This window comes from Tsukamurella sp. M9C, assembly GCF_020169415.1.
Taxonomy (GTDB): domain Bacteria; phylum Actinomycetota; class Actinomycetes; order Mycobacteriales; family Mycobacteriaceae; genus Tsukamurella.
In genome coordinates, this window is sequence record NZ_JAIULG010000002.1 from 1 (window position 1) to 57671 (window position 57671).

A 57671-nucleotide genomic window follows, 5' to 3' on the forward strand; every position below is an offset into this window, starting at 1 on the left:
CAAGGGCACACCAGTCCGACCCATCCCCGCACCCTCCACCAACCCCAATACCGTCCCCAACCCTGACCAACCCGGCGAGAGCATCCGAATCCCCGGACACAACAACCCCCTCGAAACCGGATCCACACCACCCAGCGAAACCACCAACCCCACCGAACCCCAGCCCAGCGAAACCTACAAACCCTTCACCACCACACCCGGCAAACCCGGCCTCGACATCACCGCCAGCACCGGAGACGGCGGGGACGGCACCCCAGGAGACAGTGGCGGCGGCAACGCAGACGTTGACGTCGCGGGAGACGGTGACGGAGAGGATGATCGGTCTGGCGCACCCGGACCTTTGAACGGCTACCCCCTGCCGAAAACTCTCGTCGGAGATCCGAAATACCCGAACGTTGTGAGTGACATCGTTGACGCACACGGAAACCGAACAGTCACCTGGGCCGACGGCGGGTACGTCACGTACAAGGCCCTCAACGGACGAGCTGCGACCGGCATCGAGGCGCTCGTAACCAAGGATATGGTGAAACAAGGGACCGCGGCGAAGCGTACGGTACTTCCCCCTGGTTGGGACCCAGCCAAAGCATGGACCAAGGGCGAACTGCAGCGAGGCCACGCACACGCGGCGCAACTTGGAGGTATGGGTGACGACGGACGTAACATATTCACGATCACCGAAACAGCGAACAAGAGGATGCGGCAGCACGAGGACGATGTCCGTGAGATAGTTGATTTTGAGATTCCAGTAAAGTATTCAGTTACCCCGATCTATGGCAATGGCGAGGACTCGGCGCCAACCAGCATCGAAGTTACAGCCCGCGGCGGTGGTCTTGACATCGATGACCCGATCGAGAACATCCCCTAGGAGAATCAATGGATATCACTCAACTGACACGGCTAGTCCCTCCCCCGATTGAGCCGGCTGAGATTGTCCGCTGGGACGAGGTCGAAGCTCGAATCGGAAAGCTCCCAGACGACTACAAGGAATTGATTAGCACCTACGGGCCCGGAACATTCTGGGGTGACCTGACAGTCAACGGACCTGAGTGGATTGAAGAGTCTGGGGCGCAGCATGATCTGGTGGAAATCCTCCATCGGATTGCAAATCGCGGACCTGAATCGGTAAATCTCTCAGGCGCTCCCGATGGACGTGCTGCCGTCGGCACGGAATCCGACCAGTATCTGGCCTGGGGTGGCGCGAGCGGTACTCAAACAGGGTTTTGGCGGGTGACCGACGCCGACCCGAACAAGTGGCCGGTGGTGTTCACGGAATTGTCTGCGATCGACTATGAACCCGCGGGGTTGGTGGCATACCTCGTGTCACTCTTCGGCGGCGCCTTCGATTCGGTTGCTCTACCCGAAGACTGGCTTGAAGACTCAAGAGATCTGGGTGCGCCGCCGTTCGAGCGGGGGTGAATGCAGCGAGATCGTGTCTGTCGACGACGGCTGAATACTGGGTAGCGGACTCATAAGTGCACTACGCACCCTCCCGAATGAGTTCGCAACCACTCAGATTATCCCTTGATGATGCAGGCCAAGTATCGACGCGAGCTCTTGCGAACTCTGGACGGTTTGCAAGAATAGTCTCAGGTGTGTCTCGTCGCGAGTACACACGGCTGAGCGCTAGTCCTACGACGGGCTTCACGCCCTGTATTCCGAGGGGCTTCCGGGCCGCTGAACGACTCTCCGGCCCCTCGGCGGCCCGCGCTGATGGCGATGAGGATCAGAGGGTCATTCCGTTCGTAGCTAACCTCAAAGCGAGCGTTAACGAGATGCACGTCGGACAGCCAATGCCACCTAGAGCGAACAAGAGCCAGCGCCCACAGTGCTGGCGTTACGAGGATAATGAGGTCGGTTCGGCATGAAGCGGTGTGGGTCGGTTCTTCGTGACGCGGTAGTAGCTGTTGCGGCTGTGTCGGTGCCTGTCTGGTGCCGGGGTGTGCCGAGGTAGGTCACGCTGCGGGGACGGAGGTGGTGTCGTCGTCTGCAGTTGCGGATCCGGGGTATCCGGATCCGCCGGTGTCCGCGTGCAGCGACACAAGTACCTGTCTGGACTTGGGGGCTGTGGACGTGGACGGTGATCGCCGTCCTGATCCGGTAGGTTGGGTCCGCGGAACTTCTATGCAGGAGTTGGTGATACGACTGGCGACCGGCCGGCAGATCCGCGTCGCCGCGGATTACAACCGCTCCTCCCCGCTCATCGCGGCGATGACGGCGTGGTTCATCGAACTCAACGGTAGGCCCGGCGCTGAGATCGTCGTCCCAGTCGACGCAAACGCGGGCCTGAAATGGTTCGATGTCTTCACCTGGAGTGGCGGCAACCTGTCAATACCTGACCATCGGGTTGCCGGGGAGAACGCCGCAAATATGCAGTTAGACCGCCTACTCGCCCTGGTCGGGTCGATGTGCCCGCGACCTGTACTGTACGTTTCGATCCCAGCTAGGACCACCGAGAAACCGCCTGGTGACAGGCGGTTTTTTCGTTTTCGGGCGGAGCGTGACCCGCTTGTGACCCCACCGACGAGAGTTGTGTGCCTAATCCCGTCGTGAAGTCGTGGTCGAATTCCTTGCCCGCACGGGGCGGTAGTGCCGGGTCGTCGCGCCGGTGATCACTCCGGACTGCACGTGTCCATCCGCGAACCCGGGCCGTGCGAGCTCCTTCTTCAACGTCGAGCTGCAGGGCGCCCGGATGGATGTGGACGGCTACGACGGCGACGAGCCCGGGCAGCCGTGGGGCCGGATCACTCGGGAGCTACTTCCGCCCAGAGCCCGGCCTTCTCGAGCATCGCGATCACGTGGTCGGCGCTGTCCACGAGGTGCGCCTCCATGACCTTGCGCGCGCTCTTGGCATCCCGTGCCTCTAAAGCGTCGAGTAGTTCAAGGTGTTGCGCACGAGCAGCCTCGACGTGCGCCTCGATGGAGGCGTAGAACTGGTTGGGCAGGTGATTGACCACCCCGGCGAGGACTCGTGCGAGCCGGTCGGAGTCCGCTGCCACGTTGATCTCCCGGTGGAAGGAGTGGCCCAGATCGGCCACCCGCTCAGTGTCACCGGCGGCCGCGGCTTCCATTGTCGCGGCGTTGATCTCCCTGAGTCTGTCCACGAGCTCGGGGGTCGCCTTCTTCGCGGTGCGGGCGGCGAGTTCTCCCGCCAGGCGGCTCTGTGCCCAGAACAGGTCCCGAACGTCCTGCCGGGTGAACTTCGCCACCTGGAAGCCTCGGCGCGGAACCAGGGTGACGAATCCCTCGCTGCGCAGTGTCAGCAACCCCTCGCGCACCGGCGTGATGGAGACCCCGACGGCCTCCGCGATCGGTTCCATCCGGAGGAAGTCGCCAGGGCGCATGATGCCGGACATTATCTGCTCGCGTACGTAGCTGGCCACCTCGTCGGGCAGCTGGCGCCGCTTAGGACGCCCACGCGTGGGGATGTTGTTCATCGGGGCCACACCCGCCTCCTACTGTCGCCATTGGCCGTGAAACTTTAAAGAGAATATATCGTGACCCCGGGCCATGGTGGCTGGAGCGGACGGGCTTCGGGGCGATATTGCTGCCGCACCGCCCCGGGATTGATCATTGCCGGGAGCAATGATGTCGTACCGTCGTGAGACGGTGACCGCATGACATTCGACCGACAGGGCATTCTCTGGGACGCGATCAACGGAAAGACCCCGCCGTCACCGGCGGCGGCGCTCATGGGGTGGACGTTCCGGGCGGTCGATCCGGACGAGGGGACATTGGAGATCGGGTTCGCGCTCGACGAGCGCTTCACCAACCCGGTGGGGTCGATCCAGGGAGGCTTCGTCGCCGCGATGCTCGACGACACCCTGGGGCCGGCCCTGGTCGCGACGCTGGAGCCGGATCAGTTCGCGCCGACGGTGTCCCTGACGGTGCAGTACCTGGCGCCGGCACTGCCCGGCACGTTCGTCGGCCACGGGCGGGTCGTGAAGAGGGGACGGGAGATCGCTTTCCTCGAAGGACATCTCGTCGACGCCAAGGGAACGACGGTGGCGACGGCCACCGCGACGAGCGTCATCCGCACCCTGCGGTGAACCGCACTACGAGGTGAAGCGGATCCGCTCGGCGGGGACGACGACGATCGAGCGGCCGGGGTAGTCGAGACGGGCGAAGGTCGCGTTGTAGTGCGCGATCACATCCGGTGCCTCTACCGGATCCATTCCACGGTCGATCGTCGTCGTGTGGCAGTCCGATACGAGGACAACGTCGAGGCCCCTGGACAGCGCGCTCCTCGTAGTCGAGTCGACGCACGCCTCTGTCGCGAACCCGGCGATCACGACGCACGTGATGTCCGCAGCCGCAAGAATCTCGGGCAGGCCCGTCCCGCCGAAGGCGTCCGGCGAATCCTTGGTGATGACCACCTCGCCGTCGGTGGGGGCGACTGCCGGGACGATGTCCGGGATGCGGTCGCCGAACCGCTGGCGCGTGAAGACGACGTGTGCACCGCCCGCGCGGGCCCTCGCGAGTACGGAAGCAAGGCGAGTGAGGACGCCGTCCGCGGCGTAGGCGATCCGAGGGAAAGCGCCCTGGACGTCGACGATGACGAGCGCAGTCCGCGACCCGCTGAGTCGGTGCTCGACATCCATCCTGGTGAGCTTGCCATGTCACCTGCGGTGGGCGCCGACGATCGATAGCCTCGGAACCATGGCCATCAAACTCGAGAACGTCGCGATCGCGGTGCGCGACTTGGAAGCGACGATCGCGTTCTTCACCGATCTGGGACTCACGGTGATCGGCAGGCAGACGGTCAGCGGAGAGTGGACGGACACCGCCGTAGGCCTCGACGGGAACCACGCCAAGATCGCGATGCTGCAGACCCCGGACGGCCAGGGGCGGATCGAGCTGTTCGAGTACATCCACCCCGACGCGATCGAGACGGAGCCGACGCTGCCCAACGAGATCGGCATGCACCGTGTCGCGTTCTCCGTCGACGATCTGGAAGAGGCCCTGGCGATCGCGGCCAAGCACGGCTGTCACCCGCTGCGCGGCGTCGGCGTCTACGAAGACATCTACAAGCTCACGTACGTCCGCGGACCGAGCGGCATCATTGTCATGCTCGCCGAGGAGATCCAGAAGTCGTAGCGGCGCACCGGCCCGCGGGTCAGGGTCGGTTCAGCGCCGCCGCGCGGGTGACGAGGTCGCGGAAGGCTGTCTCGTCGAGCACGTCGGACTCCGTGATGTCGATGGCTCGGCGGGTGCCGGCCGTGAGGCTCGCGTTGAACAGCCGGTCGGGATCGTCGATCGAGGCGCCCTTGGCGAAGGTCACCTTGACCTTGTCCTTGTAGGTCTCCGCCGTGCAGAGCAGGCCGCCGAGCGAGAACGTCGGCACGCCATCGGGATTGGACGGCTTGCGCCACTTCACTTCCTCGACGGCGTCCGGCTCGGCCTCCAGGATCAGGCCGCGGATCTGCTCGACGGTGCGCTCTCGCCAGTCGGTGCTCATGGTCGAAAGGTACGCCGACGGCGGCCGGGGCGTGAACGCCCCGGCCGCCGCGCGGTCGTCATGCCGGTATCAGTGCACGTCCACCGAGGGGGTGTCGGTGACGCTGACGCCGCTGGAGCTGGCGGTAGCCGAGCCGGTGTCGGCCTCGACGCCGTGGGTGCCCGCGGCCGTGGTCGTCTCGACACCGCCCGACGGGCCGGTCACCGAAGCCGACCCGGTGCTCGGGCTCACCGACGCGCTGCCGGTCTCGACGTGGCCGCTCGCGCTGCCGACCGGCGTGGTGACCTCGGCCTCGGCCTTCGGGCCGGTCACCGTGGTGTTGCCGTTGGGCGCAACGGTTGCCGACCCCGTCGAGACCGAGGCCTCGCCGCTGGCGACGGGGGTCGTGACCGAGCCGCTCGCGGCGGGGCCGGTCACCGAGACGCCGTTCGCGCCTGCGGAGGCGCTGCCCGTACTGGCCGTGACGGTGCCGCCGCCGACCGGCGTCGAGACGGTGCCGGTTCCCGACGGACCGGTCACCGAGACGCCGGCCGGGGTGATGCTGCCGCCGCCACCGTTGACGTTGAGCCCTGCCGTGACGACATTGCCGACGTTCACGCCGGCCGTCACGTCCGGAGCGTCGACGGTGAGGCCGCCGGTTCCGACGGTGATCGTGCCGGGCGTCACGCCGACGGTGCCGCCGCCGAGCGGCGTGGTGATCGCGCCCGAGAGGCTCGGGGTCACGAGAACGAGCTGGCCGTTCTGGAAACCGATGCTGCCGAGGTTCAGGACGAGGTTGCCGCCGCCCAGAGGGGTGGTCAGGCCGAGGTTGATCGCCGGGAGGCCCACGATGAACGTGTTGGCACCGTAGGTCACCTTCACCGGCACGATCGTCGCGCTCGCCGCACCGAGGCCCAGGGGCGCGGTGGCGTTGAGCCCGAGCGACGGGGTCCACGTGGTGAGACCGCCCGCGGTGATCGCGCTGAGCGAGGTGTTCAGGCCCAGCGAGCTGCCCAGCGGGCCGTTGATGTTGGTGATGTTGCCGCCGACGCTGCCGACTCCGAGCCCGGGGCCGAGACCGACGAGGCCGTAGGTGGTGCTGGACAGGCCTCCGAGGCCCAGCGGAGCACCGACGGTGAAGGTGTCCTGCTGGCCGAGGCCGACCCAACCGGCCGGCGCGCCCGGCACCTGAGCGGTCGAGACGATCGGGCCCGACGTGTTGCTCACCGGAATCAGGCCGCTGAGAACGGGGATCTGGTTCCAGGCGGCGACGCCCTGGTTGATCTGCGGCGCGACGATCGGGATCGTCACCAGCGGAATGCCGCCGGGGAGGAGGGGGGCGGCGCCGAGGATCGCGTCGACCTGCGGGATGCCGGTCGGTGCCGCGTTCGCAGTCGCCGGGGTGGCGACGGTCAGTGTTGCGGCGGCCGCGACGGCGGTGGCGGCAACGGCGCTGCGGCGCACCGTCTTCCGGGCGTGCTTGGGTGAGGTAGGGGACATGGGAGGACCTCCGGTTCATGAAGGTTCGGCACGCTCGATCGAGCGCGCCGGTCGGTAGGGATGTGGACCCAGCAGAAAATAGAGGCGTCTGCGCTCGGTGCGAGTGCCTGAAGCGGCGCCTGTGCATCTCCTGGGAGTTCTGAAGTTATCAGTATTTCCACGGTTTCCCAATAGCTTTCGAAGCTATTCGTTCAAAGCGATTCTGGCTACTACGCAGTAGCGAAATCCAATGAGTTCTAACAGAACCCGTTCCACTCCTTTGCGATCAAAGGCCGCTGCTCAATCGATGTATTCGTAACCGATTGGGGTCGCCGTGAATGACGAGCGCAAGCGCGATGAATGGCAATCTAGGCACGCTAAAGATCCGATCCGCACAAGTGGATGTGCGAGCTGTCCTCCACTGTTTCGCGACGTTCCGATCGACCCGTTATCGTGAACGTCATGTTCACTGCGATGCAACGACAGGATGTCGGCAACCGCCTCATCGCCGCCGCCGAGGCGACGGAGGGCGTTCATGCCGGGGCCGTGGTCGGCGCCGCGGCGGCAGGAGCACTCGACGCGTTCACCGGCATCGACCTGATGTTCGCCGCCGCAGCGGATGTCGCGATAGCCGACCTCCGCGAACGATGGACCGAGCTGATGTACCGCGACTTCGGCGCGATCCACCACACCGCGGATCCGGGCGGCACCGTCTATTTGCTTCCCGACCTTCTGACGGCGCGGATCGCGGTCGTGCCGGCTGCGCGGTTCGGCCCCCGGCCGGGCGAGCCCTTCCATCAGGTCTTCGGGCCCGCCGGGCCGCAGGCGACGGCACCGTCGGGCCACCCGGACCTGGTCGGACCCGCCTGGCTCGCCGCGCTGCGCACCCGCGCGGCGCTGCTCCGCGGCGACGGACCGGCAGCTGCGCTCGCCCTCGACGGCCTGCGCGACGCACTGATCGCGCTCGCGGGCGCCCGCACCGGCGCTCCGCCCGGATACCTCGAGCCCGCGGACCGTGATCGGATCCGCGTCACCGAGACCGGGTCTCGCGATACCGGCGCCGTGGCCAAGGCCTTCGGCGTCGCGGTGCAGATCCTCGACGCCGAGCTGCAGGCCGTCGCGCCCGCGATCGCGGACGCCGTCGCGCTCCCGCTGCTCGAGGAGGTCGCCGGCTGACGCCGGTACCGTGGAACCATGCATGACCAGCAGAAGGAGTTGCCGCGGAGCGGTCCGCGCGCGTGGCGCGCACGGATCAAGGCGTCCCGGCACGGCTCGCTCGCCTGGCGGATCTGCGTCGGCGTCGTCGGCGGCGTCGTGCTCATCGCGGGCATCATCGCGATCCCGTATCCGGGGCCGGGCTGGCTGATCGTCTTCGCCGGGCTCGGCATCCTCGCCACGGAATTCGAGTGGGCGCACCGGCTTCTGCGCTTCGCCCGCGAACGCTACGACCGCTTCGCCGCGTGGCTCTCTCGGCAGAACATCGTCGTCAAGGGCGCCTTCGGGGTCGGCACCTGCCTCATCGTGCTGGCCACCGTGTGGCTGCTGGGCGCGGCCGCGATGATCGGCGGCTGGTTCGGCATCCACTGGCCCTGGCTCGCCAGCCCGATCTTCGGGTGATCGCGGACCTCCGGCGTTCGGTCGCCGCCCCCGACGACCGCGTCGCCGGAGTCCTGTACTGGTACGCCCTGTCGGGAGCGCTCGCCCGCGTGGCCGTCGCCGGCCGGGACGCCGGGGCGGCGGTCGTCCGGTCCGGGGCCGGAGGCTGGCCCGAGGTGAGGGAGACGGCACCGTCGGACGACCCCGGCGGCGGTCTCGCGCGCGCCTGCCGCCGCCTGATCCCCGAGATCGCGCGCGAGTCGGGCGCCTCGCAGCGGTCCCTCTGGGCCATCGCGACCGACTCGATCGCCTCCGCATCGCTCGATACGGCGGATCCGAGGACCGTCGCCGACGGGCTGCTGCGCGCGTGCGGTCCCGAGGCCCCACCAGCGCGGTTCGAGGAGGTGCCCGGGCGCGGCACCGTCGTGCGACGGGGCTCGTGCTGCCTGCTCTACCTGTGCCCCGGCATGGCGAAGTGCCTCAGCTGCCCTCGGCAGACGCCGGACGAGCGGCGGACGAGGCTCGCCTGAGCGTCGCCTCCGGCGAGCGGCACGCGCGGTGACCGATAGGATCGGATCCACTGACAACCGCGTGCGGCCAGGTATGCCGCCCGCTACATGACTAGGAGCACTGTGAGCACCACCTTCGTCGTCCCGGCAGGAATCGCCGCCGGGGCAGCCATGCGCGATCTGGACCTGCCGAACAAGGGCCCCGAGGCCGTCGTCGTCGTCAAGACCACGGACGGCACCCTCAAGGACCTGAGCTGGATCCCCGAGACCGACACCGAGGTCGAAGCCGTCGCGGCGAACACGGAGGACGGACGCAGCGTGATCCGCCACTCGGCGGCGCACGTCCTCGCGCAGGCCGTGCAGGACGGTTTCCCCGGCACCAAACTGGGCATCGGCCCGCCGATCAAGGACGGCTTCTACTACGACTTCGACGTCGCCGAGCCCTTCACTCCCGAGGACCTCAAGAGCCTCGAGAAGAAGATGAAGCAGATCATCAAGGCGGGGCAGAAGTTCAGCCGCCGCGTCTACGCGAGCAAGGACGAGGCCCGCGCCGAGCTGGGAGGTGAGCCCTACAAGCTCGAGCTCATCGACGACAAGGGCGCGGCCGACGACAGCGAGGTCATGGAGGTCGGCGGCGCCGAGCTCACCGCCTACGACAACCTCAATCCCCGCACCGGCGAGCTGATCTGGGGCGACCTGTGCCGCGGCCCGCACGTGCCCACCACCAAGTACATTCCCGCGGTCAAGCTGACCCGCAGCTCCGCGGCGTACTGGCGCGGCGACCAGAACAACGCGGACCTGCAGCGCGTCTACGGCACCGCGTGGGAGTCGCCCGAGGCGATGGACGAGTACCTCGAGCTGCTCGCCGAGGCGGAGAAGCGCGACCACCGCAAGCTCGGCGCCGAGCTGGACCTGTTCAGCTTCCCGGACGAGCTGGGCTCCGGCCTGCCGGTCTTCCATCCCAAGGGCGGCATCATCCGCAAGGAGCTGGAGGAGTACTCGCGGCAGCGGCACATCGACGCCGGCTACGACTTCGTCAACACCCCGCACCTGACCAAGAGCACGCTCTACGAGGTCTCTGGCCACCTGGATTGGTACAAGGACGGGATGTTCCCGGCCATGCACCTCGACGCCGAGTACGACGACGAGGGCAACGTCACCAAGCCCGGCCAGGACTACTACGTCAAGCCGATGAACTGCCCGATGCACAACCTGATCTTCGATGCCCGCGGCCGCTCGTACCGCGAGCTTCCGCTGCGGCTCTTCGAGTTCGGCTCCGTGTACCGGTACGAGAAGTCCGGCGTGATCCACGGCCTGACCCGCGTGCGCGGCATGACGCAGGACGATGCCCACATCTACTGCACCAAGGAGCAGATGCACGAGGAGCTGACCACGACCCTCGAGTTCGTGCTCTCGCTGCTCAAGGACTACGGCCTCGACGACTTCTACCTCGAGCTGTCGACGAAGGACCCGCAGAAGTACGTCGGCTCCGACGACGTGTGGGAGGAGGCCACCCAGACGCTCCAGCAGGTCGCCGAGGCCTCGGGGCTCGATCTGGTGCCGGACCCGGGCGGCGCCGCCTTCTACGGCCCGAAGATCTCCGTCCAGGCGAAGGACGCCCTCGGCCGCACCTGGCAGATGTCCACCATCCAGCTGGACTTCAACCTGCCCGAGCGGTTCGAGCTCGAGTACACCGCGCCCGACGGCACCAAGCAGCGCCCCGTGATGATCCACCGCGCGCTGTTCGGTTCGATTGAGCGCTTCTTCGGCGTGCTCACCGAGCACTACGCCGGCGCCTTCCCCGCGTGGCTGGCGCCCCAGCAGGTGGTCGGCATCCCGGTCGCCGAGCAGTTCGGGGACCACCTCGAGACGGTGATCCGCGAACTCAAGAAGCACGGGATCCGCGCCGAGGTCGATCACAGCGACGACCGGATGCAGAAGAAGATCCGCAACCACACCACGCAGAAGGTGCCCTTCATGCTGCTCGCGGGCGAGACCGACCGCGACGCCGGCGCGGTCAGCTTCCGGTTCCGCGACGGCACCCAGGTCAACCAGGTGTCGGTCGACGACGCCGTGCAGCGGATCGTCCACTGGGTCCACTCGCGCCGCAACGAGTCCCCGACCGCCGAGCTGCTGGGCCCGGCGGAGGCCACCGTCGGCATCGCCTGACCGGGACCGCAGGGACGACAGGGGGAGAGGAATCGATGACGGACGCCACGGACGGCGACGCGCGCGGCGCGCACACCGACTTCGGGGTCGGCGACGGTGACGAGAGCATCGAGCGGCTCTGGACGCCGTACCGGATGCGCTACCTCGTCGATTCCCCTCCCGTCCCGGAGGGCAGCACGGCCTTCCTCGAGATCCCCAAGCTGGCCGACGAGGACGGGCTGATCGTGGCCCGGGGCGAGCACTGCTACGTGGTGCTCAACCTGTTCCCCTACAACCCGGGCCACTGCATGGTGGTGCCGTACCGGCAGGTCGCGGAGCTGGAGGACCTCACCGACGACGAGGCCTTCGAGCTGATCAAGCTCACCCAGAAGACCATCCGCGTGATCAAGCGGATCTCGCGGCCGGCGGCGTTCAACGTGGGCTTCAACCTGGGCCGGTCGGGCGGCGGTTCGATCGCCGAGCACCTGCACCAGCACATCGTGCCGCGGTGGCCCGGCGATGCGAACTACATCACGGTGCTCTCGGGCACTAAGGTGATGCCGCAGCTCCTCGGACAGACCCGGGCGCTGATGGCGAAGGCCTGGGAGGAGGTCTAGCAGTGTCGTCGATCTTCAGTCGTGAGGCGGTCTCCAAGGTCACCCACCCGATCGCGAAAGTGCTGATCCGGACCGGGTTGACGCCGGACGCCGTGACGCTCTTCGGCACCGCCTGCTCCGTGACCGCGGCCCTGTGGCTCTTCCCGACGGACCATCTGTTCGTCGGCACGTTGATCATCTGGTTCTTCGTGATGTTCGACATGCTCGACGGTGCCATGGCCAGGGTGCGGGGCGGCGGCACCCGGTTCGGGGCCTGGCTCGACGCCACCTGCGACCGCGTGGCCGACGGTGCCATCTTCGCCGGCCTGGCCTGGTGGGCCGTGTTCACCGAGGACAACCGCTACAACCTGCTGATCGCCACCCTGATCTGCCTGGTCACCTCGCAGGTGATCAGCTACGCCAAGGCGCGGGCCGAGGCCTCGGGCCTCAAGGGTGACGGTGGCTGGATCGAGCGCCCGGAGCGCCTCATCATCGTGCTCGTGGGCGCCGGTTTCACCGGCCTGGGGCTCTGGTGGGCGATCCACGTCGCGATGTGGCTGCTCGCCGTGACCAGCATCGTCACCGTCCTCCAGCGGGCCCTGACCGTGCGCCGCTCGCCCGGCGCCACCGACCTGCTGCCGCTGCCGCAGGCGGCAGCGCAGCACGAGGAGGACCAGGCGTGATCGATCCGCGCGAGGAGGCCGCCGACCTCGCCTACCGCACCGGCTGGGCCGTGGCCAAACGGATGCCGGAGTTCGCCGCCAAGTTCCTCATCGACGACGTGGGCGGGCGGATCGGCGCGCGCGGCGACAACACCCAGCTGCGCAAGAACCTCGCGCGTGTGCTCGGCACCACCCCGGACGCGGTGCCGCAGAGCCTGATCGAGGAGTCCTCGCGGTCCTACGCGCGGTACTGGCGGGAGTCCTTCCGGTTGCCTTCGATGGACCTGGTCGAGCTCGGCGCGCGGCTCGACGAGTACGTCGACACGCCCAGCCTGCACGACGCGATGGCCGCCGGTACCGGCGCGGTGCTGGCCCTGCCGCACAGCGGGAACTGGGACATGGCGGGAGTGTGGCTGGCGCAGAAGTACGGCCGGTTCGCCACCGTCGCCGAGCGGCTCAAGCCGGAATCGCTGTTCCGGCGGTTCGTGGAGTACCGCGAGTCCCTCGGCTTCGAGATCTTCCCCCTGTCCGGCGGCGAGCAGCCGCCCATGCCCGCGCTCGCGCAGCGGCTGCGCGAGGGCCGCCCGATCTGCCTGCTGGCCGAGCGCGACCTCACGCGGCACGGCGTCCCCGTCACGTTCTTCGGCGAGCGCACCCGGATGCCCGCGGGCCCCGCGAAGCTCGCGATCGACACCGGCGCGCCGCTGTTGCCGGTGCACTGCTGGTTCGAGGGCGACGCCTGGGGTTTCCGGTCCGAGGCTCCGATCGACGTCTCCGGCGGCATCGAGGATGCGACGCAGCAGCTCGCGCACGCCTTCGAGCGCAACATCGCCGAGCATCCCGCGGACTGGCACATGCTGCAGCCCCTGTGGGAGTCCGACTGGTCGCAGGCGCGGCGCGACCGGATCCTCGGCGAGGGTCCCGAGGTGCGCTGATGCGGATCGGGATGATCTGCCCGTACTCCTTCGACGTCGCGGGCGGGGTGCAGGCGCACGTCGTGGACCTGGCCCGGGTGCTCATCGAGCGCGGCCACGAGGTCTCGGTGCTCACCCCGTCCTCGAAGGAGACGGTGCTACCCGACTTCGCCGTCTCCTCGGGCAAGGCCGTCGCGATCCCGTACAACGGCTCCGTCTCCCGGCTCTCCTTCGGGCCCAAGGCCTTCGGTCGGCTGCGGAAGTGGATCCGCAAGGGTGGGTTCGAGGTGCTCCACGTGCACGAGCCGAACGCGCCGAGCCTCGGCATGCTCGCGCTGGCGATCGCCGACGGTCCCATCGTCGCCACCTTCCACACGTCGACCGAGAAGTCGCTGGTGCTCTCGGTCTTCCAGAGCGTGCTGCGCCCGTCGCACGAGAAGATCCGCGGCAAGATCGCGGTCTCCGAGCTGGCCCGTCGCTGGCAGATGGAATCGCTCGGATCCGACGCCATCGAGATCCCCAACGGCGTCGACGTGCGCGCCTTCGCCGACGGCGATCCGCTGCCCGGCTACCCGCGACCGGGTAAGACGGTGCTCTTCCTCGGCAGGTACGACGAGTCGCGCAAGGGCATGGCCGTCTTCCTCGAGGCGCTGCCCGCGATCGTCGCGGCCCAGCCCGACGTCGAGGTACTCGTCATCGGCCGGGGCGACTCGGAGAAGCTCCTGCGCGACGCCGGCCCGTACGCGAAGCACCTGCGGCTCATGGGCGCCGTCACCGACGAGGAGAAGGCCGCCGCGCTGCGTTCCGCCGACGTCTACGTCGCGCCCAACCTCGGGGGCGAGAGCTTCGGCATCGTCCTCGTCGAGGCGATGGCCGCCGGCACCGCCGTCGTCGCGAGCGACCTCAACGCCTTCGAGCGCGTCCTCGACGGGGGCGAGGCCGGCCGCCTGTTCCCGGTCGGCGACGGTGCCGCCCTCGGCCGCGCGATCGTCGAGCTGCTCGACGACGACTTCCGCCGCGCCGAGCTGGTCACCCACGCCTCCGAGGTGGTGTGGCGCTACGACTGGTCCGTCGTCGCCGAGCAGGTCATCCGCGTGTACGAGACCGTCGCCGTACCCGGCGTGGTCGTGTCGATCGACGACTGAAGGGGGCCGCAGTGCTGAATCTCACCGCCACCACCGTGCTCGTCATCGGCCTGATCGTGATGGCCGTGCTGATCGTCGCGGCCCTGGCCTACCAGACGGCGCACCGTCTGGACCGGCTGCACGTGCGGGTCGACCTCTCGCTCGCCGCGCTCGACGCCGCCCTCGCCCGACGGTCCGCCGTCGCCCGCGCGGTCGCCGCCACGCTGCCGCCCGAGCAGGGGCAGATGCTCCGCGCCGCCGCCGACCGCGCCGAGAACGCCGCCCCCGAGGACCGGATGCCGATGGAGAACCGGCTCTCCGGAGCCATCGGTGCGATCGACATCGAGACCCTGCCGCGCTCGCTCGTCGCGGAGATCGCCGACGCCGACACCCGCGTGACGATGGCGCGCCGGTTCCACAACGACGCCGTCCGCGACACCCGCGCCCTGCGCGGCCGCCGGTTCGTGCGCTGGCTGTACCTGGGCGGCACCGCGCCGATGCCGCAGTACTTCGACATCGTCGACCGGGGCGGCATCCTCCCGGCGGCGCTGCTCGCCGTGAACGACGAGCGGCGCGTCTCGGCCCGGGTCATCGTCGTGGACCCCGACGGTGCCGTGCTCGTCGTCCGTGGCCACGAGCCCGTCCCGGAGGGAACGCGGCCCGCGGGCCACTGGTGGTTCACCGTCGGCGGGGGAGTCGAGCGCGGTGAGGACCTACGCGCCGCGGCCGCCCGCGAACTGCGGGAGGAGACGGGCCGCGTGCTCGCGCCGTCGGCGTTCGTCGGCCCGCTCTACCGCCGGGAGGCGGTCTTCTCCTTCGACGGCGAGGTGATCGACTCCGTCGAGTACTTCTTCGCCGTCGAGTGCGAGCGGTTCGACCCGGCACCGTCGGGCTGGACGGACCTGGAACGCCGGACGCTCGACGAGATGCGCTGGTGCACCCCCGACGAGATCCGGGTGCTCGCGGACCCCGTCTACCCCGCGGCGCTCGCCGACCTGATCCCCGATGTGCGGAGCGCGTTCGCGTCCGGGAAGGCGCCGGGCGAGCCGGCCGTGATCGAGTAGGGAGGCGCGATGCAACCGAAGGAGATCTCCGGATACCGGGTGGTACGCCGCCTCGGTGCGGGCGGCATGGGCGAGGTCTTCCTCGTCGAGCACCCGCGGCTGCCGCGGCAGGACGCGCTGAAGCTGCTCGGGCCGCAGCTCGGCGACGACCCGAGCTTCGCGACGCGCTTCCTCCGCGAGGCCGACATCCTGGCCGGCCTGCGGCACCCGAACATCGTCACGATCCACGACCGCGGCGAGTACGAGGGCCGGCTGTGGCTCGCCATGGAGTACGTCGAGGGCGAGGACGCGGCCCAGTACCTGCGGACGCGCGGCCCGCTGCCGCCCGCGATGGTCGCCGACGTGATCGAGCAGGTCGGGAGCGCCTTGGACTGGGCGTGGAGCGAACGCCGTCTGACGCACCGCGACGTCAAGCCGGGCAACATCCTGCTCGCGCCCGTGCGGCCGGGCCGGCCCGTCGGGGTGAAGCTGGCGGACTTCGGGATCGCCAAGGCCAGCGACGAGGCCAGCTCGCTCACGGCGACCGGCGTGGCCGTCGGGACCATGGCCTACCTCGCGCCCGAGGTGATCGAGGGCAATCCCCTGGACAACCGGGCCGACGAGTACTCGCTGGCCTGCGCGGCGTTCGAGCTGCTCACCGGCACACCGCCGTACGGCCCCGGCTCGCCCAGCTCGGTTCTGATGGCGCACCTGCAGGCGCCCGTGCCGGACCCGGCTGCGCGGGTGGCCGGCATCCCGCCCGGGCTGGCCCGCGTCTTCGAGCGGGCGCTGGCGAAGCAGCCGCGCGACCGGTTCCCCGACAACGCCGCCTTAGCTCGGGCATTCCGGGCTGCGCTGACCGCCCCGTCTTCGGCGCCGGCGCCGACACCGCACGTGGGGGCCGGGCCCACCGTGATCCGGCCGACCCCGCCGCCCACTCCGCCCTCGGCGTACACGCACGCCGCGCCTCCCGTGCCGGCCCAGGGGCTCGCGGGGACGCCGGTGCCTGCGTCGACGGCCGTCGGGGGCGTGGGCGCCGGGACGGCTCCGGCGCGCAACGGCCGCGTGTGGGCGTTGGCGGCCCTGGTGGCGGTGCTGGTGATCGCGCTCCTGGTGGTCGGCTACCTGGCGTTCGGCCGGGGTGGGGACTCCGCGTCGGCCGATCCGACGGGCACGCCTGTCCCGTCGGGCACTACCGCGCCAGCGGAGACGTCTGCGCAAGCCACGTCGGCGGCGCCGACGGGCGCCTCGGAAACCGCCTCGGCGCCGACGGTCCCGGGCACGGACGCCTACGGCTTCGTCGGGAGCCCGGCGCGGTGCGCGGGCGGTGAGACGCTGCAGCTGGCGCTGCTCACGTCGAAGGCGAACGGCGGCGGCTCCCGGGTCGTGATCTGCGGTTCCGCCGGTGAGTTCACCTACCGCGGCGCGCAGATCTCCGGGGATAACAGCGGTATCACGCTCACCGCGACCGGAAACGGTGCCGGCGTCTTCCGCGCCGTCAATCGCGATGCGAAGGGCAAGGACAAGGACGACACGATCTACACCGTGAGCTCCGGTGGCCTCGTGATCACCCGCGGCGACGGCCGCGCCGTCTCGTCGGAGCCCGCCCGCTCCGTCTGGACCCGCTGACCCCCGGTCAGTGGTGAGGCCGATGGTGTTGGACGCGATGTTCGACTGTTGAGCGGTTGACCGCCTATGAAACCCTGTCCGCGGTGGACACGGATTCATAGTCGGCAGCGGCTTTCGCCAGCCCGCGGACCCGGCGACCGGGGCATCCGCCTAGGCTACGTGCAGCGGCGTGGGGGCCGCAGTTCGATCACATCGGGGGATGCGACGTTGCTGAGAAGGCAATTCACTACCGGTTGGAACTGGGCGTTCGGTCCGATGGCGCCGCGCTACGGGCCGACGCCGAGTCGGTTGAGGACGACGGCGGCGGTGGTTGGGAGCCTCGCGGCCGCCCTCTCGTCGTGGTACTGGAACTCTTCGTCGATCGGAGTCGACAGGCTCTTCCAGGCCGCAGTGATGGGCGTCGTCAAGGTCGCGCTTATCGCTGCTTGCATCGTCCTGCTGTGCAGCTGTGCGTCGTTCTTCCTTCCGCGCGGGCGCGCGTCGGTCGATCCCTTCTGGTTGATGCGCAATCTCGGGGGACCACTGATCGCCTTCGTGGCACTGGTGGCACTCGTAACGGTGCCTGTCGTCGCCTCCGCCCTCGGCCCCGTGTCACTACTTCTGCTGCTGGGGCTGCCACTCTGGTTGGGGGCCGTGATCAACGCAGCCAGATTGGGCGCGGCGTACCAGTTCCGTCTCGGCGAGGCCCATCCGTCGCTGGCATCGGTGTGCATCCTTGCGACGGGCGCGTTCGGACTCGTGGAGGCGCTCACCAAGACGGCGGTGACCGGGCATGAGTTCGACCCGTTAGTCGTCTGGCTGCTAGTGACCTTCGTGGGTCCGGTCGCCACGATCGGGCTCGCGCTGTGGGACTTGCGAATCCACACGCCGCGTGTCGACCGCCTGACGATGGTGGCGCTGGCGGCAGTGATGGCCATGCTTGCGGGAGTCGTCGGCCATCTTGCCGGATGGCACGAAGGCGGGCGCCCCGATGTCGCCGACAAAGCAAGCGGAACGTCATCGAGCACCCCAACGCCCGAATCGATCGCTTCGACGCTGACACGGTCCGGATTCGTCGACGGCCCGAACTGCGAATCGCGTGGCACCGTCGTCTACCGCGCAGTCACGGATCCGGACCCGGAGAAGGGAGGGAACGGCTCTCGATTCGTCATCTGCGACGCGGGAGAGTCCCTGTGGTACCAGGGGCAGCGGCTGAGCAGGAGTGTCGGTGGGTACATGCCGGCCGACCGCACGCCGCGGGGATACCGCGCGACGCTCCGTTCGGAGGGTGCTACCGCGACCTACGAGTGCTTCTTCGATGCGAACCCGCTTTTCGTCGTGACGACGATGAACTCTCGCCTCGAGGAGCGCGTGATCTGGTCGAGTACAGGCCCGGCATAGAAGCCTGATGCGCTCACGCGAAACGGGAGATCCCGACGACGTCCTATTCCGATCGGACGACCGGGCCGCCTGCCCCGGCTTCGACGGTGACGACACGGCCGTCGCGGTGCGCGGCCGTGAGCACACCGTCGGTGTCGCGCACCGCCCAGTTCTCCGCCCAATAGGTGTAGCCGGGCACCACATCACGGACCGGGATTCCCCAGAAGGCGTGGTCCGGCACCGTCTGCACCTCGATCTCGTGGTCGTGGAGCATCACGCGCCATCCGTTCCAACTGACCTCGGGAGACCAGTCAGACACCGGCCGGCGCACGATCACAGGCACCGTCTGCCAGCCGTCCCGGATGTCCCAGATCCCCGGAGGGCAGTCAGGAGCGGCGAAGGCGTCACGTGCGGTTGCCGCGTCTGTGACGACGAACAGCTCGAAGGCGTGCGGGTCCTCGAGTTCCAGCCACCCAGCATCGATCGAGATGAATCGGCCGGAGTGGTCGATGAAGGTGCCCCCGACGGTGAACATCCAGTCGATCGCCATGTCGACTTCGTCAGCGACCGGACCGTGGATCACGAACTCCTCGGTTGATGCGCTGATCCGAGGGAGCGCCCCGTGCGCGATGTCGTCCGCAGTGAGGTACTCGTCCTCGCCGTCCGGCGACGGCGCCAGGGACCAGCGGTTCACGAAGTCCTCGACGGCCTCGGGCGCGAAGCCCGGTCCGACTTGAAGATCCGTGTCGATGAGGAATGGAAGTACGCCGACGGTGATGCTCATGGACGCGGCGTAGCCCTGCGTGGATGCCTACACATGCCGCCACTGTATCGACGATGTCGTGAAGTGCATGTCGTCTGCACTGTCCGGGTGAGCGCGCCCCGGCGACCCGGGCTGGGAAGCGCGCACCGTCATCGGGAATACTGGAGCCCCACATGTCCCAGCTACGAGGAGACCCATCAGTGACCACTGATCCCCAGACCGCACCCGTCACCGGCACCGCACGCGTCAAGCGCGGCATGGCCGAGATGCTCAAGGGCGGCGTGATCATGGACGTGGTGACCCCCGAGCAGGCGAAGATCGCCGAGGACGCCGGTGCGGTCGCGGTCATGGCGCTCGAGCGCGTGCCCGCCGACATCCGCGCGCAGGGCGGTGTCAGCCGCATGTCCGATCCGGACATGATCGACGGCATCATCGAGGCCGTCAGCATCCCGGTCATGGCGAAGGCCCGCATCGGCCACTTCGTCGAGGCGCAGATCCTGCAGGCCCTCGGCGTGGACTACATCGACGAGTCCGAGGTCCTGACCCCGGCCGACTACGCCAACCACATCGACAAGTTCGCCTTCACGGTGCCCTTCGTCTGCGGCGCGACCAACCTGGGTGAGGCGCTGCGCCGCATCACCGAGGGCGCGGCGATGATCCGCAGCAAGGGCGAGGCCGGCACCGGCGACGTCTCGAACGCGACCACGCACATGCGCAAGATCCGCGACGAGATCCGCCGCCTGACCTCGCTGCCCGAGGACGAGCTGTACGTCGCGGCCAAGGAACTGCAGGCCCCGTACGACCTGGTCGTCGAGGTCGCCAAGAACGGCAAGCTGCCCGTCACCCTGTTCACCGCGGGCGGTATCGCCACCCCGGCGGACGCGGCGATGATGATGCAGCTGGGCGCCGAGGGCGTCTTCGTCGGCTCCGGCATCTTCAAGTCGGGCAACCCGGAGCAGCGCGCCAAGGCGATCGTCGCCGCCACGACCTTCTACGACGACCCCGGCAAGCTCGCCGAGGTCTCCCGTGGGCTGGGCGAGGCGATGGTCGGGATCAACGTCGACGACATCCCGCAGCCGCATCGCCTGGCGGAACGCGGCTGGTAACGGCATGTCGCCCGCCGGTGTCCGACGATTCGCGCTAGCGTCGAGATGCGCGTGTCGGGCAGACGCGGGATCGAAGTGGAAGCAGTGAGGCGGAGGATGTCAGACCAAGCAACGGCCAGGGCCACCCGGGGGTACGGGGCCCAGACGTCCCTGGGCGGGTCGCAGGTGGAGGCCGCGCCCAACGTGTTGCGCGTGCTCGCGTACATCGCGGACCTGTGTCTCGCATCGGCGGTGGTCGCCATCGCCCTGATCGTCAACGTCGTGGCCGGGCTCGAGCTCGGCTGGGTGTTCCTCGGCGTCGGGGCCGCGGTCGCGATCATCGCGTCGATCGTGCTGCACGGCGTCTACGGCGCCAGCCCCGGCAAGCTGCTCGCGGGCCTCAGGGTGGTCGACGCGAACTCCCACCGCCCGATCGGCTTCCCGTCGTCCGCGATCCGCTCGGTCGTCTTCAACGTCCTGGCGCCGCTCGTATACCTCCCGGCCTGGTCGATCCTCGCCGACGGTGGCCGCCGCGGTGTCCACGAGAAGGCCTCCACGTCGACCGTGGTCGACGACGCCGACGTCGCGATCCCGGCCCGCGCGCAGGCACCCGCACCGTCGGGCCCGCTCGGCGGCCTCGTGACCGGCGATTCCGACAACACCCTGCAGCGCATCCCGACCCCGCTGCCGGAGGAGACCCGCGTCGACGCGGTCGCCGCCGGCGCGGCCACCGAGGTCGTCGAGACCGGGGAGCCGCGCGAGCGGCTGCAGCCGCCGTCGCTCCCGCCGCTCCCGGACGACGTGCCGGGCCTGCGCCCGATCCCGCCGCGCTTCGGCCCGCCGCCCACCGAGGGCGACGAGCCCACGACGGGCCTGCCGCCCGCCGCGGCCTTCGCGCCCCCGCCGGCGCAGGCCTCGCAGCCGCAGCCGCCCCAGCAGTTCGCCCCGCGCCCCAGCGGGCCCAGCGGGCCCACCGGTCCCAGCGGTCAGCCGCGCGGGCCGGTGCAGGGCCAGCCGCCCGTCGGCCCGCCCGCCGGCCGGCCGGTCGCGCCCCAGGGCGGTCAGCCGCTCCAGGGGCAGCCGCAGCAGGGCCAGCCCCAGCAGCCGCGTCCGGCGGCGCCCGCCCCCGCGGGCGGGGCGCCGATCGTCCTGCGCTTCGACGACGGCCACTCGGTCGACGTCCGCGGTGACGGCATCATCGGCCGCGAGCCGGTCGTCCCGCCCAGCGCGGACCCGGCGAAGGTCACCAAGCACGTGCTGGTCGACGACACCGCCTCGGTGTCGAAGACCCACTTGCTGTTCGGCATCACCCGCGGTGAACTGTGGGTGGAGGACGTGGGCTCGACCAACGGATCCGCGATCGCCCTCGGCGACTCGTGGACCGAGCTCACCAAGGGAGTCAGGTACGCCGTGGAGAAGGGCAGCGTCGTGCACATGGGTCAGCGCAGTTTCAAGGTGTTCGGCGGATGACGGCAGAAGCGGGGGAGGCGCGCTCCGAGATCGTCTACGGGGTGCAGGGCGGCGTCTCCATGAAGTGGGTCGCCATCAGCAATCCCGGTCGGGTGCGCCTGACCAACGAGGACGGTGCGCTCACCGGCCCCGGCATGTTCCTGCTCGCCGACGGCATGGGCGGCCACGACGCCGGCGAGGTGGCCTCTGCGGCCGCGCTCGAGGCGCTGGCCGAGGTCTTCGGCCCCGAGCCGGCCGACGCTCAGGTCGTGATGGAGCAGGTCGTCGACCGGCTGCGTGACGCGCACGCCGCGATCGAGGCCATCGACTCGGAGACCGGCAAGCGTGCGGGCACCACGGTGACCGGCGTCCTGCTCACCACCTACGAGGGCGTGCCGCACTGGCTGGTGGTCAACATCGGCGACTCGCGCACGTACCGGCTCGCGGAGGGCTACTTCGAGCAGCTCACGGTCGACCACTCGCAGGTCCAGGAGCTCATCAACGGCGGCTTCCTCAGCCCCGAGCAGGCCCGCGTCGACCCGCGCCGCAACGTGATCACCCGCGCGCTGGGTGCCGGCATGGAGCCCGACGCGGACTTCTGGATCGTGCCGGCCCAGCCGCACGAGAAGCTGCTCGTGTGCTCCGACGGCCTCAACGGCGAGCTCACGGACGACGAGATCCGGCAGATCCTCGAGAGCGACGTGCCGATCGACGAGTGCGCCGACCAACTCGTCGCCGCGGCGCTCAACGCCGGCGGCCGCGACAACGTCACGGTGATCGTGGTGGACGCCACCACGGAACCGACCGATCCGGACTGGTGACCTGAGTAGAGTCATCCCTCGTGGCTGACATCGAAGCGCTGCTGAGTCTCGAGCAGATCGACCGCGACATCTTCCGCGGCATTCACGCACCGTCGGTGCTGGTCCGGACGTTCGGCGGCCAGGTGGCCGGCCAGGCCCTGCGGTCGGCGATCGAGACCGTCCCGGACGCCATGCAGGTGCACTCGCTGCACGGCTACTTCCTGCGCCCCGGCAACCCGGACGCCGACACGGTGTTCCTCGTGGATCGCATTCGCGACGGCCGGTCCTTCTGCACGCGCCGCGTCAACGGCGTCCAGAACGGCGAGGCGATCTTCTCCATGTCGGCCTCCTTCCAGCTGCCGGGGCAGGAGGGCATCGAGCACGCCGACGAGATGCCGCCGACGCAGGACCCCGAGTCGGTGCTGAGCCCGCGGGAGGACCCCAACGCCACCCGCGAGAGCCTCGGGCTGTTCGAGGAGTGGAGCGACTGGGACATCCGGATCGTGCCGCAGGACGAGACGGTCCCATACGTCGGCCGGGCGGTGCACCAGCAGGTCTGGTTCCGGCATATCAAGCGCCTGCCCGACGACCTGAACATCCACGTCAGCGCCCTGGCGTACATGAGCGACATGACGTTGCTCGGCTCCGCGCGGGTTGCGCACCCGGGCGTCGACACCCAGGTCGCCTCCCTCGACCACGCCATGTGGTTCCTGCGGCCCTTCCGCGCCGACGAGTGGCTGCTCTACGACCAGACATCCCCGTCCGCGGGCGGTGGGCGCGCCCTCACTGCGGGCCGAATCTTCGCCCAGGACGGCACGCTCGTCGCCGTCGTCATTCAGGAGGGCCTGCACCGCTTCCGGGCGTGACCGCGCCGCCGTTTAGGCTGGCTCCCCGTGACCGTACGGATCGGAGTCCTCGCTCTCCAGGGTGACGTGCGCGAGCACCGCCACGCGCTCGAGGCGGCGGGAGCCGCCACGACGACGGTGCGGACGGCGGCGGACCTCGCCGCCGTGGACGGCATCGTCATCCCCGGTGGGGAGTCGACCACCATCAGCCGGCTGCTCGGCGTCTTCGACCTGTTCGACCCGCTCCGCGAGGCGCTCGCCGGCGGGCTCCCGGCCTACGGCTCGTGCGCGGGGATGATCCTGCTGGCCTCGGAGGTGCTCGACACCCGTCCCGACGCCCGGTGCCTCGGCGCCATCGACATGACGGTGCGTCGGAACGCCTTCGGCAGGCAGGTCGACTCCTTCGAGACCGACCTCGCGGTCGAGGGCGTCGACGGCGATCCCGTGCGCGCGGTCTTCATCCGCGCGCCGTGGGTGGAGCGGGTCGGCGAGGGCGTCGAGGTGCTGGCGAGGGTGCCTGCGGAGGCCGGCCCGACGGCGGGTACGGTTGTCGCTGTTCGACAGGGTGTGACGATGGCCACATCCTTCCATCCCGAGGTCACGGGCGATCTGCGGATCCACCGTCGCTTCGTGGACATCGTCCGGCGGGGATGACACCGCCGCCGCAGAGGGGAGTGGCGTCGTGAGCTACATGCCGGTGACCGATTCGATGTTCCTGATGGCGGAGTCTCGCGAGCATCCGATGCACGTCGGCGGCCTGCAGTTGTTCACGCCGCCCGAGGGCGCGGGACCCGATTTCGTGCGCTCCGTGGTCGAGACGATGCGCTCGCACGTCGCCGTGAGCGAGAAGTTCGGTCGCCGGCCCGCCGACCCCGTCGGGATCCTCGGCAACACCTGGTGGTCCGAGGTCGACTCCATCGACCTCGACTACCACGTCCGGCACTCCGCTCTGCCCCAGCCGGGCCGCATCCGCGAGCTCTTCCAGCAGGTCTCGCTGTGGCACGAGACCCTGCTCGACCGGCACCGTCCGATGTGGGAGGTTCACGTCATCGAGGGCCTCGAGGACGGGCGCTTCGCGGTCTACTCCAAGGTCCACCACTCGCTGGTCGACGGGGTCTCCGCGCTGCGGTACATGACCCTGGCGCTCTCGCCCGACCCCGACGACCGCGAGGGCCGCGTCGTATGGCAGCCCGGTCTCGGGCGCCGCCGGAAGCCGGAGACGGCGGCGGCACCGTCGAGGGGGGGCCTGCCGTTCAACCCGCTCAGCGCGGCGAAGCAGATCGGCGGCCTCACCGGCGAGGTGCTGGGCATGCTGCCCGCCTCGATGAAGGTCGCGGGCACGTCGATCCGCGACCACGACTACAAGGCGCCCTTCCAGGCCCCGCACACCATCTTCAACGTGCCGATCGGCGGCGCGCGGCGGTTCGTCGCGCAGTCGTACTCCCTGGACCGGATCGACGCGGTCCGGAAGAAGGCCGGCGCCACGGTCAACGACATCGTCCTCGCCATGTGCGGTGCTGCACTCCGGGCCTACCTGCTGGAGCTGAACGAGCTGCCGGACCGGTCGCTGACGGCGATGGTGCCGGTCTCGCTGCACAAGGAGGGCGCCGAGTCCTCGTCGAACGCCGTCGGCGCGGTGATCTCGACGCTGGCGACCGACCTCACCGACCCGGCGGCCCGCGTCACCGCGATCCAGGACTCGGTGCGCGCCGCGCGCAAGGTGATGGGGGAGTTGTCCCCGCTGCAGGTGTTGGCGTTGAGTGCGGCCAACATCGCGGGCCTCGCGCCGGGCATGCTGCCCGGGTACCGGGGCGTCGCGCGTCCGCCGTTCAACCTGGTCATCTCGAACGTCCCGGGGCCGCGCGAGGCGATGTATTGGAACGGCGCGCACCTCGACGGCGTGTACCCGGCGTCGATCCCGTGGGAGGGCCAGGCGGTGAACATCACCATCTGCACGAACAACCGGAATCTCGAGTTCGGGATCACCGCCTGCCGGACGTCGGTCCCCCACGTGCAGCGCCTCATCCACCACCTCGAGGACGCGTTGACGGAGCTGGAGAAGGCTTTCACGTAAACTCGCAGGGTTGATGCAGCGCACCCGAACGGAATCGAGGGATCGATGAGCGGCCATTCCAAATGGGCCACCACCAAGCACAAGAAGGCGGCGATCGACGCCAAGCGCGGCAAGCTGTTCGCCAAGCTGATCAAGAACATCGAGGTCGCCGCCCGGACCGGTGGTAGCGATCCCGACGGCAACCCCACGCTCTACGACGCCATCCAGAAGGCGAAGAAGACCTCGGTTCCCAACGACAACATCGAGCGGGCCCGCAAGCGCGGCGGTGGCGAAGAGGCCGGCGGCGCCGACTGGCAGACCATCATGTACGAGGGCTACGGCCCCAACGGCGTGGCGGTGCTGATCGAGTGCCTCACCGACAACCGCAACCGCGCCGCCGGTGAGGTCCGCGTGGCGATGACCCGCAACGGCGGCAACATGGCCGACCCGGGCTCGGTCTCGTACCTGTTCACCCGCAAGGGCATCGTCACCCTGGACAAGAACGACCAGGCCGAGGACGACGTGCTCATGGCCGTGCTCGACGCGGGCGCCGAGGAGATCAGCGACCTGGGCGACCAGTTCGAGATCATCTCCGAGCCCACCGACCTCGTCGCGGTCCGCAGCGCCCTGCAGGAGGCCGGCATCGACTACGAGTCGGCGGAGTCCGGCTTCCGCGCGTCGGTCGAGGTCCCCGTCGACGCCGACGGTGCACGCAAGGTGTTCAAGCTGGTCGACGCGCTGGAGGACAGCGACGACGTGCAGAACGTGTACACCAACGTCGACATCTCCGACGAGGTCCTCGCGGAGCTCGACGAGGACTGAGTGCCCTGAGATTGCCGTATCGCATCGCCCCTACTGTGCGGTAATAATGCGTCAGGATATTCTCAGGTTGTGACTTCCACCCGAACAGCGCTGCGGCGCGCCCCGGCCCTGGCTCTGGTGGCGGCCCTGCTGCTCGGGGCCGGCGGTGCCGCCGTCTGGGAGTCGGGGCGTGCCGAGACCGTCCACGGGGCCACCGCAGTGGGCGTGGAGTTCGGCGCGCTGGGACGCGACGATGCGACCCACCGCCTCGACGGCGCCGCCAAGCGGGTGGACGCGGAGCCGATCACGCTCCGCACCGCCAAGGGCGAGGTCCGGCTCCAGCCCGCACAGCTGGGGCTGACCATGGACGTGCCGGGCACCGTGCAGCGCGCGATCGACGAGCGCTCGCCGCTGCGCGACCTGATCGGCCTGGTCAGCGACCGGCACGTGCACCCCGCGTCCACGCTGAACCGGCAGGTCTTCGACGCCGCGATCACGAAGGCCGCCGGCGCCCTGACCTCGGAGGCCGGCGACGGCGCCGTGATCTACCGGGGCGGCAAGCCGGTGGCCGTCGAGCCCAAGGCCGGCGACAGGATCGACCTGGGCAAGGCGGCCGAAGCCGTCGCCGCCGCCTGGCCCGACTCCACCGACATCACCGTCCCCACGCAGGCCGTGACGCCCACCGTCTCCGCGGACGTGGTGCGCTCCGTCGCCACCGGGGCCGCCGCACAGGCGGTCGCCTCCGACGTCGTCCTGCGGCGCGACGCCGCGGGACAGGTGGCCGCTGGCACCGTCGGCCGCGTCTCCGGGGCCGACATCGGCACGTTCCTGTCCTTCCAGCCCGACGGTGCCGGCAACCTCGCGCCCAAGGTCGACCGGGAGGCCGCGAAGAAAGTCCTCGGCACGCGGCTCGAATCCGCCGTCGCCAAGCCCAAGGACGCGAGCTTCGACCTCTCGGGCGGCACCCCGACGGTGACCGAGGCCGTCCCGGGCCGCGAGGTCGTGTGGGACCCGACGATCGACGCCGTCACCAAGGCCGTCACCGAGCAGTCCACCCAGGGCCGCACCGCGACCGCGCAGTTCAAGGCCGTCGAGCCCAAGGTCTCGACCGCGAAGGCCAAGGAACTCGGCGTGCGCGAGGTGGTCAGCGAGTTCTCCACCGGCGGCTTCAGCGACGCCTCGGGAGTGAACATCCGCCGCGTCGCGCAGCAGGTGAACGGCGCCGTGGTGCTGCCCGGCGAGACCTTCTCCCTCAACGGCTACACCGGTCCCCGCGGCACCGCGCAGGGCTACGTCGAGTCCGGCATCATCAACAACGGCCGCCCCGACAAAGCCGTCGGCGGCGGCATCTCGCAGTTCGCCACCACGCTGTACAACGCGGCCTACTTCGCCGGCCTCGAGGACGCGGGCCACACCGAGCACAGCTACTACATCTCGCGGTACCCCGAGGCGCGCGAGGCCACCGTCTTCGAGGGCGCGATCGACCTGCAGTTCCGCAACGACACCCCCTACGGCATCGTGATCGAATCCAGCGCGGGCTCGTCGTCGGTGTCGGTGCGGATGTGGAGCACCAAGACCCGCGAGGTGTCGTCGAGCACCGGATCCCGCAGCCTGCCGACGCAGCCGTCGACCATCCGGCTCGCGAAGGGCCCGCACTGCGTCGCCAGCACCGGGCAGCCCGGCTTCACCACCAGCAACACCCGCACGATCACCGACGCCCGGAGCGGCAACGTCATCTCCCGACACACCCGCACCGTCAAGTACGACCCGGTGCCCACCGTCATCTGCGAGTAGCGGGCGCGTCGCTGCCTCCCGGCATCGGGCGGGCGGGTATGCTCTCGAACAAAGGTTTGACTGTTCGACGGTGCGCGGAGGTACGGCGATGCGGGTGATGGGGGTGGACCCCGGGCTCACGCGCTGCGGCCTGTCGGTGGTCGAGACCGGCGCGGGCCGCAAGGTCACGGCGCTCGACGTCGACGTCGTCCGCACGCCCGCGACGATGCCGCTCGCGGAGCGGCTGCTGGCGGTGTGGACCGCGGCGGAGTTCTGGATGGACACCCACGAACCCGACGTGATCGCGGTCGAGCGGGTCTTCGCGCAGCACAACGTCTCCACGGCGATGGGCACCGCGCAGGCGGGAGGCGTCGTCGCGCTCGCCGCCGCGCGCCGCGGCATCGACGTGCACTTCCACACCCCGTCGGAGGTGAAGGCGGCCGTCACGGGCAACGGCAACGCGGGCAAGGCCCAGGTGACGGCGATGATCACCCGGATCCTCGGGCTGCAGAAGGCGCCGGAGCCCGCGGACGCCGCGGACGCCCTCGCCCTCGCCGTCTGCCACAGTTGGCGGGCGCCGATGATCGCGCGGATGGCCGAGGCGGAACGTCGTGCGGCGGAACAGAAGAAGGTCTTCGAGCAACGGCTCGCGGCGCAGCGCCGCGCGGCGAAGAAGGTGACGGGGGGAGTGCGATGATCGCGTCGCTGCGCGGCGAGGTACGGCACATCGGTCTGGATCACGTGGTGATCGAGTGCGGCGGCGTGGGCTACAAGGTCCTCGTCGCGCCGAACACCGCGGGTGCGCTCACCCGGGGCAACGAGGGCTTCCTGCTCACGTCGATGGTCGTGCGCGAGGACTCGCAGACCCTCTACGGCTTCACCGATGGACCTCAGCAGGAGCTGTTCCACCTGGTGCAGACGGTGCAGGGCGTGGGGCCCCGGCTCGCCATGGCGGCCATCGCGGTCCTCGATCCCGCGCAGATGCAGACCGCGATCGCGGCGGGCGACCTCAAGACGCTGTGCCTGATCCCCGGGATCGGCAAGCGGGTCGCCGAGCGCATCCACGTCGAGCTCAAGGACAAGGTCTCGGCCGCGCCGTCCGACGGCGGCGGCGCCACCGGGGCGACGGTGCCGGCGGGCGGCGTCTCCCAGCAGCTCCTCGACGCCCTGGAGGGCCTGGGGTTCACTGCGAAGCAAGCCGAACCGGCGGTCGCCGCGGCCGTGGAGGCCGGGCCCGACAAGTCCGTCTCCGAACTGCTGCGCGACGCCCTGAAGTCCCTGGGACGCGGGTAGATGCACTACGACGACGAGGTGGGCAGCGAGTTCGACGAGGCCGAGGGCATCATGGGCCCGGCGGCGCTCACGGGCGACGACACCGAGTCGCTGCGCCCGAAGTCGCTCGACGAGTTCATCGGGCAGCCCAAGGTCCGCGAGCAGCTGCAGCTGGTCCTGCACGGCGCGAAGCTCCGCGGCGGCACCCCCGACCACATCCTGCTCTCCGGCCCGCCCGGCCTGGGCAAGACCAGCCTCGCGATGATCATCGCGGGCGAGCTGGGTACGGCGCTGCGGGTCACGTCCGGCCCCGCGCTCGAGCGCGCCGGCGACCTCGCGGCGATGCTGTCGAACCTCGTCGAGGGCGACGTGCTGTTCATCGACGAGATCCACCGCATGGCCCGCCCCGCCGAGGAGATGCTCTACCTCGCGATGGAGGACTTCCGGGTCGACGTGGTGGTCGGCAAGGGGCCCGGCGCTACCTCCATTCCGCTCGACGTGGCGCCGTTCACGCTGGTCGGGGCCACCACCCGGTCCGGCGCGCTCACGGGCCCGCTGCGCGACCGGTTCGGCTTCACCGCCCACATGGACTTCTACGAGACGGCCGATCTGGTCCAGGTCATCGAGCGCAGCGCGAAGATCCTCGGCATCACCATCGACCGGGAGGCCGCCGCGGAGATCGGCAGCCGCAGCCGCGGTACGCCCCGCATCGCCAACCGTCTGCTCCGCCGCGTCCGCGACTTCGCCGACGTCCGTGCCGACGGGACGGTCACCGTCGACGTCGCACGCGGGGCGCTCAAGGTCTACGACGTCGACGAGCTCGGCCTCGACCGCCTCGACCGCGCCGTGCTCGGCGCACTGATCCGCAGCTTCGGGGGTGGGCCCGTGGGTGTCTCGACGCTGGCCGTGGCCGTCGGCGAGGAGCCCGGCACCGTCGAGGAGGTGTGCGAGCCCTTCCTCGTGCGCGCCGGCATGCTGGCCCGCACCCCGCGCGGCCGCGTCGCGACGATGGCCGCCTGGCACCATCTCGGCCTGGAGCCTCCGGCGGGGGCACTCGCCACGGGCATCGAGGTCCGCGCCGACGTCGACCCGGACGAACGCCTCTTCTGACGCCTGTTCCCGGCCTGCTGCGCGGTCGAGCGGGTAGACAGGAGAGGTGGACCCGGTCGGGAAGGACCTGCGAGGCCGCGTGGCGGTCGTCGCCGGGGCGACGCGCGGCGCCGGCCGCGGCATCGCCGCAGGCCTCGCGGAACGGGGCGCGACCGTCGTGTGCACCGGCCGCAGCAGCCGCGACGGCGACCCGTCGATCACCTCCGACTACCCGCGGCGGGAGACGATCGAGGAGACGGCCGAGCTCGTGGACGCGCTCGGCGGCACCGGCGTCGCGGTACAGGTCGACCATCTCGATCACGAGCAGGTCTCCCGCCTCGCGGACCGCCTGCGTGCCGAGTACGGGCGGATCGACGCGCTGGTCAACGACATCTGGGGCGGCGAGCTGCTCAAGGGGCCGCCGCCGACGTGGAACACGCCGCTGTGGCGACAGGACCTCGATGCCGGGCTGCGCCTGCTCCGCCTCGCCGTCGAGACGCACATCGTGACCGCCCACTTCCTGACACCGCTCCTCATCGAGCGCCCCGGCGGATCGCTCGTGGAGATCACCGACGGGACCGCTGATTTCAACGCCGACACGTACCGGATCTCGGTCTTCTACGACCTCGCCAAGGCGTCGGTGAACAGGCTCGCCTTCTCCCAGGGGCACGAGCTCGCCGAGTACGGCGCGGCCGCGGTCGCAGTGACCCCGGGATGGCTGCGCTCCGAGATGATGCTCGACGCCTACGGGGTCACCGAGGAGGACTGGCGGACCGCCCTCGCGGAGCGTCCGGGCCGACCCACCGCGCCGCCGGCCTTCGGATTCTCCGAGTCGCCCCGCTTCGTCGGCCGCGGGATCGCCGCGCTCGCGGCGGATCCCGGCCGGGATCGATGGAACCAGCGGTCCGTCAGCTCCGCGGAGCTCGCCGCCGCCTACGGGATCACCGACGTCGACGGCACCCGGCCCGACAGCTGGGCCGGGCGCCGCGACTGATCACGCCTTCGGCGCGGTGAGGTCGTAGACCGTGACCCCGTCGACGGTCCGCGACGGATAAGTCGCCTCCACCCACGACCGGATCTCGGCCGCCGTCCCGGATCCGCCGAAGCCGCCGAAGCCGCCACCGGACTCGGCCAGGAAGTAGTGGATCCTGCCGTCCCGCACGTAGTCCTGGAACTGCGCGAGCGTGGGGGAGGGATCGGTGCCGTTGAAGCCGCCGATGGGCATCACCGGCTTCTCCGTGGCGAGCTGGTAGCCCGCCGCGGCGTTCGCGCCGATCGTCGCCGCGACCCACGTGTAGCGGTCCGCGTCGGCGAGCAGGAGCGCGGTCACCTCGGGGCCGGCCGTACTGCCCATCAGGAACGACGGTCCGCCGCCCCGCTCGTCCCCGCCCGGCCCACCGGTGCGGGCACCGTCGGGCCGCGTGCCGCCGGCCGTACCGCCGACACCGATGGGCCGCTCCATCCGGCCCTTGGCCCCGCCCGGTCCGAAGCCGTGCCCGCTCGAGGGGCCCGCCGAGACGATGGCGCCCTGCCGCGGCGTCGCGATGGTCTCGACGGTGAAGGCCACCTGACCGGCGAGCGCGGTGAACAGGGCCGTCGCGGCGATCGCCCCGGCGAGGCGCCGGGTGCGCGCGACCGCGGGGAGCAGGGTCGCGAGGATCGCCACCGTCGAGGCGACCGCCGCCACGGCGATCGCCCAGCGCAGCCACGGATTCCATTCCGGTGTCTGGTCCAGGATGTACCAGGCCGTCGCGCCCGTCGCGGCGACGGCGAGGGCCGCGACCGTGCGGACCCAGGCCCGGTCACGCTCCCGCCAGCCCACGGCCACTCCGATCGCGACCAGCGCCGCGATCGCGGGCGCCAGGGCCACGGTGTAGTAGGCGTGGAAGATGCCCGCCATGAAGCTGAACGTGATCCCTGTGACGAGCAGCCATCCGCCCCAGGCGATCACGGCGGCGCGATCACCGTCCGTGCGCGGGGAACGACCGCGCAGGACGAGCACCAGGACGATCGCGATCAACGCCGCGGGGAGCAGCCAGGCGATCTGTCCGGCCTGCTCGGGCTGGAACATGCGCAGGACGCCGGCGTCGCCGAACATCCCGCCTCCGCGGTGCCCGGGCATCTCCATGCCGGCGGGGAGCTCGAAGCCCGCGGGCATCTCCATGCCGCCACGGCCCGGCCCGACGCTGCCCTTCTCGTTCCCGTTGAGCCGGCCGAGGCCGTTGTAGCCGAGCGTGAGCTCGAGGATCGAGTTGTTCTGCGAGCCGCCGATCCACGGCCGGGACGAGGCGGGCCACAGCTCGACGGTCAGCAGCCACCACCCGGCGGCGACGACCATCGCGGCGCCCGCGGCGAACAGCTGCGCGACGCGCTTGCCGAGTTTCGGTGGCCCGGCGACCAGGTAGGTCAGCGCCAGCCCTGGCACGATGAGCATCACGGCGAGCTGCTTGGTGAGGAAGCCCAGGCCCACGAAGGCGCCGCACGCGATGAGCCACCGCCACCGGCCGTCCTCGACGGCGCGCAGCATCGCCCAGGTCGCGGCGATCATGAGCAGCACGAGCAGGGCGTCCGGGTTGTTGAACCGGAACATCATGGCCGCCACCGGCGTGACGGCGAGCAGGAGGCCGGCGAGGAGGCCGGCGCCGGGGCCGGAGCGGCGGCGCACCGTCGCGTAGAGGAGCGCGACGGACGCGACGCCGAGCAGCGCCTGCGGAACCAGCATCGCCCAGGAGTTCACGCCGAACAGGCGGGTGGACAGTTCCATCACCCACAGCGAGGCGGGCGGCTTGTCGACGGTGATGGAGTTCGCGCCGTCCGAGCTGCCGAAGAACATGGCCTTCCAGCTGACGGTGCCCGCCTGCACGGCGGCCGAGTAGAAGGCGTTGGCCCACCCCGCCCGGCCGAGCGACCACAGGTAGGCGATCGCCGTCCCCACCAGGAGGACGGCGACCGCGATGCGCTCGCGGCTCTTGGTCACTGGAGCCCGGCCTTCGCCGAGGTCGCCGACCGGAAGATCAGGCGCAGGCCCAGGAACCGCGTCACGGTCGCGACCAGGTTCGCCACCACGAGCACGGCGAGCTGCACGCCGCGCCCGGCATCGGGGGCGACACGAGCGAGGACCGTGAGGCTGCCGGAGGTGAGCGCCCACGTGAGCAGGAAGACCGCCAGGCCCTGCAGGTGGTGCCGCGCCGCGCCCTCCCGGCCCCGCACACCGAAGGTGAAGGAGCGGTTGGCCGCGATGTTGCCGACCGCCGTGATCAGCAGGGCCGCGAAGTTCGCGCCCTGCGCCCCGATCAGCGGGTGCAGCATCAGGTAGAGGATCGCGTACGCGACGGTGCTCGCCACGCCGACCGCGGCGAACCGGGCCAGCTGACCCACCATGTTGCGCGGCACGCCCGCCAGCTGCGGTTCCTCGCGGCCGAGGGCGCGGCGCACATCGTCGAGGGGGAGAGCGCCCCGGCCCAGTGCCCGCCCGACCCGGATCACGCCCTTGAGGTCCTTCTTCACGGTGTCGACGATGTCGACCCGGCTGTCGGGGTCGTCGGTCCAATCGACCGGGACCTCGTGGATCCGCAGGCCGGCGCGCTCGGCGAGCACCAGCAGCTCGGTGTCGAAGAACCACTCGCCGTCCTCGACCAGGGGCAGCAGCGCGCCGGCGACGTCGGTGCGGATGGCCTTGAAGCCGCACTGCGCGTCGGAGAACCGCACGCGCAGGGTGGTGTGCAGCAGCAGGTTGTAGCCGCGGGAGATGAGCTCGCGCTTCGGCCCGCGCACGACGTTCGCGCCCCGTCCGAGGCGGGTGCCGATCGCGAGATCGCTGTGGCCGGAGAGCAGGGGGGCGACCAAGGGATGCAGCGCCCTGAGGTCGGTCGAGAGGTCCACGTCCATGTACACGAGGACGCGCGCATCGGAATCCGCCCACACCCGGCGCAGGGCGCGGCCGCGCCCCTTGGCGTCGAGGTGCACGACGCGCACGCCGTCGATCGCGGCGGCGAGCGAGTGCGCCACGCGCAGGGTGTCGTCCGTGCTGGCGTTGTCGGCGATGGTGATCCGCGCCGGGATGTCGAGCTCGGCGTCGAGGTACTCGCGGAGCGTCTCCACGCAGTGCGCGATCGTGTGGGCCTCGTTGTAGACGGGGATCACGATGTCGAGGACGGGGGTGGTCCCGGAGCGACCGGGCAGCGCGGCTCCGGTCTCGACCGTGCGGTCGGGTGCGGTCTCGGTTGTCATGGCAGCAACCCTCGGTCGCCGCGCTGGAGCTACCCTGCGGGCGGTCTGTGCACCTGCTGGGAGACGTCGTTCATCGGTCGCCGCCCGCCGCGGCGGCGCGCCATTGCCGGGGCGTGGTGTCGAACCGGCCGCGGAACCAGCGGGAGAAGTTCGACGGGCTGGAGAAGGCCAGGATGCCGGCGATCTCGGCGAACGAGTAGGTGCGTCCGGCGACCAGGTGTCGGGCCAGCGCGGCGCGGGCGTCGTCGACGACCTCGGTGAAGGTCGTGTCCTCGGCCGCGAGCCGCCGGTGGACGGTGCGCCGGTCCACCCCGAGGCTGCGCGCGACCTGCTCGGCGGAACACCGCCCGGTGGGGAGCAGCAGGTCGACGAGCTCGCGGATGCGGGCCGTCGCGTCCCGTCCGCGGGCGTCGCCGCCGTCGAGGAGCCTGCGGGTGTACTCGCGCAGCTGCGGGTCCGAGGTCGCGGTCGCGCGGTCGAGATCGCTCGCGGGAAGCCGGATCCCGTTGTGGTCGGCATCGAAGTGCAGGGCGCCGCCGAACATCCGCCGCGCGGTCTCGACCCGCACCGGCGGGGGATGGCCGAAGGACACCGACAGGGGAGTCCAGTCCCGGCCGAGCAGCTCGCGCAGCACGCCATACACCACGCCGACGGCGAGGTCGACGGCCTGCCGGTCGGGTGCGGGGCGCTCGAGGTCGAGTTCGACGCGCACGGTGGCGATCCCGTCGGCGACGGACAACCGGGTGTGCAGGGCCTCGTTGTACATCCGTTCGTGCCGGATCAGGACCTGCAGCGCGCTGCGGACGTCCGGCTCCTCCCGCAGCACCAGGCTGAGCGGGCCGAGGTGCGACAGCCGCCGAAGCTCCGCGAGGCGCAGCCCCAGGTCGTCCCGCCCGGTGACCGCCGCGGTGCGTTCGAGCAGGTCGTTCACCGCGTCCGCCGGGATCCAGCGGTCCTGGACCGTGACGCCGCTCGGGTCCAGCCCGCTCGCGCGGAGCAGCAGGCGCGGGTCGGCGCCCAGGGTGCGCGTGAGCTCGGAGAAGTTGGCCAGCGACGCGTAGCGCGCCAGGGGTCGCTTGGCTGTGACCACCATCACCTCCGTGTCCCGATGTGAATAGTCATCCGTCCCGTAGGGAACAGTTTACGCCGAACTTCGCTCGTACTGTCATCTGCATCACATCCCGAGAACCGCTCCGGCGAGAGGAATCCACGACATGGCGAACGCGATCCGCTTCCACGAGACCGGCGGACCCGACGTGCTGCGGCTCGACGACGTCGAGGTGGGCGCACCCGGTGTCGGCGAGGTGCGCGTGCGGCACCACGCCATCGGCCTGAACTTCGCGGACATCTACTACCGCACCGGCCTGTACCCGGTGCCCCTGCCGAACGGCATGGGCGTCGAGGCGTCGGGCGTCGTGGAGGAGGTGGGACCGGGCGTCGAGGACTTCGCTCCCGGCGACCGCGTGACCTACACCTACACCGGCACCCCCCTCGGCGCGTACAGCACCGAGTTCGTGCTCCCGGCCCGGCACCTGATCCACCTGCCCGACGGCGTGGACTTCACCACCGCCGCCGCCTGCACGATGCGCGGCCTCACCGCGGCGTACCTGATGCGGCGCATCCACCCGTACCGCGAGGGCGACACGATCCTGCTGCACGCGGCCGCAGGCGGCGTCGGGCTCATCGTCGCGCAGTGGGCGAAGCTGCTGGGCCTGACCGTGATCGGCACCGTCTCCACCGAGGAGAAGGCCGAGGTCGCCCGCGCGAACGGCGTGGACCACATCGTCTACTACCGCCGCGAGGACACCGCGCAGCGCGTCCGCGAGCTGACCGGCGGGGCGGGCGTCCCCGTCGTGCTGGACAGCATCGGCGCGGCCACCGTCGAAGCGTCTCTGAACAGCCTCGCCAAGCGCGGCCTGCTCGTCTGCTTCGGGACGTCGTCCGGGCCGATCCCGCCGATCGACCCGATGCAGCTCGCCATCAAGGGCTCGCTGTTCGTCACCCGGCCCGGACTCGCCGACTACATCGCCGACCCCGCCGAGCGGGCCGACCTCGCGGGCGAGCTGTTCGGCCACATCGCGGCCGGCCGCATCACGATCCAGGTGGGGCAGACCTACCCGCTGGCCGACGCCGCCCGCGCGCACAAGGAGCTCGAGTCCGGAGCTCTCACCGGATCGTCGATCCTCCTCCCCTGAACCCGAACTCCGAGAACGAGAAACCAGGCAGCACCATGACCGTCACCTCCGCCCCCCGGACCACCGGAACCATGCGCGCCCAGCGCCTCACCGCCCACATCGGTGCCGAAGTCACCGACGTGGACCTCGCCGAGGTGGCGCACGACGAAGCCCGGTTCGCCGAGCTGCGCGCCCTGCTCGTCGAGCACAAGGTCCTGTTCTTCCGCGATCAGCCGATCAGCCGCGCCGATCACGTCGCCCTCGCTCGGCGCTTCGGCGACCTCGAGGATCACCCCGTGCTGGGCAGCGACCCCGAGCACCCCGGCCTGGTCCGCATCTACAAGGACCTCGACAGCGACCGCGAGGCGTACGAGAACTCCTTCCACTGCGACGCCACCTGGCGCGAGTGCCCGCCCTTCGGGTCCGTCCTGCGCTGCGTCGAGGGGCCCGAGGTGGGCGGCGACACCATCTGGGTCGACATGGTGGCCGCCTACAGCGCCCTCCCCGCGGAGGTCAAGGAGCGGATCGAGGGCCTGCGCGCACGGCATTCCCTCGAATCCAGCTTCGGGGCGCGCATGCCGATCGAGCAGCGGCACGCCCTGCACGCGAAGTTCCCGGACGCCGAGCACCCCGTCGTGCGCACGCACCCGGAGACCGGCGAGAAGATCCTGTTCGTCAATTCCTTCGCGACGCACTTCACGAACTTCCACAACGACGCGAACGTCCGCTTCGGCTTCGACTACGCGCCCGGCGCGGGCGAGCTCCTGCAGTACCTGCAGCGCCAGGCCGCCGTGCCCGAGTTCCAGGTGCGCTGGCGCTGGACCCGGGACAGCTTCGCGATCTGGGACAACCGCTGCACCCAGCACTACGCCGTCCAGGACTACTGGCCGGCCGTGCGCCGGATGGAGCGCGCCGGCATCGTCGGCGACCGCCCGTACTGACCCCCACACACCGAGACACCCAGCCCCACAACCACGCACGAGGAGAACCATCATGCATTTCCACGACGACGCCCTGTTCCCCGAGGTTCAGGAGAAGCAGGTCATCACCGTCGCGCCGTACGGCCCCGAGTGGGAGCTCGACGACTTCCGCGAGGACCTGCCGCTCACCATGGAGCAGCACGTCCAGCAGGCCGTCGACTGCTACGAGGCCGGCGCCACGGTCCTGCACATCCACGTCCGCGAGGAGGACGGCCACGGCTCCAAGCGGCTGTCCAAGTTCAACGAGCTGCTCTCCGGCCTGCGCGAGGCCGTGCCGGACATGATCCTGCAGGTCGGCGGCTCGATCTCCTTCGCCCCCGAGGGCGAGGGCGCCGACGCCAAGTGGCTCTCCGACGACACCCGGCACATGCTGGCCGAGCTCGACCCCAAGCCCGACCAGGTCACCATCGCCATCAACACCAGCCAGATGAACATCATGGAGCTGATGACCGAGGGCGACATCGAGGGCACGTCCATGCAGCGCCCCGAGCTGTACGACACGTACCGCGAGATGACGGTGCCCGCCGGACCCGAGTGGGTCGAGGAGCACCTGCGCCGCCTGACCGCCAACGGCATTCAGCCGCACTTCCAGCTCAGCTCGATCCCGCAGCTGGAGACCGTGGAGCGCCTGATCCGCCGCGGCAAGTACATGGGCCCGCTCAACCTCACCTGGGTCGGCATCGGCGGCGGTTTCGACGGTCCGAACCCGTACAACATCATGAATTTCATCAACCGCGTCCCCGACGGCGCGATCCTCACCCTCGAGACCCTGATGCGCTCGGTGCTCCCCGTGAACACCATGGCCATCGCGATGGGTCTGCACACCCGGTGCGGCAACGAGGACACCATCTGGGGCCGTCCCGGCGAGAAGATCACGTCCGTCGACCAGGTCAAGCAGCTGGTGCGGATCAGCCACGAGCTCGGTCGCGACGTCGCCACCGGCAAGGAGGCCCGCGACATCTACCACATCGGCGAGCAGTACGGCTCCGTCGACGAGACCCTCGCCAAGCTGGGCTACGCGCCGAACCGGCAGCTCGGTCAGCTCGGATTCACGCAGCACGCCTGAACGGATGAATGACAATGGCCCTCATGACCACCCGCTCGGGTGACATCGAGGACTCCGACGGTACGCCGACGGGACCCGCGCGGTCCCGTCGGCGGATCTACCCGTGGGTGGTCTTCGCGCTCGCATTCGCACTGCTCCTGTCCGACTACATGTCCCGCCAGGTGCTCGCCGCGGTCTTCGTCCCGCTGGGGCAGGAACTGCACCTCGACAAGGCCCAGCAGGGCTCGCTCATCTCCGTGGTGGCGCTCATGGTCGGCGTGCTCACGCTGCCCGTGTCGATCCTGGCCGACCGCTGGGGCCGCGTCCGCAGCCTCGTCCTCATGGCCGTGATCTGGTCCGTCGCCACGCTGGCGTGCGCGTTCGCGCAGAACTACGAACAGCTCCTCGCCGCCCGCTTCATGGTGGGGGTCGGCGAGGCCGCGTACGGCAGCGTCGGTATCGCGTTGGTGCTCAGCCTGTTCGCGCCCCGCGTGCACGCCGCGCTCTCCGCGTCCTTCATGGCCGGCGGCTCCTTCGGCACCATGGTCGGCACCGGACTCGGCGGCCTCATCGCCGTCCACTTCGGCTGGCGCTGGTCCCTCGGCGCGATGGCCGTGCTCGGCCTGCTGCTCGTCGCCGTGTTCAAGGTCGTGGTCACCGAGGCCCGCGTCAAGCGGAACCAGGTCGATGAGGCCGGCGCGGCACCGTCGTGGGAGAACGCGGAACCCATCCGCGTGGCCCGCGCCCCCCTGTCGAGCCTGTTCACGAACTCGCCCGTCGTGTGCGCCTACATCGGCAGCGGCCTGCAGATGTTCATGGCCGCGGTCATGCTGACCTGGCTGCCCACGTACTTCAAGGAGGCCTACCACCTCTCCGTCGACAAGGCGGGTGGCGCGGCGGCGATGTTCGTGCTGCTGGTGGGCTCCGGAATGATCGTGTGCGGCTTCCTCGCCGACCGGTACAGCCTGAGTGACGGTACGCGGAAGTGGACGGCGGGCATCGCCTACTGCACCATCGCCTTCGTTGCGCTCATGATCGCCTTCCGGATGCCCACGGGCACCGCGCAACTCGTGCTCCTCGGCATCGGTGCGTTCTTCGCCGCGGGCAGCTCCGGCACGGCGGCCGCCATGGTCGCCTCGTTGACGCACCGCTCGGTGCAGGCATCCGCCATGGGCACGCTCACGCTGGCGAACAACCTGCTCGGGCTCGCGCTCGCGCCCATCCTCATCGGCGCGCTCGCCGACCGGATGGGCCTTCAGGGCGCGCTGCAGCTGGCCCCGCTCGTCTACGTCCCCGCGGTGCTGTTCATGGTCTTCGGCAAACGGCTGCACCCGCGCGGGCTCGCGAAGCTGCAGGCCCTGAACGCGGAGCCGGCGCGGTGATCGGGCCCGTGCCCGTGATCGTTCCGGGCCTGCGGGGGAGCGCACCGTCGCACTGGCAGGAGCTGTACGCCGCCCGGACCGACGGCGCCGTCACGGTGCCCTTCCCGGCCGAGGCGGACTGGCACTCGATCGACGAGCGGACCCGGCTGCTGGGGGAGACCGTCGCCGCGGTCGACGGCCCGGTCGTCCTGGTGGCGCACAGCGCCGGCGTGCTCGCCGCGGTGCGGTGGATCCGCTCCCTGCCCGACGGTGCGCCCGAGCTCGGCCGGGTGGTGGGCGCGGTGCTCGCGACGCCCCCCGACTTCGGGGTCGACTGGCCGGAACCGCACCCGCGGCCCGCGGAGCTGTCCGCGGCCGGCTGGGAGCCGATCCCGCGGCGGCGCTTGCCCTTCCCGTCGGTCGTCGCCGCCAGCCGGACCGACCCGCTGGCGCGGTACCGAGTGACCGCCGGGCTGGCCGAGGCGTGGGGGAGCAGGCTCGTCGACCTCGGCGACGCCGGGCACCTCAACCCGGCGTCGGGGTACGGCGAGTGGCCGCTGATCGACGAGCTGGTCGCGGAGCTCGTCGCCGCCGGGAGCCGGTCGTGACGGAGTCGGTGGTCGGCGCCATGCGCGACGCCGGTCACTGGAATCCGATGTGGGACGGCGTCGCCGAGCTCGACCCGGAGTGGACGGAGTCCTTCATGCGGACCACGATGAGCACCTACCGGGGCGGGGTCCTCACCCCGCAGGTGGTGGAGCTGTTGTGCATCGCGGTCGACGCCGCCTGCACGCATCTCTACGCGCCCGGCGTCCGCCGGCACATGCGGGCGGCGCTCGACCTGGGCGTCGAGCCGCGCGAGATCCTCGAGGTGCTCAAGCTCGCGACCACGGTGGGCGTGCACTCGATCAACGTCGGCGCGCCGATCCTCATGGAGGAGCTGGAGGCACGGGAGCGCGCCTCCGGCGACCGCGGAGCGGCCCCGGAGGGCGAATAGGCCGATCGCGTCGCTGCGGGACCGCCGCGGCGGCGCGTGTCGGTGGGTCCGTCTAGCCTCGGGGTGCAACCGATCAGGGGAGTCGCGGCGATGACGGAACGAATGCTCACGGGAGAACGGGCGGAGCGCGCCCGGCGGGTGATCGAGGCCCTCGCCGGGCCCGGCGCCGCGCTGCGGGACGACCAGGAGACGGCGGTCGCCGCGCTGCTCGAGCCCGCGGCGCGCGTTCTCGTGGTGCAGGCCACGGGCTGGGGAAAGTCCGCCGTGTACTGGGTGGCCACCGCGTTGCGCCGGGCCGAGGGGGCCGGCCCCGCGCTGATCGTCTCGCCGCTGCTCTCGCTCATGCGCGACCAGGTCGCCGCCGCCGAACGCGCCGGCCTGCGCGCAGCCACCCTGAATTCGTCCAACTTCGAGGAGTGGAACACGATCGAGGCGGCGCTCGCCGCCGGCGAGATCGACGTGCTGCTCGTCTCGCCGGAACGACTCGCGAACCCGTCCTTCGGGCGGCGTGTGCTCGACGCTCTCGAGGGCTCGCTCGGCCTGCTCGTGATCGACGAGGCGCACGCGGTCTCGGACTGGGGCCACGACTTCCGGCCGGACTACCGCCGCGTGTCCGACGTCCTCACCCGGCTGCACCCGCAGACCCCGGTGCTGGCCACCACCGCCACCGCCAACGCCCGCGTCACCGAGGACGTGGCAGCCCAGCTCGGCGACGCCACGCTGGTGCTCCGCGGGCCGCTCGCGCGCCGGTCGCTGCAGCTCAACGTCCTGCCGGCGCTGGCGCCGATCACCCGGTACGCGTGGGTCGCCCGGCACCTGCCGGACCTGCCCGGCTCGGGCATCGTCTACGCGCTGACGGTGGCCGACGCGGAACGGCTCGTCGACGGCATCCGCGCGGTGCACGGCCCCGGGTACCCGGTGGCCGCGTACACCGGCAAGCTCGACCCGGACACCCGCGCCCGCCTCGAGGATGCGCTGCGCGCGAACGAGATCAAGGCGCTCGTCGCCACCTCGGCGCTCGGTATGGGCTTCGACAAGCCGGACCTGGGCTTCGTCGTGCACGTCGGCTCGCCGCCCTCGCCGGTCTCGTACTACCAGCAGGTCGGCCGTGCCGGCCGCGCCATCGACCACGCCGTCGTCGCGCTGCTCCCGTCGGAGTCCGACGCGGGCGTCTGGGACTACTTCGCCACCGCGACCATTCCCGATCCGCAGCAGATGGACCGCGTGCTCGCGGCCTTCGCCGACGACGAGACGGGGGGCGGGCAGTCCGCCATCGCGCTCGAGGCCTCGACCGGCATCCGGCGCACCAGGATCGACCTCATGCTCAAGCAGCTCGCGGTCGACGGCGCTGTGGAGCGGGTGGAGGGCGGCTACCGCGCCACCGGCGCGCCCTGGCACTACGACGGCGCCCACTACGACGGGATCGTCGCCACCCGCCGCCGAGAGGCGGACATCATGCGGGCCTACACGCGCGGCGAGCGCTGCCTGATGCAGCTGCTCACCGAATCGCTCGACGATCCCGAGGCCGCGCCCTGCGGCCGCTGCTCGGTCTGCCTCGGGCACGTCCCCGACGGTCTGGGCGAGCCCGTCCCGCCGGACACCGCGCGGGCGGTCGCGGGGGCGCTGCGCTCCCAGAGTCAGATGCTCGAGCCGCGCAAGATGTGGCCGGGCGGCGTCGCGGGCCGCAAGGGCCGGATCCAGCCCGACCTCGCGGCCGAGCCCGGCCGGGTGCTGGTCTTCGCGGACGCCCCGGAGTGGACGGGCACCGTCGGGGCGGCGCGCTCCGGCGATTCCCAGGCGATCGCCGACCTCGCCGGCGCCGCCGTCGCGGCGCTCTCGCGGTGGCGCGACCAGTGGCGCGCTCGGCCCGAGATCGTCGCCTCCCTGCAGCTGACCGACCGCCCGGCCCCCGTCGAGCCGGTCGCCGACCGGATCGCCGAGGTGGGCCGGCTGGACCGCGTGACCCTGCCCGTGCCGCGGGGCCCGGCGCCCGGGCGCGACGCCTCCGGGGCGCAGGAGGCCGCGCACTGGCTGGACGCGATCGACGCAGCTCCCGCCGCGGAGGCGGTCCGCGGCCGATCGGTGCTCCTCGTGGTCGACGAGTCCGGCACGGGCTGGGCCGTGACCGTCGCGGCGGCCCGGCTCCGGGAGGCCGGAGCGGCCGTGGTGTTGCCGCTGGTGGTGCACCGTCCCGCCTGACCCGCGCGAGATGTGGAACACTGGAACACCGAGTGCCGCTCAACACTGGGTGGCCGCATATGCGGGCCTACCGCGACCCGACCACGGAGGATTAACCAATCATGGGCAATTTGCTGCTGCCCCTTCTGCTCGTCCTGATGCTCGTCTTCATGTTCTTCCAGTTCCGGAAGCAGAAGAAGCAGATGAACGAGACCATGGAGATGCAGGCCGCCCTCACCGTGGGTACCAAGGTCATGACCAGCACGGGCCTGTACGGCACCGTCGTCGGCCTCGGCGAGGACACGATCGACCTGGAGATCGCCCCCGGCATCAGCACCACCTGGGTGCGGCGCGCCGTCGCCAAGGTCCTGACCCCGGAGGAGCTCGACGCCCCGTCGATCGAGACCATCACCGAGGACGAGGGCCAGATCGACCTGGACAAGCGCTCCGAGGACCGCTGACCCGCATCACCGTCACCACCGACGAACTTCTCCGGCGGACCTCCGCCGGGGAAGTTCTCCACGCCGAGGAGTCGTAACCGCCCGTGGCCAGGAAAACATCGAGCAGCGACCGCACCGAGTCGCGGCTCCTCATCGCCTTCGGGCTGATCTTGATCGCGGTCTTCGGGCTGGTGTTCTTCACCGGTGACCGCGAGCCGACGCCCAAACTCGGCATCGACCTGCAGGGCGGCACCTCCGTCGTGCTGCAGGCCGTCACGCCCGACGGGAAGGCGCCCGAGGCGGAGAAGATGGAGCAGGCGCGCGACATCATCAACAAGCGCGTCAACGGTCTCGGCGTCTCCGGCTCGGAGGTCAAGATCAGCGGGCGGAACCTGATCATCACCGTGCCCGGCTCCGACGGCGACCAGGCCCGCACCCTCGGCCAGACGGCCCAGCTCAAGGTGCGCCCCGTGCTGGCGACGCAGGCGGCTCCCGCGGTCAACACGCCCGCGCCCGACCTGACCGATCCGGCGGCCGCGAAGAAGGCGATCGACGAGGCGCGCGCCACGCGCCAGTCGACCGACCCCGCGGTGCAGAAGAAGGCGATCGAGACCCTCAACTGCAACGCCCCGTCGGACCCGCTGGCCGGCAACGACGACCCGTCGAAGCCCCTCATCACCTGCGATCGGCCCGACGAGCGCAAGGAGGGGCAACCCAGCGCCGTCTACACGCTGGGCCCCGCGATCATCGACGGTCAGTCGATCAAGAACGCGTCCTCGGGTATTCCGCAGAACCAGGTCCAGTACGTCGTGACCCTCGAGTTCACCGGCGAGGCCTCGCGGGTGTGGGCGGACTTCACCTCGAAGAACGTCGGCAAGCAGGCCGCCTTCGTCCTCGACTCGCAGGTCATCACCGCGCCGAACATCAACGGCCCGATCACCGGCGGCCAGACCCAGATCACGGGCGACTTCAACCAGCAGACGGCCGGCGACCTGGCGGGCGTGCTCAAGTACGGCTCGCTGCCGCTCTCGTTCAAGCCCGGCACCGCGCAGACCGTGAGCGCGACGCTCGGCTTCGAGTCCCTCAAGGCCGGCCTCATCGCCGGCGCGATCGGCCTGGTCCTCGTGCTCATCTACGCGCTGGCCTACTACCGCGCGCTCGGCGTGCTCGTCGCGCTGTCGCTGGCGCTGTCGATCGCCCTGCTCTACGGCCTCCTCGTGCTGCTGGGCCGGTGGATCGGCTACTCGCTCGACCTCGCGGGCATCGCCGGCATCATCATCGGCATCGGCATGACCGCCGACTCCTTCGTCGTCTACTTCGAACGCATCAAGGACGAGATCAGAGAAGGCCGGAGTTTCCGGTCCGCGGTCCCACGCGGCTGGGCGAGCGCCCGCCGCACCATCTGGACGGGCAACGCGGTCTCGCTGCTCTCCGCCGTCGTGCTCTACGTGCTGGCCGTGGGCGACGTGCAGGGCTTCGCCTTCACGCTCGGCCTGTCGACCATCCTCGACGTCGTCATCGTCTTCCTCGTGACGCACCCGCTCGTGTACTTCGCATCGAAGACCGAGTTCTTCGCCAAGCCGTCGATGAACGGCCTCGGCGCCGTGGCCGCGATCGGCCGTGAGCGCAAGCGCGCCGCAGCTACCACCGGGGAGGCGTCCGCATGACCGACACCAGCATCGAGAGCGAGAAGAAGGCCTCGTTCTTCACCAAGCTCTACACCGGCACCGGCGCCTTCGACATCGTCGGCAAGCGCAACCGGTACTACCTCGCGACCGGCGTCATCATCGTGATCGCCATCCTGGGCATCCTGATCCCCGGCTTCAAGTTCAGCATCGACTTCGAGGGCGGCACGCAGATCTCGTTCCCCGTGGGGAACGCCCAGGTCGACACGGCCAAGGTGCGCGAGACGGTGCGCGAGGCGACGGGCGTCGAGCCCTCGGCCGTGCAGACCGCCGGCACCGGCGCGGCGCAGACCTACCAGGTGGCGCTGTCCGAGCTGAGCAACAACCAGATCACCCAGGCGCGGGACGCCCTGTTCGAGACCTTCCACCCGCCCGCGCAGGACGGCAAGCCGGCCGAGAACACGATCAGTTTCTCGGGCGTGAGCTCGACCTGGGGCGATCAGATCACCCAGCGCGGACTCCTGGCCCTCGCGGTCTTCCTCGTGCTGGTCACGGTGTACATCGCCGTCCGCTTCCGCGAGTGGGACATGGCGCTCGCCGCGCTCGCGTCGCTGTTCTTCGACGTGGTGGTCACGGCCGGCGTGTACGCCTGGTCCGGTTTCGAGGTCAGCCCGGCGACGGTGATCGGCCTGCTCACGATCCTCGGCTTCTCGCTGTACGACACGGTCGTCGTCTTCGACAAGGTCGAGGAGAACGTGCGCGGCGTGCTCAACACCAGTAGGCGCACGTACGCCGAACAGGCGAACCTCGCGATCAACCAGACGCTCATGCGCTCGATCAACACCACGGTGATCTCGGCGCTGCCGATCATCGCGCTGATGGTCGTCGCCGCCGGCATGCTCGGCGTCGGCACGCTCATGGACCTGGGCCTGATCCAGCTGGTCGGCGTCGTGGTCGGCACCTACTCGTCGGTCTTCTTCGCGGCGCCGCTGCTGGTCACGCTCAAGGAGCGCCGCCCGCAGTACAAGGCGCACAACGAGAAGGTGCTGGCCCGCCGGGCGCGCGCCGAGGCAGGGGAGACCGCCGACGCGGTGGCCGCGACGGATGCGGGCGCGGTGCAGCTCGACAAGGCGCCGGCCCGCCCGCAGACCAAGCGCAGCCGTCGTCGTGACTGACGCGGCCCGCGCGGCCGTCGCCGCGCACACGCGGCACGTCGCCGGCTTCCCGGAGCCGGGGGTGGTCTTCGCCGACCTCACGCCGGTCTTCGCCGACGGTGCCGCACTCGCCGCCGTCATCGACGGTCTCGCCGCGGCCGGTCGCGGGCCGGACGGCGACGCCACCGTCGACCTGGTGGCCGGGCTGGACGCGCGGGGCTTCCTCCTGGGTTCCGGCGTGGCCCTGCGCCTGGGCGTGGGCACTCTCGCGGTGCGGAAGGCCGGCAAGCTGCCGCCGCCCGTGCTGCGTGAGGAGTACCAGCTCGAATACGGCTCCGCGGCGCTGGAGATCCCCGCGGAGGGCATCGCGCTGGAGGGCAAGCGGATCCTCATCGTCGACGACGTGCTCGCCACCGGCGGCACCGTCTCGGCGGCGGTCGCGCTGCTGCGGCGCGCGGGCGCGATCGTCGACCGCGTCTCGGTCGTCCTCGAGCTCGAGGCGCTCGGCGGACGCGCCCGACTGCAGGAATTGCCCGGCGGTGCCATCGCGGTGTCGGCTATCTCGGTAGGCTGAATCCCTAGTCCAGTCACGTCGTCCGGGCGGGGAGGCACCATGTCGCTGCAGTCTCAGGGTTCCGACTCCGCGGGTACGCCTGTCGCCTCGTCGCAGCCGGCCCCGCCCAACCTCGAGACGACGGGCTCGACCACCCGCCGGGTCCGGGCGCGCCTCGCCCGCCGGATGACGGGCACGCGCAACCACGTCCGGCCGGTCCTGGAACCGCTGGTGGCCCTGCACCGGGAGGTGTATCCGAAGGCGGACGTCGCGCTGATCGAGCGCGCCTACGACGTCGCGGAGCAGCGGCACGCCAGCCAGATGCGCAAGTCGGGCGACCCGTACATCACCCATCCGCTGGCCGTGGCGACGATCCTCGCCGAGCTGGGCATGGACACCACGACGCTGGTCGCGGCGCTGCTGCACGACACCGTCGAGGACACCGGGTACACGCTCGAGCAGCTCACCGCCGAGTTCGGCTCCGAGGTGGCGCACCTCGTGGACGGCGTCACCAAGCTCGACAAGGTGGCGCTCGGCAACGCCGCCGAGGCCGAGACGATCCGCAAGATGATCATCGCGATGGCCCGCGACCCGCGGGTGCTGGTGATCAAGGTCGCGGACCGGCTGCACAACATGCGCACGATGCGCTTCCTGCCGCCGGAGAAGCAGGCCCGCAAGGCCCGCGAGACCCTCGAGGTGATCGCGCCGCTCGCGCACCGCCTGGGTATGGCGACGGTGAAGTGGGAGCTGGAGGACCTGGCCTTCGCCATCCTCCACCCGAAGAAGTACGACGAGATCGTGCGGCTCGTCGCCGACCGCGCACCGTCGCGCGACACCTACCTGGCGGCCGTGCGCGCCGAGATCAACGGCGCGCTGTCGGCCCAGCGGATCGTCGCCGACGTGCAGGGACGGCCCAAGCACTACTGGTCGATCTACCAGAAGATGATCGTCAAGGGCCGCGACTTCGACGACATCCACGACCTGGTCGGCGTGCGGATCCTGTGCGACGAGGTGCGCGACTGCTACGCCGCGGTCGGCGTGGTCCACTCGCTGTGGCAGCCGATGGCCGGCCGGTTCAAGGACTACATCGCGCAGCCGCGCTACGGCGTCTACCAGTCGCTGCACACCACGGTGATCGGCCCGGAGGGCAAGCCGCTCGAGGTGCAGATCCGCACCCGGGAGATGCACCGCACCGCCGAGTTCGGCATCGCCGCGCACTGGCGGTACAAGGAGACCAAGGGGCGCTCCGGCGGCGGCGCCAAGGGCTCGGACCTGACCGAGGTCGACGACATGGCGTGGATGCGCCAGCTGCTCGACTGGCAGCGGGAGGCCGCGGACCCGGGGGAGTTCCTCGAATCGCTCCGCTACGACCTCGCGGTCAAGGAGATCTTCGTCTTCACCCCCAAGGGCGACGTGATCACGCTGCCCGCGGGTAGCACCCCCGTGGACTTCGCCTACGCCGTGCACACCGAGGTGGGTCATCGGTGCATCGGCGCCCGCGTCAACGGCCGGCTCGTGGCGCTCGAGCGCAAGCTCGAGAACGGCGAGGTCGTCGAGGTCTTCACCAGCAAGGCCGAGAGCGCGGGCCCGTCGCGCGACTGGCAGACGTTCGTCGTCTCCCCGCGGGCCAAGGCCAAGATCCGGCAGTGGTTCGCCAAGGAGCGCCGCGAGGAGGCGCTGGAGAACGGCCGCGACGCCATCGCCAAGGAGGTGCGCCGTTCGGGCCTCCCACTGCAGCGCCTGACGAACGCGGAGTCGATGGCGGGGATCGCCAAGGAACTGCGCTACGCGGACGTCTCCGCGCTGTACACGGCCGTGGGCGAGCACCAGGTGTCCGCGCACACCGTCGTGCAGCGGATGCTCGAGCAGCTGGGCGGCATCGAGGAGGCGACGGAGGAGCTGGCCGAGCGCAGCACCCCGTCGACGATCTCGGGTCCGACCGCGACGACCGACGTGGGCGTGCTCGTCACCGGGCAGCCGGGCGTGCTCGCGAAGCTCGCCAAGTGCTGCACGCCCGTGCCGGGCGACGAGATCGTCGGCTTCGTGACCCGCGGCGGCGGCGTCAGCGTGCACCGCACCGACTGCACCAACGTCGCCGAGCTCCGCAAGGAGCCCGAGCGCTTCCTGGACGTGAAGTGGGCGCCGTCCGCGTCGTCGGTGTTCCTGGTCGCGATCCAGGTCGAGGCGCTCGACCGGCACCGCCTGCTCTCGGACGTGACGAAGGTGCTCGCCGACGAGAAGGTCAACATCCTCTCCGCCTCGGTGACCACGTCGCGCGACCGGGTCGCCGTGTCGCGCTTCACCTTCGAGATGGGGGACCCGAAGCACCTCGGGCACGTGCTCAACGTCGTGCGCAACGTGGAGGGCGTCTACGACGTCTACCGTGTGACCTCGGCGCAGTAGCGTTCCGCCGGCACCGCACGGTCGCGGCGCGCCCCGAACGACGAAGGCCCCCGCCGGAGCGGGGGCCTTCCTCGTACGTCGGACTACTGGCCGGCGAGGGCCATGGTGGTGATGTTCACCGGGTCCTTGGGCTTACCGTCGGTGACGGGGGTGCCCGGCTTCGGGGCCGGGTCGCCCGGCTTCGGGACGATGCCCTTCTTCGCGATCATCTGCAGCACGGTCAGGCCGGCGTCATCCGTCTTGCCGATCACCGAGTAGTTCGCGGGCAGCGTGGTGTCCTTGTAGACGAGGAAGAACTGGCTCGAGCCCGTGTTGTAGGTGCCCTCCTGGCCCGTCTGCGGGTTCGACTGCTGGTTCGCGTTCGCGACGGCGATCGTCCCGGCCGGGTAGATCACGTTCTGCGAGGCCGCCATCGGGTTGGCCTCCGCGGTCGCCGGCTTGAGGAACTTCGGCGCCTCGTCGGGCGAGGTCCAGCTCGGGCCGCCGAGGCCGGTGGCCGACGGGTCGCCGCACTGCAGCACGTAGAGGCCGCTCTTCTTGTCGGCGGCTTCGCTGGCCGTCTCGCGGTGGCAGGTCGTGGCGTCGAAGAACTTGGCCTGCATCAGTGCGACGAAGGTCTCCACGTTGCACGGCGCCTTCGAGCGATCGAGCTCGAAGCCGATGGGGCCCGCGTTGGTGGTGATGGTGCCCGTCATGGTGCCGGTGTTCGGGACGTCCTTGCCCTCGGGCTTGGTGAGCGACTTGTTGCGCTCGGCGAGCCTGTCCAGCTGCGGCAGCTGCTTCTCCGCCTCCGCGATCGTCTTCTCCGAGGCGTCGGTCTGCTCGATCGCCGCGTCGATCTGCTGCTTGAAGGAGGCCTGCTGATCCGCGGGCATCGTCGGCAGGCGCTTCTGCGCGTCGGCGATCTGGGTACGCATCGTCGCGATCTGCTTCTTCTGCGCGTCGAGGTTCTTGCGCGCATCGGCCGCGGGGTCGCGGTCGCCGAAGTCACAGGTCACGTGGAGCGACTTGTACTTGTTCTCCGCGGCCACGCGCAGGGGAGCGCGGGGACCCGCCGGGACCCAGATGTAGGCGGCCACGACGGCGGCCACCGCCACCACGGCGACACCTGCTCCGATGGCCTTCACCTTGCGCTTGCGCGCGTCGGACTCACGCCGCTCGTTCTGCTTGGCCAGCTTCTCGCGGGCTGCCTGGCGGCGCTCTTCATTGCTCGGCACGGTGTGACGACCTCCTCATTACCGACATCCGGCGGGCACAACTGATCGCCAAGTCTGCCAGCTAAACCTGATAGACGCCGTCACCGGGTCTGGTGCCACAATGGTCGGATGCTGATCACCGGATTCCCCGCGGGGGTGTTCCAGACCAATTGCTACGTCGTCGCGGCCGGTCCGGACTCCGACGCCGTCGTCATCGACCCCGGTCAGGACGCCGTCGCGCCGCTCAAGCAGTTGCTGGCCGAGCATCGCCTGAACCCGGTCGCGGTCCTGCTCACGCACGGTCACCTCGACCACACGTGGACCGCGCAGCCCTTCGCCGACGAGTACGGCATCCCCGTCCACATCCACGACGGCGACCGGGCGATGCTCGCGGATCCCGCCGTCGGCATCGGCGCCGCGCTCGGCGCGATGATCGGCGACCAGGTCTTCGTCGAGCCGCAGAAGGTCATCGACCTCGTCGACGGCGAGCCCGTCACCCTCGCCGGGATCACGTTCGGCGTGGACCATGCGCCGGGCCACTCCGCGGGCTCGATCGTCTTCACCGTCGAGGCCCCCGCCGTCGACGGTGCCGGAACCCCTGTCGAGGGCGAGACCGTCACCGTCGCCTTCGACGGCGACGTACTGTTCCAGGGTTCGATCGGCCGGACGGACCTGCCGGGCGGCAGCCACGAGCGGCTCCTCGAATCCATCGCGGCGAAGCTGCTGCCCCTGCGCGACGACACCGTCGTCCTGCCCGGGCACGGCCCCGCCACCACCATCGGACGGGAGCGGGCGTCGAACCCGTTCCTGCAGGGCCTCACCGGCACGCAGACGCCGGGTGAGCGGAAAGGACGATACGGACTGTGAGCGCCGGTAGCTTCCAGGCTCCCAAGGGCATTCCCGACTACATCCCGGTGCCGTCGGGGGAGAAGAACAGCTCCGCCGACTTCCTCGCCGTGCGCACCGCGCTGCTGCGGGCGACCGCCGAGGCGGGATACGGCTACATCGAGCTGCCGATCTTCGAGGACACCACGCTGTTCGCGCGGGGCGTCGGCGAGTCGACGGACGTGGTCGCGAAGGAGATGTACACCTTCGCCGACCGCGGCGACCGCTCGGTGACGCTGCGCCCCGAGGGCACCGCGGGCGTGGTCCGCGCGGTGCTGCAGCACGGCCTCGATCGCGGCCAGCTGCCGGTGAAGGCGGCCTACGCGGGCCCGTTCTTCCGCTACGAGCGTCCCCAGGAGGGGCGTTACCGGCAGCTGCAGCAGGTGGGCATGGAGGCCATCGGCGTGGACGACCCGGCGCTGGACGCCGAGGTGATCGCCGTGGCGGACCGGGCCTACCGCAGCGTCGGGCTCGACGGCTTCCGGCTGGAGGTCGCGAGCCTCGGCGACGCGACGTGCCGCCCGCAGTACCGCGAGAAGCTGCAGGAGTTCCTCTTCGCGCTCGACCTCGACGAGGAGACCCGGCGTCGCGCCGAGATCAACCCGCTGCGGGTGCTCGACGACAAGCGGCCCGAGGTCAAGGCGATGACCGCCGATGCGCCGCTCATGATCGACAACCTCACGGCGGAGCCGAAGGAGCACTTCGAGAAGGTGCTCGGCTACCTCGACGCGCTGGGCGTGCCCTACGTGGTCAACCCGCGGCTGGTCCGCGGGCTCGACTACTACACCAAGACCTGCTTCGAGTTCGTCCACGACGGCCTCGGCGCGCAGTCGGGCATCGGCGGCGGCGGCCGGTACGACGGCCTCGTCGAGCAGCTCGGCGGCCGCGAGGGCGTCACCGGCGTCGGCTTCGGGCTCGGCGTCGACCGCACGCTCCTGGCGCTCACGGCGGAGGGGAAGCGCGCACCGGCGGCGCCCCGCGTGGTGGCCTTCGGCGTGCCGCTCGGGGACGCCGCGCGCGACGCCATGGTGCCGCTGCTCGGCCGCCTGCGCCTGGCCGGCGTCGCGGCCGACATGGCCTACGGGAACCGCGCCATGAAGGGCGCGATGAAGGCCGCGGACCGTTCGGGCGCCCGCTTCGCGCTGATCCTGGGTGATGCGGAGCTCGAGCAGGGCGTCGTCATGGTCAAGGATCTGGCGAAGGGGGAGCAGCGCGCGCTCCCGATCGATACCGTCGTGGACGTGATCGTGACCGAGAGCGCCGAGAGCGCAGGGTAGCCCGCGTGTCGTCCAGTCCCGCCGAGCCCGGCGCCCGCGACCCGCGGGAGCTGAGCGCGGAGGACGCCGTCGATGTGGATCTGATCCCGCCCCGCGTGGTGCTGCCGAAGGTGCGCCGCGCGGTGGCGGTGGGGCTTCTCGTCACCGTCGTGGTCGCCGTCGTCGTGACCGTTGTGGCGGGCCCGGTGTGGGGCACCGCGGTGCTGCTCGCCGGTGCCGCGCCGGGCCTGGGCGGGTACCTCGGCGTCGCGCGGCGGCGCGTGGTGCTCGATCACCGCGTGCTCACCCGGCGGACGCTGCGCACGCAGCGGGTCAACCTCATGGACGCCGACGAGGTCGACCTCGTCGCCGAGGTGGCGCGGTTCGCCCAGGTGTCGTTGCGCATCCGGCACGGGAGGACGACGGTGCGCCTCCCGGTCGCCCTGTACGAGGGGCCCGGCCGGGGCCGGGTGCGCGGCCGCGAGCTGCCGATGCTGGGCACCCGCCGGCTCGCGGAGGCGCTGGACCGCAACCGTCGCGCGGAGGTGCGTGACATCGGGCGGGTGCTCGCGGAACAGTCCAGGTCGCAGGCCTCGTCGACGCCGATGCGCGACCGCCCGCTGTTCCGCGCGGCCGGGATCGCGCGGGAGGTCGGCGGCGCCGAGGAGCTGGTCTTCACGGCCGACGAGGTGGACGAGATCGCCCGGCCGCCGTGGTAGACGCGCGGTGTTCGAACGCTTGACTGCGCTCGAACAAAATGTTCGACTAGCGGTGTGCGATGGGACGGTCAGCTGCTGAGTGATGCCGGTTCGGGCGTGCGTGCGCTGCCCGGCCTCGAGGGCGTGGGGCGCACGGTCACGACGCCCGAGTTCGAGGGCATCACCTTTCACGAGGTGCTCTGCAAGAGTGCGCTGAACAAGCTGCCGGAGTCCTCGGCGATGCCCTTCTCCTGGACCGTCAATCCGTACCGCGGGTGCACCCATGCGTGCACGTACTGCTTCGCCCGGTCGAGCCACGAGTACCTCGAGTTCGATGCCGGCGGCGATTTCGACTCGCAGATCGTGGTGAAGACGAATCTCGTCTCGGTGCTCAAGAAGGAGCTGCGCCGCGCGTCGTGGAAGGGCGAGCCGGTGGCGCTCGGCACCAACACGGACCCGTACCAGCGCGCCGAGGGCCGGTACCGGCTCATGCCCGGCGTCATCGGGGCGCTGGCCGGCGCGGGCTCGCCGATCTCGATCCTCACCAAGGGCACGCTGCTGCGGCGCGACCTGCCGCTGCTCACCACGGCCGCGACGCGCGTGCCGGTGCAGCTGTCGGTGTCGCTGGCGCTGCTCGATCCTGAGCTGCAGCGCTCGCTCGAGCCCGGGACGCCGAAGCCCGAGGCCCGGTTGGAGCTCATTCGGGCCATTGCGGACGCGGGCTTCGACTGTCACGTGATGGTCGCGCCGGTCGTGCCGTATCTCACCGACGACGTCGTCTCGCTGCGTGCGCTGATCGCGGCGCTCGCGGATGCCGGGGCGGCCAGCGCCTCGGTCATGGCGCTGAATCTCACGGGGCGGTACCGGGACTGGTTCCTCGGGTGGCTGTCGGAGAATCATCCGATGCTGGTGCGGCGCTACCGCCAGCTGTACGGCTCCACCGGCCGGGTCTCGGCCGACTACCGCACGCACCTGCGCGCCCGCGTCACGCCGATGCTCGAGGAGTTCGGGCTGCTGCGCCTGGAGGATCCGTATGCGAGCCCGCCGCAGCGTGCGCCGCGCACCCCGCGGGTCCACGGCTCCGCCGCGCCGGACCTGCAGGAGTCGCTCTTCTAGACAGGTGCGTAACCAATGCGTTACGCTTCTGAGGTGAGCGTCTTCGCGGCCATCGCCGACCCGGTGCGTCGGCGGATCGTGCTGCTGCTGAGCGCGGCTCCGATGACCGCGGGGCAGATCGCCGCCGAGTTCGACATCAGCCGGCCGGCTGTCAGCCGGCATCTGCGCGTGCTCCGCGACGCGGGCGTCGTCGAGGGCGGACCGTCGGGCGAGGACGGGCGCGAGCGCTCGTACGCGCTGCGGCTCGCCGCTCTCGAGGAAGTCGACGGCTGGCTGGCGCGGGTTCGCGGCCCCGCCCGGCTCGCGGGCCTGCTCGCCTCGCCCGCGCTGGACACCGAGGTGCGCCGCACCCGGCGCGACCACGCCCGCGCCGCGGGCGGGACCACTGAGATCGACGGACCACGAGAACGGGGAACGGCATGACCAAGCAGGCGACGGGGCGCGTGGAGCCGACGGACGGCGGACGCGACCTGATTCTCGAGCGGTACTTCGACGCGGGCGTCGACGACGTCTGGGCCTCGATCACGGAGCCGGAGCGGACGGCGCGGTGGTTCGGCCCCTGGACGGGTGAGCCCGGCGTCGGATCCGTCGTGCAGGTGACGATGGGCTTCGAGGAGGGCGCTCCCGTCATGCCGATGACCATCACGGCGTGCGAGCCGCCCCGCAGGCTGGGCGTGCACTCCAAGGACGAGTACGGCGAGTGGAACCTCGAGGCGCTCGTCGAGCGGGACGGTGACCGCACCCGGCTGACGTTCGTCCACCACCTCGATGCCGCGGCCAACGCCACGGAGGTGGGGCCGGGCTGGGAGTACTACCTCGACGCGCTCGTCGCCGCCGAGACCGGCAGTGCGACACCCGATTTCGGCGACTACTTCCCGGCGATGTCGGTGCACTACGGCGGCGAGTGACGGGGCCGCCCTCGCGCCACTAATGAAAACGATTACTATTAGTGGCATGACCGACTCAGCCCCACTGCCCGTCACCGTCCTCTCCGGCTTCCTCGGCGCCGGCAAGACCACGCTCCTCAACCACCTGCTCACCAATCGCGACGGCCTGCGCGTCGCGGTGATCGTCAACGACATGAGCGAGGTCAACGTCGACGCCGCGCTGGTCGATCTCGGCGGCTTCGATCGCACCGAGGAGAAGCTCGTCGAGCTCAGCAACGGGTGCATCTGCTGCACCCTGCGCGAGGACCTCGTCGACGCCGTCGGGGCGATCGCGCGCCAGCGCACCCCCGAGGGGCTGCCCCGCTTCGATCACCTCGTCATCGAATCCACCGGCATCTCCGAGCCCATGCCCGTGGCCGCGACGTTCGACTGGACCTTCGACGACGGCAGCCGTCTCGGCGACCTCGCCGCCCTCGACACGATGGTCACCGTGGTCGACGCCAGCACGTTCCTCGGCGAGATCGCGCGCGGTTCCAGCCTCGCGCAGCGCGGCCTCGGCGCGGCCGCGGGCGACGAGCGGTCCATCGCCGACCTGCTCATCGACCAGGTCGAATTCGCCGACGTCGTGCTCATCAGCAAGCTGGATCTGGTCTCCGCCGCGGCCGGCGGCGCGGTCGAGGCGACCGTGCGGCGGCTCAATCCACGGGCGCGGGTGCGGCCGCTGCCGCGCGGCGAGATCGCGGTCGCCGAGGTGATCGGCACCGGCCTGTTCGATCGCGAGGCCGCGTCGTCTGTCGCCGGATGGGACGACGAGGTGATTGGCGGCCACACGCCCGAGACGGAGGAGTACGGCATCTCCTCGACCGCCTACCGGGCCGACCGGCCGTTCCATCCGCAGCGGCTGCTCGAGTCGCTGGCGGAGGTGCGGGCGGTGCTCCGGAGCAAGGGCTTCTGCTGGATCGCGAGCCGTCCCGACCTGGTGGGCGTCTGGTCGCAGGCCGGGCCGAACCTCACCATCGAGCCCGCCGCCTACTGGTCCCAGGTCGACGGTGCGCCGCAGCAGGAGCTGGTCTTCATCGGCGTGCGCCTCGACGCCGAGCGGATGCGGGCCCTGCTCGACCGCGCGCTGCTCACCGACGACGAGGTCGCCGAGGGGCCGGCAGCGTGGGTGGAGTACCCGGACCGGCTACCGGCGTGGAACGTTCCGGCACACCGTCACTGAGCGGTGAGGGCGCGCCTGGCGGCACCCGTCGCCGCCGCGGCGACCTCCGGGATGAGCGCTAGGCGCGTGCGGCGCTCGAGCAGGTCCTCGGCCGTGATCGCGCCCTCGACGAGCGCGCCGAAGGCCAGCTCCGCGCCGGTGATCTCGGTGCCGTCGGCGACCGGCGCGGCGAGCGCCGGGTCGGCCGCGCCGAGCGCGACGACGACGGGAGCCTCGGTGCCGTAGGCGCGGACCAGCCGCTCCGGGGCGTCGACGCGCCGCAGGGCGTCCCGCGTCGCGGCGCCGACCAGGGGCAGCGTCCGGGTGACGCAGGGGCCGGCGGTCAGGCCCGATGCCGCGAGGGCGGCGTCGACGGCGTCCTCCGCCATCCGGCGGTACGTCGTGAGCTTGCCGCCGACCACGGTCACGAGGCCGTCGCCGCGGGTGAGCACCGCGTGCTTGCGGGAGACGTCGGCCGTCCGCCCCTCGCCGGAATCGAGCAGCGGGCGCAGACCGGCGAAGGTGCCGACGACGTCGTCGCGGGTCAGCGGCGTGCCGAGGGCCAGGTTCACCGTCGCGAGCAGGAAGTCGATCTCGGTGTCGGACGGCGTCGGCACGTCGGGCAGCGGACCGTCGGCCTCCTCGTCCGTGAGGCCCACGTAGACGCGCCCGTCCGGTTGCGGCAGCGCGAAGACGTACCGACCGAAGGCGCCGGGCACGGGCACCGTCAGGCCCGCGGTGAGCCCGCCGAACGTCTCCTGCCGGAACACGAGATGCGTGCCGCGGCTGGGCCGCAACGCGATCGCCGGGTCGACGGTGCCCGACCACACGCCGGTCGCGTTGACCACGGCCTTCGCGCGGACGGTCAC

General features: G+C 70.6%; 57 protein-coding genes (1 of these 57 running past the window's edge). 47 read left to right on the plus strand and 10 right to left on the minus strand.

Features of this window, described 5'->3' with window-relative positions:
• The 3 genes from LB823_RS23895 to LB823_RS01295 form a co-directional block, all read left to right on the plus strand.
• Positions 1–865: DNA/RNA non-specific endonuclease (locus LB823_RS23895; protein WP_304941258.1), on the plus strand; the 865-nt coding region annotated here is incomplete at its 5' end.
• An 8-nt stretch (positions 866–873) separates the two neighbouring features.
• A complete protein-coding gene (locus tag LB823_RS01290; RefSeq protein ID WP_224644956.1) occupies positions 874–1416 on the plus strand; it encodes an SMI1/KNR4 family protein in 543 nt (180 codons plus the stop codon).
• 705 nt (positions 1417–2121) lie between these two features.
• A complete protein-coding gene (locus LB823_RS01295; RefSeq protein ID WP_224644957.1) occupies positions 2122–2550 on the plus strand; it encodes a hypothetical protein in 429 nt (142 codons plus the stop codon).
• Between the two features lie 191 nt (positions 2551–2741).
• Here the strand turns inward: LB823_RS01295 and LB823_RS01300 are convergent, their stop codons facing one another.
• Positions 2742–3434 (minus strand): GntR family transcriptional regulator, encoded by a 693-nt coding sequence (locus LB823_RS01300; protein WP_224645184.1) that lies wholly within the window; start codon positions 3432–3434, stop codon positions 2742–2744.
• Positions 3435–3614: 180 nt separating this feature from the next.
• Here LB823_RS01300 and LB823_RS01305 point away from each other — a divergent pair, with 180 nt between their 5' ends.
• Positions 3615–4046, plus strand: coding sequence for a PaaI family thioesterase (locus tag LB823_RS01305; protein WP_224644958.1), 432 nt, complete (start codon positions 3615–3617; stop codon positions 4044–4046).
• A gap of 6 nt (positions 4047–4052) precedes the next feature.
• On the opposite strand, the gene LB823_RS01310 is transcribed toward LB823_RS01305, so the two are convergent.
• Positions 4053–4598, minus strand: a complete 546-nt coding sequence (locus LB823_RS01310; protein WP_224644959.1) for an isochorismatase family cysteine hydrolase — start codon at positions 4596–4598, stop codon at positions 4053–4055.
• 58 nt (positions 4599–4656) lie between these two features.
• On the opposite strand from LB823_RS01310, the gene LB823_RS01315 reads away from it, so the two are divergent.
• A complete protein-coding gene (locus LB823_RS01315; RefSeq protein ID WP_224644960.1) occupies positions 4657–5094 on the plus strand; it encodes a VOC family protein in 438 nt (145 codons plus the stop codon).
• A gap of 19 nt (positions 5095–5113) precedes the next feature.
• Here LB823_RS01315 and LB823_RS01320 read toward each other — a convergent pair whose 3' ends face one another.
• Both LB823_RS01320 and LB823_RS01325 read right to left on the minus strand, forming a co-directional pair.
• On the minus strand, positions 5114–5455 hold the full coding sequence (locus LB823_RS01320) for a DUF1801 domain-containing protein (RefSeq protein WP_224644961.1): 342 nt from the start codon (positions 5453–5455) through the stop codon (positions 5114–5116).
• A gap of 69 nt (positions 5456–5524) precedes the next feature.
• Positions 5525–6934, minus strand: a complete 1410-nt coding sequence (locus LB823_RS01325; RefSeq protein WP_224644962.1) for a hypothetical protein — start codon at positions 6932–6934, stop codon at positions 5525–5527.
• Between the two features lie 453 nt (positions 6935–7387).
• Between LB823_RS01325 and LB823_RS01330 the strand changes: the two genes are divergently transcribed.
• The 11 genes from LB823_RS01330 (at position 7388) to LB823_RS01380 (ending at position 18514) form a co-directional block, all read left to right on the plus strand.
• Complete coding sequence (locus LB823_RS01330) at positions 7388–8089, plus strand: hypothetical protein (protein WP_224644963.1); 702 nt, start codon at positions 7388–7390, stop codon at positions 8087–8089.
• Between the two features lie 18 nt (positions 8090–8107).
• Entirely contained in the window at positions 8108–8530 is a 423-nt protein-coding gene (locus LB823_RS01335) for a TIGR02611 family protein (RefSeq protein ID WP_224644964.1), read from the plus strand.
• A complete protein-coding gene (locus LB823_RS23955; protein WP_224644965.1) occupies positions 8527–9039 on the plus strand; it encodes a (2Fe-2S)-binding protein in 513 nt (170 codons plus the stop codon). Before LB823_RS01335 ends, LB823_RS23955 begins: the two co-directional genes overlap by 4 nt.
• 150 nt (positions 9040–9189) lie before the next feature.
• Positions 9190–11187, plus strand: a complete 1998-nt coding sequence (gene thrS / locus LB823_RS01345; RefSeq protein ID WP_224645185.1) for a threonine--tRNA ligase — start codon at positions 9190–9192, stop codon at positions 11185–11187.
• A gap of 35 nt (positions 11188–11222) precedes the next feature.
• Positions 11223–11783: an HIT domain-containing protein gene (locus LB823_RS01350; RefSeq protein ID WP_068525168.1), complete on the plus strand. Its 561-nt coding sequence runs from the start codon at positions 11223–11225 to the stop codon at positions 11781–11783.
• Positions 11784–11785: 2 nt separating this feature from the next.
• Complete coding sequence (pgsA, locus tag LB823_RS01355) at positions 11786–12445, plus strand: phosphatidylinositol phosphate synthase (protein ID WP_224644966.1); 660 nt, start codon at positions 11786–11788, stop codon at positions 12443–12445.
• A complete protein-coding gene (locus LB823_RS01360) occupies positions 12445–13359 on the plus strand; it encodes a phosphatidylinositol mannoside acyltransferase (protein ID WP_224645186.1) in 915 nt (304 codons plus the stop codon). Before pgsA ends, LB823_RS01360 begins: the two co-directional genes overlap by 1 nt.
• Entirely contained in the window at positions 13359–14483 is a 1125-nt protein-coding gene (locus LB823_RS01365) for a glycosyltransferase family 4 protein (protein WP_224644967.1), read from the plus strand. Before LB823_RS01360 ends, LB823_RS01365 begins: the two co-directional genes overlap by 1 nt.
• A gap of 14 nt (positions 14484–14497) precedes the next feature.
• Entirely contained in the window at positions 14498–15526 is a 1029-nt protein-coding gene (locus tag LB823_RS01370) for an NUDIX domain-containing protein (protein ID WP_224645187.1), read from the plus strand.
• A gap of 9 nt (positions 15527–15535) precedes the next feature.
• Positions 15536–17134 (plus strand): serine/threonine-protein kinase, encoded by a 1599-nt coding sequence (locus LB823_RS01375; protein WP_224644968.1) that lies wholly within the window; start codon positions 15536–15538, stop codon positions 17132–17134.
• Between the two features lie 255 nt (positions 17135–17389).
• Complete coding sequence (locus LB823_RS01380) at positions 17390–18514, plus strand: hypothetical protein (protein WP_224644969.1); 1125 nt, start codon at positions 17390–17392, stop codon at positions 18512–18514.
• Between the two features lie 43 nt (positions 18515–18557).
• Here LB823_RS01380 and LB823_RS01385 read toward each other — a convergent pair whose 3' ends face one another.
• Entirely contained in the window at positions 18558–19277 is a 720-nt protein-coding gene (locus tag LB823_RS01385; RefSeq protein ID WP_224644970.1) for a hypothetical protein, read from the minus strand.
• 152 nt (positions 19278–19429) lie between these two features.
• On the opposite strand from LB823_RS01385, the gene pdxS reads away from it, so the two are divergent.
• From pdxS to LB823_RS01445, 12 genes are all read left to right on the plus strand, one after another.
• Positions 19430–20362, plus strand: coding sequence for a pyridoxal 5'-phosphate synthase lyase subunit PdxS (gene pdxS / locus LB823_RS01390; RefSeq protein ID WP_224644971.1), 933 nt, complete (start codon positions 19430–19432; stop codon positions 20360–20362).
• Between the two features lie 192 nt (positions 20363–20554).
• Positions 20555–21811: an RDD family protein gene (locus LB823_RS01395; protein WP_308011409.1), complete on the plus strand. Its 1257-nt coding sequence runs from the start codon at positions 20555–20557 to the stop codon at positions 21809–21811.
• Positions 21808–22611 carry a PP2C family serine/threonine-protein phosphatase gene (locus LB823_RS01400; protein WP_224644973.1) on the plus strand — a complete coding sequence of 268 codons (804 nt, stop codon included), beginning with the start codon at positions 21808–21810 and terminating at the stop codon, positions 22609–22611. The genes LB823_RS01395 and LB823_RS01400 overlap by 4 nt, the downstream gene beginning before the upstream one ends.
• Before the next feature lie 20 nt (positions 22612–22631).
• Positions 22632–23456 carry an acyl-CoA thioesterase II gene (locus tag LB823_RS01405; RefSeq protein ID WP_224644974.1) on the plus strand — a complete coding sequence of 275 codons (825 nt, stop codon included), beginning with the start codon at positions 22632–22634 and terminating at the stop codon, positions 23454–23456.
• A gap of 27 nt (positions 23457–23483) precedes the next feature.
• On the plus strand, positions 23484–24089 hold the full coding sequence (pdxT, locus tag LB823_RS01410; RefSeq protein WP_224644975.1) for a pyridoxal 5'-phosphate synthase glutaminase subunit PdxT: 606 nt from the start codon (positions 23484–23486) through the stop codon (positions 24087–24089).
• Positions 24090–24126: 37 nt separating this feature from the next.
• On the plus strand, positions 24127–25509 hold the full coding sequence (locus LB823_RS01415; protein ID WP_224645188.1) for a wax ester/triacylglycerol synthase family O-acyltransferase: 1383 nt from the start codon (positions 24127–24129) through the stop codon (positions 25507–25509).
• A 45-nt stretch (positions 25510–25554) separates the two neighbouring features.
• Complete coding sequence (locus tag LB823_RS01420; protein WP_224644976.1) at positions 25555–26310, plus strand: YebC/PmpR family DNA-binding transcriptional regulator; 756 nt, start codon at positions 25555–25557, stop codon at positions 26308–26310.
• Positions 26311–26379: 69 nt separating this feature from the next.
• A complete protein-coding gene (locus LB823_RS01425; protein ID WP_224644977.1) occupies positions 26380–28083 on the plus strand; it encodes a VanW family protein in 1704 nt (567 codons plus the stop codon).
• 88 nt (positions 28084–28171) lie between these two features.
• Positions 28172–28759, plus strand: a complete 588-nt coding sequence (gene ruvC / locus LB823_RS01430) for a crossover junction endodeoxyribonuclease RuvC (RefSeq protein WP_224645189.1) — start codon at positions 28172–28174, stop codon at positions 28757–28759.
• On the plus strand, positions 28756–29355 hold the full coding sequence (gene ruvA, locus LB823_RS01435) for a Holliday junction branch migration protein RuvA (RefSeq protein WP_224644978.1): 600 nt from the start codon (positions 28756–28758) through the stop codon (positions 29353–29355). The genes ruvC and ruvA overlap by 4 nt, the downstream gene beginning before the upstream one ends.
• A 51-nt stretch (positions 29356–29406) precedes the next feature.
• Positions 29407–30444 carry a Holliday junction branch migration DNA helicase RuvB gene (gene ruvB, locus LB823_RS01440; RefSeq protein ID WP_224645190.1) on the plus strand — a complete coding sequence of 346 codons (1038 nt, stop codon included), beginning with the start codon at positions 29407–29409 and terminating at the stop codon, positions 30442–30444.
• Positions 30445–30490: 46 nt separating this feature from the next.
• Positions 30491–31417, plus strand: coding sequence for an SDR family oxidoreductase (locus tag LB823_RS01445; protein WP_224644979.1), 927 nt, complete (start codon positions 30491–30493; stop codon positions 31415–31417).
• Here LB823_RS01445 and LB823_RS01450 read toward each other — a convergent pair whose 3' ends face one another.
• The 3 genes from LB823_RS01450 to LB823_RS01460 all read right to left on the minus strand — a co-directional run bounded on the left by LB823_RS01450 (position 31418) and on the right by LB823_RS01460 (position 35746).
• Entirely contained in the window at positions 31418–33400 is a 1983-nt protein-coding gene (locus tag LB823_RS01450; RefSeq protein WP_224644980.1) for a glycosyltransferase family 39 protein, read from the minus strand.
• Positions 33397–34653, minus strand: coding sequence for a bifunctional glycosyltransferase family 2/GtrA family protein (locus LB823_RS01455; protein ID WP_224644981.1), 1257 nt, complete (start codon positions 34651–34653; stop codon positions 33397–33399). The genes LB823_RS01450 and LB823_RS01455 overlap by 4 nt, the downstream gene beginning before the upstream one ends.
• Before the next feature lie 70 nt (positions 34654–34723).
• Positions 34724–35746: an AraC family transcriptional regulator gene (locus LB823_RS01460; RefSeq protein WP_224644982.1), complete on the minus strand. Its 1023-nt coding sequence runs from the start codon at positions 35744–35746 to the stop codon at positions 34724–34726.
• A 121-nt stretch (positions 35747–35867) separates the two neighbouring features.
• On the opposite strand from LB823_RS01460, the gene LB823_RS01465 reads away from it, so the two are divergent.
• From LB823_RS01465 to LB823_RS01520, 12 genes are all read left to right on the plus strand, one after another.
• Positions 35868–36848, plus strand: a complete 981-nt coding sequence (locus LB823_RS01465) for a quinone oxidoreductase (protein WP_224644983.1) — start codon at positions 35868–35870, stop codon at positions 36846–36848.
• Positions 36849–36883: 35 nt separating this feature from the next.
• Positions 36884–37768: a TauD/TfdA family dioxygenase gene (locus tag LB823_RS01470; protein ID WP_224644984.1), complete on the plus strand. Its 885-nt coding sequence runs from the start codon at positions 36884–36886 to the stop codon at positions 37766–37768.
• 52 nt (positions 37769–37820) lie between these two features.
• Entirely contained in the window at positions 37821–38873 is a 1053-nt protein-coding gene (locus tag LB823_RS01475; RefSeq protein WP_224644985.1) for a 3-keto-5-aminohexanoate cleavage protein, read from the plus strand.
• Between the two features lie 14 nt (positions 38874–38887).
• Entirely contained in the window at positions 38888–40234 is a 1347-nt protein-coding gene (locus tag LB823_RS01480) for an MFS transporter (RefSeq protein ID WP_374201260.1), read from the plus strand.
• Positions 40231–40821 (plus strand): alpha/beta hydrolase, encoded by a 591-nt coding sequence (locus LB823_RS01485; RefSeq protein WP_224644987.1) that lies wholly within the window; start codon positions 40231–40233, stop codon positions 40819–40821. Before LB823_RS01480 ends, LB823_RS01485 begins: the two co-directional genes overlap by 4 nt.
• A gap of 20 nt (positions 40822–40841) precedes the next feature.
• Positions 40842–41210: a carboxymuconolactone decarboxylase family protein gene (locus LB823_RS01490; protein ID WP_224645191.1), complete on the plus strand. Its 369-nt coding sequence runs from the start codon at positions 40842–40844 to the stop codon at positions 41208–41210.
• A 90-nt stretch (positions 41211–41300) separates the two neighbouring features.
• Positions 41301–43409 (plus strand): ATP-dependent DNA helicase RecQ, encoded by a 2109-nt coding sequence (locus LB823_RS01495; RefSeq protein WP_224644988.1) that lies wholly within the window; start codon positions 41301–41303, stop codon positions 43407–43409.
• Positions 43410–43510: 101 nt separating this feature from the next.
• Positions 43511–43849 (plus strand): preprotein translocase subunit YajC, encoded by a 339-nt coding sequence (yajC, locus tag LB823_RS01500; protein ID WP_224644989.1) that lies wholly within the window; start codon positions 43511–43513, stop codon positions 43847–43849.
• An 83-nt stretch (positions 43850–43932) separates the two neighbouring features.
• On the plus strand, positions 43933–45495 hold the full coding sequence (gene secD / locus LB823_RS01505) for a protein translocase subunit SecD (protein ID WP_224644990.1): 1563 nt from the start codon (positions 43933–43935) through the stop codon (positions 45493–45495).
• Complete coding sequence (gene secF / locus LB823_RS01510) at positions 45492–46628, plus strand: protein translocase subunit SecF (protein WP_224644991.1); 1137 nt, start codon at positions 45492–45494, stop codon at positions 46626–46628. Before secD ends, secF begins: the two co-directional genes overlap by 4 nt.
• Complete coding sequence (locus LB823_RS01515; RefSeq protein WP_224644992.1) at positions 46621–47181, plus strand: adenine phosphoribosyltransferase; 561 nt, start codon at positions 46621–46623, stop codon at positions 47179–47181. The genes secF and LB823_RS01515 overlap by 8 nt, the downstream gene beginning before the upstream one ends.
• Positions 47182–47220: 39 nt before the next feature.
• The gene (locus tag LB823_RS01520; RefSeq protein ID WP_224644993.1) at positions 47221–49563 is read left to right on the plus strand and encodes a bifunctional (p)ppGpp synthetase/guanosine-3',5'-bis(diphosphate) 3'-pyrophosphohydrolase; all 2343 of its coding nucleotides are present in this window, start codon (positions 47221–47223) and stop codon (positions 49561–49563) included.
• Between the two features lie 83 nt (positions 49564–49646).
• On the opposite strand, the gene LB823_RS23960 is transcribed toward LB823_RS01520, so the two are convergent.
• Positions 49647–50780, minus strand: a complete 1134-nt coding sequence (locus tag LB823_RS23960) for a peptidylprolyl isomerase (protein WP_224644994.1) — start codon at positions 50778–50780, stop codon at positions 49647–49649.
• A 108-nt stretch (positions 50781–50888) separates the two neighbouring features.
• Between LB823_RS23960 and LB823_RS01530 the strand changes: the two genes are divergently transcribed.
• From LB823_RS01530 to LB823_RS01560, 7 genes are read left to right on the plus strand one after another with little or no spacing between them, the layout of a single operon-like run.
• Positions 50889–51626 carry an MBL fold metallo-hydrolase gene (locus tag LB823_RS01530; protein ID WP_224644995.1) on the plus strand — a complete coding sequence of 246 codons (738 nt, stop codon included), beginning with the start codon at positions 50889–50891 and terminating at the stop codon, positions 51624–51626.
• Positions 51623–52921 carry a histidine--tRNA ligase gene (gene hisS, locus LB823_RS01535; protein WP_224644996.1) on the plus strand — a complete coding sequence of 433 codons (1299 nt, stop codon included), beginning with the start codon at positions 51623–51625 and terminating at the stop codon, positions 52919–52921. The genes LB823_RS01530 and hisS overlap by 4 nt, the downstream gene beginning before the upstream one ends.
• A gap of 5 nt (positions 52922–52926) precedes the next feature.
• Positions 52927–53619, plus strand: a complete 693-nt coding sequence (locus tag LB823_RS01540) for a hypothetical protein (RefSeq protein ID WP_224644997.1) — start codon at positions 52927–52929, stop codon at positions 53617–53619.
• 54 nt (positions 53620–53673) lie between these two features.
• Positions 53674–54714 (plus strand): Rv2578c family radical SAM protein, encoded by a 1041-nt coding sequence (locus LB823_RS01545; protein WP_224644998.1) that lies wholly within the window; start codon positions 53674–53676, stop codon positions 54712–54714.
• A 33-nt stretch (positions 54715–54747) separates the two neighbouring features.
• Entirely contained in the window at positions 54748–55137 is a 390-nt protein-coding gene (locus LB823_RS01550) for a metalloregulator ArsR/SmtB family transcription factor (RefSeq protein ID WP_224644999.1), read from the plus strand.
• Complete coding sequence (locus LB823_RS01555) at positions 55134–55622, plus strand: SRPBCC family protein (protein ID WP_224645000.1); 489 nt, start codon at positions 55134–55136, stop codon at positions 55620–55622. Before LB823_RS01550 ends, LB823_RS01555 begins: the two co-directional genes overlap by 4 nt.
• A 46-nt stretch (positions 55623–55668) precedes the next feature.
• Positions 55669–56823 carry a GTP-binding protein gene (locus LB823_RS01560; protein WP_224645001.1) on the plus strand — a complete coding sequence of 385 codons (1155 nt, stop codon included), beginning with the start codon at positions 55669–55671 and terminating at the stop codon, positions 56821–56823.
• Here the strand turns inward: LB823_RS01560 and LB823_RS01565 are convergent.
• Positions 56817–57671, minus strand: partial view of a glycerol-3-phosphate dehydrogenase/oxidase gene (locus tag LB823_RS01565; RefSeq protein ID WP_224645002.1) — the 3' portion only. It continues 696 nt past the right edge of the window; only the last 855 of its 1551 coding nucleotides appear in the window; its start codon lies beyond the right edge, outside the window; the stop codon is at positions 56817–56819. The genes LB823_RS01560 and LB823_RS01565 overlap by 7 nt on opposite strands.

Coding starts and splice junctions, on each gene's coding strand:
- LB823_RS01290 (WP_224644956.1), top strand. CDS start 874: ATGGATATCACTCAACTGACACGGCTAGTCCCTCCCCCGATTGAGCCG.
- LB823_RS01295 (WP_224644957.1), top strand. CDS start 2,122: ATGCAGGAGTTGGTGATACGACTGGCGACCGGCCGGCAGATCCGCGTC.
- LB823_RS01300 (WP_224645184.1), bottom strand. CDS start 3,434: ATGAACAACATCCCCACGCGTGGGCGTCCTAAGCGGCGCCAGCTGCCC.
- LB823_RS01305 (WP_224644958.1), top strand. CDS start 3,615: ATGACATTCGACCGACAGGGCATTCTCTGGGACGCGATCAACGGAAAG.
- LB823_RS01310 (WP_224644959.1), bottom strand. CDS start 4,598: ATGGATGTCGAGCACCGACTCAGCGGGTCGCGGACTGCGCTCGTCATC.
- LB823_RS01315 (WP_224644960.1), top strand. CDS start 4,657: ATGGCCATCAAACTCGAGAACGTCGCGATCGCGGTGCGCGACTTGGAA.
- LB823_RS01320 (WP_224644961.1), bottom strand. CDS start 5,455: ATGAGCACCGACTGGCGAGAGCGCACCGTCGAGCAGATCCGCGGCCTG.
- LB823_RS01325 (WP_224644962.1), bottom strand. CDS start 6,934: ATGTCCCCTACCTCACCCAAGCACGCCCGGAAGACGGTGCGCCGCAGC.
- LB823_RS01330 (WP_224644963.1), top strand. CDS start 7,388: ATGCAACGACAGGATGTCGGCAACCGCCTCATCGCCGCCGCCGAGGCG.
- LB823_RS01335 (WP_224644964.1), top strand. CDS start 8,108: ATGCATGACCAGCAGAAGGAGTTGCCGCGGAGCGGTCCGCGCGCGTGG.
- thrS (WP_224645185.1), top strand. CDS start 9,190: ATGCGCGATCTGGACCTGCCGAACAAGGGCCCCGAGGCCGTCGTCGTC.
- LB823_RS01350 (WP_068525168.1), top strand. CDS start 11,223: ATGACGGACGCCACGGACGGCGACGCGCGCGGCGCGCACACCGACTTC.
- LB823_RS01365 (WP_224644967.1), top strand. CDS start 13,359: ATGCGGATCGGGATGATCTGCCCGTACTCCTTCGACGTCGCGGGCGGG.
- LB823_RS01375 (WP_224644968.1), top strand. CDS start 15,536: ATGCAACCGAAGGAGATCTCCGGATACCGGGTGGTACGCCGCCTCGGT.
- LB823_RS01380 (WP_224644969.1), top strand. CDS start 17,390: ATGGCGCCGCGCTACGGGCCGACGCCGAGTCGGTTGAGGACGACGGCG.
- LB823_RS01385 (WP_224644970.1), bottom strand. CDS start 19,277: ATGAGCATCACCGTCGGCGTACTTCCATTCCTCATCGACACGGATCTT.
- pdxS (WP_224644971.1), top strand. CDS start 19,430: ATGTCCCAGCTACGAGGAGACCCATCAGTGACCACTGATCCCCAGACC.
- LB823_RS01400 (WP_224644973.1), top strand. CDS start 21,808: ATGACGGCAGAAGCGGGGGAGGCGCGCTCCGAGATCGTCTACGGGGTG.
- LB823_RS01415 (WP_224645188.1), top strand. CDS start 24,127: ATGCCGGTGACCGATTCGATGTTCCTGATGGCGGAGTCTCGCGAGCAT.
- LB823_RS01420 (WP_224644976.1), top strand. CDS start 25,555: ATGAGCGGCCATTCCAAATGGGCCACCACCAAGCACAAGAAGGCGGCG.
- ruvC (WP_224645189.1), top strand. CDS start 28,172: ATGCGGGTGATGGGGGTGGACCCCGGGCTCACGCGCTGCGGCCTGTCG.
- ruvA (WP_224644978.1), top strand. CDS start 28,756: ATGATCGCGTCGCTGCGCGGCGAGGTACGGCACATCGGTCTGGATCAC.
- ruvB (WP_224645190.1), top strand. CDS start 29,407: ATGGGCCCGGCGGCGCTCACGGGCGACGACACCGAGTCGCTGCGCCCG.
- LB823_RS01455 (WP_224644981.1), bottom strand. CDS start 34,653: ATGACAACCGAGACCGCACCCGACCGCACGGTCGAGACCGGAGCCGCG.
- LB823_RS01460 (WP_224644982.1), bottom strand. CDS start 35,746: ATGGTGGTCACAGCCAAGCGACCCCTGGCGCGCTACGCGTCGCTGGCC.
- LB823_RS01465 (WP_224644983.1), top strand. CDS start 35,868: ATGGCGAACGCGATCCGCTTCCACGAGACCGGCGGACCCGACGTGCTG.
- LB823_RS01470 (WP_224644984.1), top strand. CDS start 36,884: ATGACCGTCACCTCCGCCCCCCGGACCACCGGAACCATGCGCGCCCAG.
- LB823_RS01475 (WP_224644985.1), top strand. CDS start 37,821: ATGCATTTCCACGACGACGCCCTGTTCCCCGAGGTTCAGGAGAAGCAG.
- LB823_RS01480 (WP_374201260.1), top strand. CDS start 38,888: ATGGCCCTCATGACCACCCGCTCGGGTGACATCGAGGACTCCGACGGT.
- LB823_RS01490 (WP_224645191.1), top strand. CDS start 40,842: ATGCGCGACGCCGGTCACTGGAATCCGATGTGGGACGGCGTCGCCGAG.
- LB823_RS01495 (WP_224644988.1), top strand. CDS start 41,301: ATGACGGAACGAATGCTCACGGGAGAACGGGCGGAGCGCGCCCGGCGG.
- yajC (WP_224644989.1), top strand. CDS start 43,511: ATGGGCAATTTGCTGCTGCCCCTTCTGCTCGTCCTGATGCTCGTCTTC.
- secF (WP_224644991.1), top strand. CDS start 45,492: ATGACCGACACCAGCATCGAGAGCGAGAAGAAGGCCTCGTTCTTCACC.
- LB823_RS01520 (WP_224644993.1), top strand. CDS start 47,221: ATGTCGCTGCAGTCTCAGGGTTCCGACTCCGCGGGTACGCCTGTCGCC.
- LB823_RS01530 (WP_224644995.1), top strand. CDS start 50,889: ATGCTGATCACCGGATTCCCCGCGGGGGTGTTCCAGACCAATTGCTAC.
- LB823_RS01555 (WP_224645000.1), top strand. CDS start 55,134: ATGACCAAGCAGGCGACGGGGCGCGTGGAGCCGACGGACGGCGGACGC.
- LB823_RS01560 (WP_224645001.1), top strand. CDS start 55,669: ATGACCGACTCAGCCCCACTGCCCGTCACCGTCCTCTCCGGCTTCCTC.